52 protein-coding genes (2 of these 52 only partly in view) are annotated in these 56,985 nt (G+C 66.0%); 25 read left to right on the top strand and 27 right to left on the bottom strand.

Features of this window, described 5'->3' with window-relative positions; genetic code table 11:
* Positions 1-135: the 3' end of a hypothetical protein gene (locus AC1Q7F_RS03545; protein ID WP_492503851.1), read on the top strand. It extends 327 nt beyond the left edge of the window; 135 of the gene's 462 nt are visible here — the last part of the coding sequence; its start codon lies beyond the left edge, outside the window; the stop codon is at positions 133-135.
* A 3-nt stretch (positions 136-138) separates the two neighbouring features.
* Here the strand turns inward: AC1Q7F_RS03545 and AC1Q7F_RS03540 are convergent, their stop codons facing one another.
* From AC1Q7F_RS03540 to AC1Q7F_RS03530, 3 genes are read right to left on the bottom strand one after another with little or no spacing between them, the layout of a single operon-like run.
* Positions 139-600: a hypothetical protein gene (locus tag AC1Q7F_RS03540; protein WP_492503850.1), complete on the bottom strand. Its 462-nt coding sequence runs from the start codon at positions 598-600 to the stop codon at positions 139-141.
* Positions 593-1,015, bottom strand: a complete 423-nt coding sequence (locus AC1Q7F_RS03535; protein ID WP_492503849.1) for a helix-turn-helix domain-containing protein — start codon at positions 1,013-1,015, stop codon at positions 593-595. Before AC1Q7F_RS03535 ends, AC1Q7F_RS03540 begins: the two co-directional genes overlap by 8 nt.
* Positions 1,005-1,478 carry a hypothetical protein gene (locus AC1Q7F_RS03530; protein WP_492503848.1) on the bottom strand — a complete coding sequence of 158 codons (474 nt, stop codon included), beginning with the start codon at positions 1,476-1,478 and terminating at the stop codon, positions 1,005-1,007. Before AC1Q7F_RS03530 ends, AC1Q7F_RS03535 begins: the two co-directional genes overlap by 11 nt.
* 538 nt (positions 1,479-2,016) lie before the next feature.
* Between AC1Q7F_RS03530 and AC1Q7F_RS03525 the strand changes: the two genes are divergently transcribed.
* The 13 genes from AC1Q7F_RS03525 to ddpX all read left to right on the top strand — a co-directional run bounded on the left by AC1Q7F_RS03525 (position 2,017) and on the right by ddpX (position 19,259).
* Positions 2,017-2,964, top strand: a complete 948-nt coding sequence (locus AC1Q7F_RS03525; protein WP_492503846.1) for a phage tail tube protein — start codon at positions 2,017-2,019, stop codon at positions 2,962-2,964.
* Between the two features lie 382 nt (positions 2,965-3,346).
* Entirely contained in the window at positions 3,347-4,045 is a 699-nt protein-coding gene (locus AC1Q7F_RS03520) for a hypothetical protein (RefSeq protein WP_492503844.1), read from the top strand.
* Positions 4,046-4,137: 92 nt separating this feature from the next.
* The gene (locus tag AC1Q7F_RS03515; RefSeq protein ID WP_492503843.1) at positions 4,138-4,440 is read left to right on the top strand and encodes a DUF1799 domain-containing protein; all 303 of its coding nucleotides are present in this window, start codon (positions 4,138-4,140) and stop codon (positions 4,438-4,440) included.
* Positions 4,437-10,643 (top strand): coiled-coil domain-containing protein, encoded by a 6,207-nt coding sequence (locus AC1Q7F_RS03510; protein WP_492503841.1) that lies wholly within the window; start codon positions 4,437-4,439, stop codon positions 10,641-10,643. The genes AC1Q7F_RS03515 and AC1Q7F_RS03510 overlap by 4 nt, the downstream gene beginning before the upstream one ends.
* On the top strand, positions 10,640-12,124 hold the full coding sequence (locus AC1Q7F_RS03505) for a hypothetical protein (protein ID WP_492503839.1): 1,485 nt from the start codon (positions 10,640-10,642) through the stop codon (positions 12,122-12,124). The genes AC1Q7F_RS03510 and AC1Q7F_RS03505 overlap by 4 nt, the downstream gene beginning before the upstream one ends.
* The gene (locus AC1Q7F_RS03500) at positions 12,121-12,972 is read left to right on the top strand and encodes a hypothetical protein (protein ID WP_492503837.1); all 852 of its coding nucleotides are present in this window, start codon (positions 12,121-12,123) and stop codon (positions 12,970-12,972) included. Before AC1Q7F_RS03505 ends, AC1Q7F_RS03500 begins: the two co-directional genes overlap by 4 nt.
* Positions 12,972-14,975 (top strand): hypothetical protein, encoded by a 2,004-nt coding sequence (locus AC1Q7F_RS03495; RefSeq protein ID WP_492503835.1) that lies wholly within the window; start codon positions 12,972-12,974, stop codon positions 14,973-14,975. The genes AC1Q7F_RS03500 and AC1Q7F_RS03495 overlap by 1 nt, the downstream gene beginning before the upstream one ends.
* A 106-nt stretch (positions 14,976-15,081) precedes the next feature.
* Positions 15,082-17,229, top strand: a complete 2,148-nt coding sequence (locus AC1Q7F_RS03490; RefSeq protein ID WP_492503833.1) for a hypothetical protein — start codon at positions 15,082-15,084, stop codon at positions 17,227-17,229.
* Positions 17,230-17,287: 58 nt separating this feature from the next.
* On the top strand, positions 17,288-17,623 hold the full coding sequence (locus tag AC1Q7F_RS03485; RefSeq protein ID WP_492503831.1) for a hypothetical protein: 336 nt from the start codon (positions 17,288-17,290) through the stop codon (positions 17,621-17,623).
* A gap of 24 nt (positions 17,624-17,647) precedes the next feature.
* Complete coding sequence (locus tag AC1Q7F_RS03480; RefSeq protein ID WP_492503829.1) at positions 17,648-17,827, top strand: hypothetical protein; 180 nt, start codon at positions 17,648-17,650, stop codon at positions 17,825-17,827.
* A 19-nt stretch (positions 17,828-17,846) separates the two neighbouring features.
* Positions 17,847-18,236: a hypothetical protein gene (locus tag AC1Q7F_RS03475; RefSeq protein WP_492503827.1), complete on the top strand. Its 390-nt coding sequence runs from the start codon at positions 17,847-17,849 to the stop codon at positions 18,234-18,236.
* 78 nt (positions 18,237-18,314) lie between these two features.
* On the top strand, positions 18,315-18,554 hold the full coding sequence (locus AC1Q7F_RS03470) for a hypothetical protein (RefSeq protein ID WP_492503825.1): 240 nt from the start codon (positions 18,315-18,317) through the stop codon (positions 18,552-18,554).
* A 129-nt stretch (positions 18,555-18,683) separates the two neighbouring features.
* Positions 18,684-19,259: a D-alanyl-D-alanine dipeptidase gene (gene ddpX / locus AC1Q7F_RS03465; RefSeq protein WP_492503823.1), complete on the top strand. Its 576-nt coding sequence runs from the start codon at positions 18,684-18,686 to the stop codon at positions 19,257-19,259.
* Here ddpX and truA read toward each other — a convergent pair.
* From truA to AC1Q7F_RS03445, 4 genes are all read right to left on the bottom strand, one after another.
* Complete coding sequence (gene truA / locus AC1Q7F_RS03460; RefSeq protein ID WP_492503821.1) at positions 19,190-19,993, bottom strand: tRNA pseudouridine(38-40) synthase TruA; 804 nt, start codon at positions 19,991-19,993, stop codon at positions 19,190-19,192. The two genes, ddpX and truA, sit on opposite strands and share 70 nt — an antisense overlap.
* A 2-nt stretch (positions 19,994-19,995) precedes the next feature.
* A complete protein-coding gene (locus AC1Q7F_RS03455) occupies positions 19,996-20,820 on the bottom strand; it encodes a carbon-nitrogen hydrolase family protein (RefSeq protein WP_492503819.1) in 825 nt (274 codons plus the stop codon).
* Between the two features lie 5 nt (positions 20,821-20,825).
* Positions 20,826-21,095 (bottom strand): glutaredoxin 3, encoded by a 270-nt coding sequence (grxC, locus tag AC1Q7F_RS03450; RefSeq protein WP_492503818.1) that lies wholly within the window; start codon positions 21,093-21,095, stop codon positions 20,826-20,828.
* Between the two features lie 130 nt (positions 21,096-21,225).
* Positions 21,226-22,041, bottom strand: coding sequence for a double zinc ribbon domain-containing protein (locus AC1Q7F_RS03445; RefSeq protein ID WP_492503816.1), 816 nt, complete (start codon positions 22,039-22,041; stop codon positions 21,226-21,228).
* Between the two features lie 148 nt (positions 22,042-22,189).
* On the opposite strand from AC1Q7F_RS03445, the gene AC1Q7F_RS03440 reads away from it, so the two are divergent.
* The gene (locus AC1Q7F_RS03440) at positions 22,190-22,849 is read left to right on the top strand and encodes a glutathione S-transferase family protein (RefSeq protein ID WP_492503814.1); all 660 of its coding nucleotides are present in this window, start codon (positions 22,190-22,192) and stop codon (positions 22,847-22,849) included.
* A gap of 3 nt (positions 22,850-22,852) precedes the next feature.
* On the opposite strand, the gene AC1Q7F_RS03435 is transcribed toward AC1Q7F_RS03440, so the two are convergent.
* The 5 genes from AC1Q7F_RS03435 to AC1Q7F_RS03415 all read right to left on the bottom strand — a co-directional run bounded on the left by AC1Q7F_RS03435 (position 22,853) and on the right by AC1Q7F_RS03415 (position 24,556).
* Positions 22,853-23,467, bottom strand: a complete 615-nt coding sequence (locus AC1Q7F_RS03435) for a GNAT family N-acetyltransferase (protein ID WP_492503812.1) — start codon at positions 23,465-23,467, stop codon at positions 22,853-22,855.
* Positions 23,468-23,573: 106 nt separating this feature from the next.
* Positions 23,574-23,882, bottom strand: coding sequence for a helix-turn-helix domain-containing protein (locus tag AC1Q7F_RS03430; protein ID WP_492503810.1), 309 nt, complete (start codon positions 23,880-23,882; stop codon positions 23,574-23,576).
* Positions 23,867-23,992: a hypothetical protein gene (locus AC1Q7F_RS03425; RefSeq protein WP_492503808.1), complete on the bottom strand. Its 126-nt coding sequence runs from the start codon at positions 23,990-23,992 to the stop codon at positions 23,867-23,869. Before AC1Q7F_RS03425 ends, AC1Q7F_RS03430 begins: the two co-directional genes overlap by 16 nt.
* Positions 23,974-24,222: a hypothetical protein gene (locus AC1Q7F_RS03420; protein WP_492503807.1), complete on the bottom strand. Its 249-nt coding sequence runs from the start codon at positions 24,220-24,222 to the stop codon at positions 23,974-23,976. The genes AC1Q7F_RS03425 and AC1Q7F_RS03420 overlap by 19 nt, the downstream gene beginning before the upstream one ends.
* Positions 24,223-24,292: 70 nt before the next feature.
* Positions 24,293-24,556, bottom strand: a complete 264-nt coding sequence (locus AC1Q7F_RS03415) for a hypothetical protein (RefSeq protein WP_492503805.1) — start codon at positions 24,554-24,556, stop codon at positions 24,293-24,295.
* Positions 24,557-24,730: 174 nt separating this feature from the next.
* On the opposite strand from AC1Q7F_RS03415, the gene AC1Q7F_RS03410 reads away from it, so the two are divergent.
* Positions 24,731-25,036 carry a helix-turn-helix domain-containing protein gene (locus AC1Q7F_RS03410; RefSeq protein ID WP_492503803.1) on the top strand — a complete coding sequence of 102 codons (306 nt, stop codon included), beginning with the start codon at positions 24,731-24,733 and terminating at the stop codon, positions 25,034-25,036.
* Between the two features lie 219 nt (positions 25,037-25,255).
* On the opposite strand, the gene AC1Q7F_RS03405 is transcribed toward AC1Q7F_RS03410, so the two are convergent.
* Entirely contained in the window at positions 25,256-28,459 is a 3,204-nt protein-coding gene (locus AC1Q7F_RS03405) for a glycoside hydrolase family 15 protein (protein WP_492503801.1), read from the bottom strand.
* A gap of 73 nt (positions 28,460-28,532) precedes the next feature.
* Here AC1Q7F_RS03405 and malQ point away from each other — a divergent pair, with 73 nt between their 5' ends.
* Complete coding sequence (gene malQ / locus AC1Q7F_RS03400) at positions 28,533-30,110, top strand: 4-alpha-glucanotransferase (protein ID WP_492503799.1); 1,578 nt, start codon at positions 28,533-28,535, stop codon at positions 30,108-30,110.
* 217 nt (positions 30,111-30,327) lie between these two features.
* On the opposite strand, the gene AC1Q7F_RS03395 is transcribed toward malQ, so the two are convergent.
* On the bottom strand, positions 30,328-31,293 hold the full coding sequence (locus AC1Q7F_RS03395) for a pseudouridine-5'-phosphate glycosidase (protein WP_492503797.1): 966 nt from the start codon (positions 31,291-31,293) through the stop codon (positions 30,328-30,330).
* A 186-nt stretch (positions 31,294-31,479) separates the two neighbouring features.
* Here AC1Q7F_RS03395 and AC1Q7F_RS03390 point away from each other — a divergent pair, with 186 nt between their 5' ends.
* The gene (locus AC1Q7F_RS03390; protein WP_492503795.1) at positions 31,480-32,445 is read left to right on the top strand and encodes an NAD(P)H-dependent flavin oxidoreductase; all 966 of its coding nucleotides are present in this window, start codon (positions 31,480-31,482) and stop codon (positions 32,443-32,445) included.
* 106 nt (positions 32,446-32,551) lie between these two features.
* On the opposite strand, the gene AC1Q7F_RS03385 is transcribed toward AC1Q7F_RS03390, so the two are convergent.
* Positions 32,552-33,166, bottom strand: coding sequence for a LysE family translocator (locus tag AC1Q7F_RS03385; RefSeq protein WP_492503793.1), 615 nt, complete (start codon positions 33,164-33,166; stop codon positions 32,552-32,554).
* Between the two features lie 85 nt (positions 33,167-33,251).
* Here AC1Q7F_RS03385 and AC1Q7F_RS03380 point away from each other — a divergent pair, with 85 nt between their 5' ends.
* Positions 33,252-33,923: a sensor histidine kinase gene (locus tag AC1Q7F_RS03380; RefSeq protein ID WP_492503791.1), complete on the top strand. Its 672-nt coding sequence runs from the start codon at positions 33,252-33,254 to the stop codon at positions 33,921-33,923.
* On the opposite strand, the gene AC1Q7F_RS03375 is transcribed toward AC1Q7F_RS03380, so the two are convergent.
* Entirely contained in the window at positions 33,913-34,386 is a 474-nt protein-coding gene (locus AC1Q7F_RS03375) for an OsmC family protein (protein ID WP_492503789.1), read from the bottom strand. The genes AC1Q7F_RS03380 and AC1Q7F_RS03375 overlap by 11 nt on opposite strands.
* A 109-nt stretch (positions 34,387-34,495) precedes the next feature.
* A complete protein-coding gene (locus AC1Q7F_RS03370) occupies positions 34,496-35,308 on the bottom strand; it encodes a substrate-binding periplasmic protein (RefSeq protein ID WP_492503787.1) in 813 nt (270 codons plus the stop codon).
* Between the two features lie 221 nt (positions 35,309-35,529).
* Between AC1Q7F_RS03370 and pyrC the strand changes: the two genes are divergently transcribed.
* Entirely contained in the window at positions 35,530-36,582 is a 1,053-nt protein-coding gene (gene pyrC, locus AC1Q7F_RS03365) for a dihydroorotase (protein WP_492503785.1), read from the top strand.
* A gap of 79 nt (positions 36,583-36,661) precedes the next feature.
* Entirely contained in the window at positions 36,662-37,339 is a 678-nt protein-coding gene (locus AC1Q7F_RS03360) for an orotate phosphoribosyltransferase (RefSeq protein ID WP_492503784.1), read from the top strand.
* A gap of 124 nt (positions 37,340-37,463) precedes the next feature.
* Here AC1Q7F_RS03360 and AC1Q7F_RS03355 read toward each other — a convergent pair whose 3' ends face one another.
* Positions 37,464-38,087 carry a hypothetical protein gene (locus AC1Q7F_RS03355; RefSeq protein ID WP_492503782.1) on the bottom strand — a complete coding sequence of 208 codons (624 nt, stop codon included), beginning with the start codon at positions 38,085-38,087 and terminating at the stop codon, positions 37,464-37,466.
* Between the two features lie 335 nt (positions 38,088-38,422).
* On the bottom strand, positions 38,423-40,144 hold the full coding sequence (locus tag AC1Q7F_RS03350; RefSeq protein ID WP_492503780.1) for a methyl-accepting chemotaxis protein: 1,722 nt from the start codon (positions 40,142-40,144) through the stop codon (positions 38,423-38,425).
* 476 nt (positions 40,145-40,620) lie between these two features.
* Here AC1Q7F_RS03350 and AC1Q7F_RS03345 point away from each other — a divergent pair, with 476 nt between their 5' ends.
* Entirely contained in the window at positions 40,621-40,935 is a 315-nt protein-coding gene (locus AC1Q7F_RS03345; protein WP_492503778.1) for a hypothetical protein, read from the top strand.
* Positions 40,936-41,078: 143 nt separating this feature from the next.
* Here AC1Q7F_RS03345 and AC1Q7F_RS03340 read toward each other — a convergent pair whose 3' ends face one another.
* Together AC1Q7F_RS03340 and AC1Q7F_RS03335 are read right to left on the bottom strand one after the other, a co-directional pair.
* On the bottom strand, positions 41,079-42,353 hold the full coding sequence (locus AC1Q7F_RS03340; protein WP_492503776.1) for a serine hydrolase domain-containing protein: 1,275 nt from the start codon (positions 42,351-42,353) through the stop codon (positions 41,079-41,081).
* Between the two features lie 27 nt (positions 42,354-42,380).
* Positions 42,381-42,803, bottom strand: coding sequence for an RT0821/Lpp0805 family surface protein (locus tag AC1Q7F_RS03335; protein ID WP_492503774.1), 423 nt, complete (start codon positions 42,801-42,803; stop codon positions 42,381-42,383).
* Positions 42,804-43,083: 280 nt separating this feature from the next.
* On the opposite strand from AC1Q7F_RS03335, the gene ychF reads away from it, so the two are divergent.
* The 3 genes from ychF to AC1Q7F_RS03320 all read left to right on the top strand — a co-directional run bounded on the left by ychF (position 43,084) and on the right by AC1Q7F_RS03320 (position 47,967).
* The gene (gene ychF, locus AC1Q7F_RS03330) at positions 43,084-44,181 is read left to right on the top strand and encodes a redox-regulated ATPase YchF (protein ID WP_492503772.1); all 1,098 of its coding nucleotides are present in this window, start codon (positions 43,084-43,086) and stop codon (positions 44,179-44,181) included.
* A gap of 384 nt (positions 44,182-44,565) precedes the next feature.
* The gene (locus AC1Q7F_RS03325) at positions 44,566-45,837 is read left to right on the top strand and encodes a hypothetical protein (RefSeq protein WP_492503770.1); all 1,272 of its coding nucleotides are present in this window, start codon (positions 44,566-44,568) and stop codon (positions 45,835-45,837) included.
* Between the two features lie 255 nt (positions 45,838-46,092).
* Complete coding sequence (locus AC1Q7F_RS03320) at positions 46,093-47,967, top strand: autotransporter domain-containing protein (RefSeq protein ID WP_492503768.1); 1,875 nt, start codon at positions 46,093-46,095, stop codon at positions 47,965-47,967.
* A 63-nt stretch (positions 47,968-48,030) separates the two neighbouring features.
* Here the strand turns inward: AC1Q7F_RS03320 and AC1Q7F_RS03315 are convergent, their stop codons facing one another.
* From AC1Q7F_RS03315 to AC1Q7F_RS03290, 6 genes are all read right to left on the bottom strand, one after another.
* Positions 48,031-48,291 carry a hypothetical protein gene (locus AC1Q7F_RS03315; protein ID WP_492503766.1) on the bottom strand — a complete coding sequence of 87 codons (261 nt, stop codon included), beginning with the start codon at positions 48,289-48,291 and terminating at the stop codon, positions 48,031-48,033.
* Positions 48,292-48,716: 425 nt separating this feature from the next.
* Complete coding sequence (locus AC1Q7F_RS03310; RefSeq protein ID WP_492503764.1) at positions 48,717-51,089, bottom strand: efflux RND transporter permease subunit; 2,373 nt, start codon at positions 51,087-51,089, stop codon at positions 48,717-48,719.
* A 49-nt stretch (positions 51,090-51,138) separates the two neighbouring features.
* Positions 51,139-52,107 carry a WD40/YVTN/BNR-like repeat-containing protein gene (locus tag AC1Q7F_RS03305; RefSeq protein WP_492503762.1) on the bottom strand — a complete coding sequence of 323 codons (969 nt, stop codon included), beginning with the start codon at positions 52,105-52,107 and terminating at the stop codon, positions 51,139-51,141.
* A 93-nt stretch (positions 52,108-52,200) separates the two neighbouring features.
* Positions 52,201-53,538: a DUF1329 domain-containing protein gene (locus tag AC1Q7F_RS03300; protein WP_492503760.1), complete on the bottom strand. Its 1,338-nt coding sequence runs from the start codon at positions 53,536-53,538 to the stop codon at positions 52,201-52,203.
* A gap of 46 nt (positions 53,539-53,584) precedes the next feature.
* The gene (locus AC1Q7F_RS03295; protein ID WP_492503758.1) at positions 53,585-55,819 is read right to left on the bottom strand and encodes a DUF1302 domain-containing protein; all 2,235 of its coding nucleotides are present in this window, start codon (positions 55,817-55,819) and stop codon (positions 53,585-53,587) included.
* Between the two features lie 328 nt (positions 55,820-56,147).
* Positions 56,148-56,985 carry the end of an EAL domain-containing protein gene (locus AC1Q7F_RS03290; RefSeq protein ID WP_492503756.1) on the bottom strand. The gene runs 2,063 nt beyond the window's last position, so the window shows 838 of its 2,901 coding nt (coding positions 2,064-2,901); its start codon lies beyond the right edge, outside the window; it ends in the stop codon at positions 56,148-56,150.

Genomic DNA, 56,985 nt, shown 5'->3' with positions numbered 1-56,985 from the left:
GATATCGCCCGCAAGCTTTACCGCGATCCCAAGACCATCGAGCGGTACCTGAAGGGCGTGCGGGTGACGGGGGTGCGGCGGGGCAAGGGCAAGAAGGCGGTGGCGCCGCTGCCGTTGTTTGAGTGGGGGCGGTGAGGGTCAGGTGGGGAGCTTTATCGCCGGGGGAACCAACGGGTTAGTGGATTGGGCGATGATCACCGGCCAACCCATAGAGAAAATCTCGACCCCTTCGACAAATACATCGACGGTCAGTGTGCCGTTTGCCTTAAAGAACGCCGGCGCCCAGCGGTTGGTGATGAACTCGACTGCCATATCGGTACTAGCCGGGCCTCGGCTTTCGGCTTCCTGTCGGGGGTGAAGCGTGACGTCAAAGGGGTCATTTTCCAATGTGTCACCCTTGGCCACGATCCTGATCGTTTCCGGAGCAGGTGTTGTCGGATAGGTGACCCAAACACCCAGGAATATTTGGGGCAGAGCGGAAGGCGCAGTACCATTCACCTTCACCCCTTGCATGTGAATTCCCACAAGTGTGGGCCGTTCGTCCTGTTCAGTACGAATATCGTCACAGAAGACTGCATGGACGGCAAATCCCTCACGCATGTTCAGGAACCTTCACTGGATTGACGCTCCAGAAGGGACGATGGCTGAACGCATGGCCAACTATCGGCTGTTCACTGGCATCCAATGGCGTGACGCGCCCTTCCCCCGCCCCAATCCTGATCCGCCGCCAATAATTCCCCCCCTCCGCCGGCTGCCGCGACGGCAGCGACACGCGCACGGGACGGTCCAGCGCATAGGCCAGGTCGGCCAGGGTCTCCAGCGTCATGTTGGTGTCGCCGGACAGTTTGCGGGACACGAAGGATTTCTGCTTGCCCAGGGTGCGGGCGATGTCGGCCTGGGTCAGGCCGCGGCGCTCATGCTCCTCGTCCAGCGCCTGATTCAGGGCGTGGGCGATCTCGCCCAGCATCCGGACATAGGTCTGGCGGCGCTTGTCGATCTTCGACTTAAAGGACATCTCTCAAGGCTCCACCGGCGAGGAATTTCGGTTCGTCAAGGTCAAGGCTGTTCCGGACATTCTTCGCCTCCTCGATATAGGGTGTGTATCTGGACGCTGGAACCAGCGTGGACCGCAGGGCGCCGTTCACAGCGATGAAGGTGCTTTTGGCGGCAAACCATCCGAAAATCCGCACGTCGATGGTCTTCAACTCCCATACGGCATGGACCTGTGGCTCCAGATTCCTGGCTCCCTGACCATAAACAATCGGCTTGCCCGTCACGAATTCCCAGAACAGCCGATCCACCTGTTCCTCGGGCGTTAGAGAGCCGCGATCCTTCCCCAGCGTCGGCAGCACATCCGAAAACCAAGTTAGAAAGCCGCCCGTGCAGTAGAGCAAACGCTCTACCTGCTCGTCCCGTTCCAGCTCCGGTTCGTAGGGGTGCAGAACGTTCTGCCTTTCCAACATGGCAAGTGTTGCCATTTAAGTCAACGCCTCCCACCGGTTCTCAGCCATGCCGGCACCGGCGCCGGCGGCCATGCGCTGATTTCCTGTCCGGTGGAGCGTCATCTTTCCCCTGTGCGGGCGACGTCGGATCAATACCAGATAGCGCTGATTACCTATCAGAAACACACGCATCGGTCGATAGCCGGAAGCCCCTCCCCCACCCCCCTTGATCCCCCCTTCCCCCGCTTCGATCCCACGCCGGACGGAATTTAAACCTAAAAAATCCCCGCGCCCGTCGGGGGAGCGAACCGGCTGTCTTCCTGGCACCTTCCATCCACCGGACGAGACGCCCGGACCGGACCCGGACTGCCAGTTGAGGAGATTGTTCCTATGGCCCGATATCGGGTGGATGAACGGGGCCGGCGGACGCTGCTGCAGGCCACGCAGGGCCCGTTCCAGGCCGGTTGGCCGGGGGCGGACCCGTCCCCGGTCGCCCTGCACCAGAGCCCCCCTACCCCAACCCCAAGCCCCGCGCCCGTCGTGCCGGGGACGCCAAGCTGAGGAGAGCTGATCCATGGCCGTTCCTTACAAGTGGGACACGAAGGTCGTGTTCCTGACCGCCGAAACCACCAAGGGCACCGCCGCCACGCTGGCCGCCACCGATGCGCTGATCACCATGAACGGCGCCATCACGCCCATGGATGGCGGCGAGGTGGAGCTGGCCCTGGATGGCCGCCAGGCCGCCGCGCGCGAGGCCTATACCACCAACCTGCACCAGTCGGTGGCGTTCGAGGTGCCGCTGTGCCCGCCCACGGCTGCCGCCGTTTCCCCGCACTGGGGCACGGCCGCCCGGCTGATGAGCCTGGACGAGACCATCGTCGCCACCACCCGCGTGGAATATACCCCCACCCTGACCGGCCAGGAGAGCTTCACCTGCCGTTTCTATCGTGACGGGGAACTGCGCGTGCTGGCCGGCCTGATGGGTGGGGGTTCCATCCGCCTGCCCAACGGCCAGGTGCCGATCCTGTCGGTGCAGGGCAAGGGCGCCTATGCCGCCCCGTCGGCGGCCAGCGCCCCGCCGGAGGTGCCGAACTATTCCACCTACCGCGCGCCCTCGGTGATCAGCGACGAATATACGCCGATCGTGAAGCTGGGCGGTGTGGATATCGCGTTCGAAAGCCTGGAGATCGACCTGGGCAACGCCGCCACCTTCTCCAACCGCCCGAACTATTCCGGGGCGGAGGTCAATACGTTCAACCCCACCGGCACCCTGACCTTCCTGGCCCCGGCGCTGGGCACGTTGAATATCGAGGCCATGCTGGATGCCAAGGTCGCGTTCCAGCTGGTGCATTACACCGCCGCCGGCACCCAGGTCGGCTTCACGGCCGATGCGGTGCAGGTGGGCCGCGTCAGCCACCAGGACCTGAACGGCAATGTCGCCTTCTCCGTCCCGGTGCGCTTCACGCGGCCCGCGGCCGGCGGTGCGGCCTTCAAGTTGTGGTCCGGTACGGCGCCGGTTTGATGTGTGCCCGTCTGATTTGTTCCCTCAGGCGCCGGGCGGGCGCATCCGCGCCCTTGGCTTACGCGCCACGTGGCGCGGGCCGGCAGTCGCCGGCCTGATTTGTGGCTGAGGGGGACCGGGGCGGCTAGCCCCGGTTTCCCCCGGCTTTCTCTCTCTTCCCTCACCCTCTCATCGCCTCCCCGGCGACAAGCCGGGGCCCAGGTTCACAAGCCCGACATCGCCGCCTGCTCCCGATATCGCGTGGAGGGCGGGGGTGCCTTTGGCCCCTGGGTCCCGGCTTTCGCCGGGAAGGCGAGAGAAGAGGCGGGGAGGGAGGTGAGAAGTTTTTCACCCACGTCACCCCATCCATTCCGACCCATCCATTCCGCGAGAGGTTTTCCCCATGGGCCTGATCCTTGCCCCCCGTCATTACGAATGGCCGGTGCATGTGCCGGTTCCCAACCCGTCGATCCCCGGCCAGTTCGAGACCCGCCGCCTGCTGGCGCGGTTCCAGCCGCTGCCCAATTCGGAGGAGGAGGAGCTGCTGACCGGTCTGGCCCGCGCCGGACGTCAGCGCGACCAGCGGCGCGAGCGGCTGCGCCTGACCTTGAAGGACCTGTCCGGCCTGACCGACCGCAGCGGCGACGAGATCGGCTTTGACGAGGGCGTGCTGGACCAGGTGCTGGACGATGCCCGCCTGGTGGCGGCGCTCGACAAGGCCTACATGGCATCGGTCGCCGGGGTGGAGCCGGGCAAGCCGGCCGCCGTCAAGGAAGGCTATGTCCTTGACCAGACCAACAGTTTCCGCTTCCCCATCGAGGTGGAGCTGCCCGATGCCGGCCGTCCCGGCCGCACCGTGACCCACCGCCTGATGGGCACGTTCAAGGAGCTGGGCCTGTCGGCGGCGGTCAGCAGCCGCGACCTGGCGGGCGACGCCACCATCGATGTCCAGGGCTTCCAGACGCCCGACGGCAAGCCGGTGCCGTGGGAACAGGCGAAATCCGTCGCCCTGGACGATCCGGCCATCACCAACGCCATCCTGGTGGCCTATCAGCGCGGCCTGGATGGTGTGGCGGTGCAGGCGAGGCGCGAAAAAAACTGAGTGAGGCCGCCCGGTTCTGGGGCCGGCGGCGCCATGGCGTCGCCGCCCCCCGGGTCGATGACGAACTGCTGGCCGACCTGACCCGGTCGGGCATGCCGCCGGATGTGGCGGCGCGGTTCGCCGACGATCTCCGGACGGCCGCTCCGGCGGCAATGGCCGCGGACATCTGCCCTGTCCGCCCCGATTGCTGGGAAATCGTCATGGCGTGGCGCGTGGTCGCCACGCAATGGCGTGTCGCCGCCCTGGGTGGAATGGGGGGCGGCGTCGCGTGGCTGGGCCTGGACTATGCAGGTGCGGCCGCCGGGTTGGCGGGGATGGAAATCCCCGCCAGTCCCGATCTCTGGTGGGGCCTGCGCGTCATGGAGGCCGCGGCCAAGGAGGAGCTGAACCGATGAGCGGTCCCAACAATATTACTATCCAGGTGGATGTCTCCGGCGCCCTGACGAGCATCCAGGGCACGGATGCCGCCCTGAAGGCCCTGGGCGTCACCGCCCAGGGCGTGGCGCAGCAGATCCAGGCCATGGCTGCCGCCAGCGGCGGTATCCAGGCCTGCACCCAGGCCGCGCGCGACAGCGCCGCCGGTCTGGCGGAACTGAATGCCGGCGTGGAGACGCTGAACAACCGCCTGGCCACGCTGGGCGAGGGTGACTCGGTCTTCGAGTCCATCCTGTCAGGGGGGGCGGACGTCGTCGGCATCCTGGCCGATATGGAAAACGCCCTGAAAGCCGTGGGCAAGGGCGCCGGCGCGCTGGGCGGGCTGGTCGCCCCGTTGCAGGCGACGACGGCCGCCACCACCGCCGCCACCACCGCAACGCGCGTCCTGGCCGTGGCCCAGGCCGCATTGCCGATCCTGGCCATCGCCACCGCCGTCGCAGCACTGGGGGTCGGGCTCTATGAACTGATCAAGGGCAGCCAGGAGAATACCCGCGCCTTCAAGAGCATGGACGAGGCCCTGCGCGCCATGGAGCCCACGCTGGGCCGCGCCGGCGACGGCATCGACCAGTTCATGAACCGCATCGCCGCCGCGACGGAAGCCCGCCGGACCCTGATGAAGGGCGGCCTGACCGACGTCATCGCCACCGGGGAACAGGAACTGGCCGCGCAGAAGCAGGCCATCGAGGCCCTGTTCGCGAAGGTCTATGGCGGCGCGTTGAATTCCCGTCACCAGCCGCCACCGGATGCCGGCCTGACCGCGTTCCGCCAGTTCCAGAAGGATGGCGATGTCGAGGCGCTTTACGCGGCCCTGTCCAGGGCCGGCGGCAAGGCCAAGGAGGTGCTGGATGCCGTCGTGACCATCGATGGCCAGTCCAAGAAAATGAGCACTATCGGCAACGAAGCCGCCGAGACGCGCGAGAAGGTCGGCGGCGCCTATGAAAAACTCAACCTGCTGAACGGCGCCATGACGGGTGAGGCCGCGCTGAAGCAGACGAGCGCGTGGAATGACGCGACCGAGGCACTGGACGCCTACGGCCAGACCCAGGACCCGATCCGCACCGCCGCCGTCGCGCAGGCGGCCGCCCTGGAGAAGGTGGCCGACGCGCTGGAGAAACAGGCCAAGGCGTCGGGCGACGGCGCGCAAATGTCGCTGGCCGCGCAGACGGCGGCGGAATTGCGCACGCGCGCCAATGACGGCCTGCGAAAGGCCGAGGACGAGATCGCCGCCGCCGCCAGGCGCAAGGCCGTCGCCGATGCCGACGCGATCAAGATGTCCAACTTCCATGCCGACGCCACGGCCCATATGGCCGCCCTCTCCAAGCTGGAGGCCGAGGGTACCGATGCGGCGCGGCTGAAGGTCATCGAACTGACCAAGGCGCGCAAGCTGGAGAAGCTGGCGCTTCAGGAAAATGCCGAGCTGCATCAGGCCGATGCAACGGCCCGCGCGGAGATCACCGCCCGCTACGCCGAAAGCCGCCAGGCCATCGAGAACGAGGCCCGGTCCGGCGCCGATGCGGTGAAGGAACAGACCGAACAGCGCTTGGCCGAAGTCACGGCCCTGGAACGCCAGACCGCGGAGATGCAGGAAGCGGCCAGGATCGCGGCCCTGGAACGCGAGGGCACGGCCGAAGCGCGTGCCGAAATCATCCGGATCACCAAGGAACGCAAGCTTCTGAACCTGGAGCTGGAGCGCTCGATCGCCCTGAAGGGCAAGGAGAACGACCCCGGCGCCGTGGCGCGCATCAACAAGACCTTCGACGACCGCGCCGACATGATCAAGACGGAGGCCGAGGGCGCGTCCAAGGATGCCACCGAGAAGGCCGCCAAGAATAAGCTGGAAGAGACCAAGAAGGCCGCCCAGGCCCAGGCCGAAGAGGTCAAGAAGCAGGCCGACACCATCGCCGGCGGCTGGGCCGACGCCATGTTCAACCAGATCACCGGCAAGGGCGACAGTATCAAGAACTGGTTCAAGGGCCTGTTCAAGCAGATCGCCGTCGAGGCGCTGAAGAACAAGATCGCCCTGCCCATCGTCACGGGCGTGCTGGGCGGGGCGGCCGGGCTGCTGGGTGGGGCCGCGGGTGCGGCACAGCAGGCGGCCACGGGCGTGGCCGGCACGCCGGGCGCGCAGGCCGCCCAAGGCGACATGCTGTCCGGCCTGTCGGGCATCCTGGACGGGTTCGAGGAAGGCTTCACCAAGCTGGGCGCCAAGCTGTTCGGCACGGCCGGCGGCCCTGACGGCCTGCTGGGGGCCGGCGGCACCTTCCTGGGGTCCGCCGACCTGGCCACGGGCGTCACCGGCGGGCTGGCCGGGATCGGCCTGGGCGCCACGGCGGCGGGGCTGCTGGGGGCGCTGGGCATCGGCAAGGGCAACACCAAGGGCGGGGCCATCGGGGGCGCCATCGGCGGCATCGCCGGCAGCTTCCTGCCCATCCCCGGCGGGTCGGTCATCGGGTCGCTGCTGGGCGGGGCCATCGGGTCGCTGTTCGGCAAGAAGCCGTCCGACAAGGAAGGCAATGCCGTCATCAACCTGGGCAACGACAATGTCGCCATCGGCGGCTTCACCGGTTCCAAGTTCAGCCAGGAGAACCGCGACCAGGCAGCATCCATGGCCAAGCAGGTGCTGGATATCAAGAACAAGCTGGAACAGGCCTTCGGCCGCCAGATCACCGGCACGCTGGCCGTGGGGGCGGGCGATCGCGACGGGCTGTTCGCCACGGGGCTGAACAGCACGGCGCGCACCAATTTCAGCGATGACGAGGCCGGGGCCAAGAAGCTGGTGGCCTTCGTCACCGGGCAGCTGGTGGAAGGCCTGCGCCAGACCGACCTGCCGCAGGAGATTTCCAACGCGCTCGGCCGCATCGACTTCTCCGATCTGGAGAAAGCCACGTCCGACCTGAATTTCGTCCGCGATTTCAAGGACAGCATGGCCGCGCTGTCCCAGGGCTATGGCCTGCAGAACCAGGTGGCCGTGGCTGCCAAGCAGGAGGTGCTGGCCCAGACGGAAGCCGTGCGCAATTTCCACGACACCACGGCCCGCCTGTTCCCCGAGGCGCTGGCCACCGCCGACGCGGCCCTGAAGAAATACGTGGAGGGGCTGGTCGGTATCGGCGAGGCGACCCCGCCCATGACCCGGCTGGAGACCGCCATGGTGGCGGTGAAGGCGCAGTTCGAGGCGTACAAGCCGCTGCTGGAGGAGGTGGGCTATACGGCGGAGGAGGCGCAGACCGCCATCGCCACCGGCCTGGCCAAGGCCCAGGGCAAGCTGAAGCAGGATTTCACCGACAGCCAGGACCGCGCCCTGAACGAGGCGACGGGACGTGGCCATCTGAACCAGGTGGGCGACCTGAAGACGGCCCTGGACCAGGGGCGCCGCGATGCCCTGGCCGTGGGCGCCGATCCCGCCCTCGTGGACCAGACCGTGGCCGCACAGCTGTCCCAGATGCTGGGCAATGGCAATCTGGACAAGGACCAGTTGCAGGAAGTGATCGACACATTCGCCACCAGGTTCCCCGAGGCGGCCGAAACCGCGCGCCGGGCCATGGGCGGGCTGATCGACACCACGGGCGAGATCGCCAAGCTGAACCAGTCCTTCAAGGATCGCGAATTCGCGGCCACCAACGACACCAGTACCGAGGCCGGCGCCCTGGCCGCCTTCGACCGGCAGGCCAGCGCCGAGCGGGCGGAGATCGCCAAGCAGGCCGGTGCCGATCTGGCCGGCTTCGACAGGGCCACGAATGCGGAACGGCTGCGCATCCAGAAGGAATTCGCCGACCGGCTGGCCGCCACCAACCTGTCCATCCAGGACCGGCTGTTCGCGGCCACCACCGACACCTCCACCCTGGCCGGATCGCTGGCCGCCTTCGACCGCAAGGTCGGGCAGGAACGGGCCGAGATCGCCAAGACGGCAGGCGCCAACCTGGTCGATTTCGACAAGGCCACGAACGCCGAACGGCTGAAGATCGAGAAGGAGTTCGCCGACCGTCAGGCGGAAATCTCCCGCGGGCTGGACGACCGGGCCTTCGCCCTGTCCGTGGCCGGCAATGGCGATGGGGAGATCAAGCTGCTGGAGCGCCGGCAGAATGCCGAGTTCGAAGCGGCTCAGGCGGCCGGCTACACCCATGAACAGCTGACCAAGCTGGCCAGCGTGCTGGCGGGCGAGATGACCCAGGCGGTGAATGCCGTGCTGGAACAGACCGACGCCCTGAACCTGTCGATCCAGGACCGGCTGTTCGCGGCCACCACCGACGCCTCCACCCTGACAGGTGCGCTGGCCACCTTCGACCGCAAGACGGCCCAGGAACGCACGGAACTCGCCAAGACCGCCGGCGCCGACCTGATCAGCTTCGACAAGGCCACGGCGGCCGAGCGGCTGAAGATCGAAAAGGAATTCGCCGACCGGCAGGCGGAAATCTCGCGCGGCCTGGCCGACCGTTCCTTCGCCCTGTCGGTGGCCGGCAATGACAATGCGGAAATCCTGCTGCTGGAACGCCGGCAGAATGCCGAGTTCGCGGCGGCCCAGGCGGCCGGCTACACCTACGAACAGCTGGTACAGCTGCAACAGGTGCTGGCTGGCGAGATGACCCAGGCCGTGCAGGCCGTGATCGACCGCACCAAGGCCCTGAACCTGTCCATCCAGGACCGGCTGTTCGCGGCCGGCACCGATACCTCCACCCTGGCCGGATCGCTGGCCGCCTTCGACCGCAAGGTGGCGCAGGAACGCGCCGAGATCGCCCGGACCACCGGCGCCGATCTGGTCAGCTTCGACAAGGCCATCGGCCTGGAGCGCCAGGCCATCCTGAAGCAGTTCGCCGAACAGGCGGCGGCGGTGAACCAGGGCTTCGCCGACCGGCTGTTCGCCGCCACCAACGAGGCCGGCACGGCCGAAGGGGCCCTGGCCGCCTTCGACCGGCAGGCGGCCCGCGACCGGGCGGAAGCGGCCAAGGTGCATGGCGCCGACCTGCTGACCCTGGAACGGGCGCTGGCGGCCGAACGGGTGAACATCCTGCAAGGCTTCGCCGACCAGGCCCGCGACAAGCTGGCGGCGGCGATGGAGGCCGCCCGCGATCTGGCCGACAGCTGGAAGGAAGCCGGCGAGGGGCTGCGCGACGCGCTGAAGGCCGACCAGCTGTCCAGCCAATATTCCAGCCTGAACCCGGAAGATCAGGCCAAGCTGGCGGAGGACGAGCTGCGCCGCCTGTCGGCGCTGGCCAATGATGCCAGCCTGACGGCGCAGGAGCGGCTGGCGGCGGCCCAGGCCCTGCCAGAGGCGCGCCGCGCCTTCCTGGATGCCGTGCGGCCGCTGTACGAGGGCACGGAGCGCTGGGGCGAGGCGCTGGACCTGTCGGCATCGTTGCTGGACGGGGTGGCCCAGGCCACCGACCGGGAGGCCGACCTGGCCACCCAGCAGGTGAACCTGGCCAAGGACCAGCTTCAGGCCCTGGGCATCGTCAATGACAGCGTGCTGACCGTGACCGAAGCGCTGAAACAGTACCGCGACGCCCAGGACAAGGTGGATCAGGCCAAGGCCACGCCCGTGGTCGCCCCGCCCGCCGCCCAGGTCCCGGCGGCACCGGCCGGCCAGCCCGCCAATGTCAACAAGCCCAGCGTCACCCAGGTGCGCATGGACCTGCTGTCCAATGTCGCCATGACATCGAAGCTGGGCGACCAGGATGTCCTGACCTGGAAGCGACCCGACGGCAGCCCCATCGGCCTGCTCCGCGACCAGGTGGTGAACGGCAGCCTGGAATACCTGACCGCCATCGCCCAGCAGATCGGCCTGTCCGGGTACCAGCAGGGCGGCATCGTCGGCAACGGCCTGTATGGCGTGGACAGCGTGCTGGCCCGCTATCAGGACGGCGGCTTCATCGCCCTGGCCGGGGGTGAGTTCGTCACCAGGGCGCCCAGCGTGACGGCGGAGACCGCGCCGCTGCTGCGCGCCATCAATGATACCGGCCGTGTGCCCGCATCCATGACGGACAAGGCCGCCCTGGGCACGCAGCGGGTGGAGGCGCTGCTGGAAGGGCTGCTGCACCAGTCCACGGTCGCCGATCGCCAGCAGATCGACCTGGATAGCCGTGGCTATGAAGCCATGATCGACCGGCTGGAATCCCTGCTGAACCAGGCCCGCGACACCGCCGCCGACCGCCGGAGGACCGCACGATGAGCATCTTTCATCTGGTCGACTGGACCGCCTGGAACAGCATCACCGGGGCGATCGAGGTCTGGCGCTTCACCGAGGCGCGCAACGGGTTCCGGACGGGCGGCCTGCAATGGCTGCCCAACCTGGCCGCCGGCCCCGTCCTGGGCCAGCATCTGTGCGGTGACCAGCTGGGCAGCCCCGCCACGCTGGAGGTGGGGGACCTGACGGTCGTTACCGCCGGCCTGCCGCGCGGGGCCGGTAATGCCCGCTTCCCCGACGATTACCTGTTCGAAGGCCATCCCGTGCTGGTCCGCCGGGGATCGCCGGGCCAGGCGCCGGCCGCCATGACCGTGCTGGTCAACGGCCTGTGCAACGAGGCCCAGCCCCTGAAGACCCGGCTGATCGGCCGGATCAGCGGGCGCGAGGCGCGGTACGACCGGGCGCTGGCCAGCCGCTATGCCGGCACCGGCGGGGCGGAAGGCGGCAGCGAACGCACCGGCCGGCCCATCCCCTTCGGTATCGGGGTGATGGACGGGGTGGAGGGCGATTATCTGGGCCTGGTTTCCGGCCTGCATTCCTGGCGCCTGGCACCATCGCTGTCCGACGTGCGCGCCGGCTGGGTGGGCGGGTCGGCCTTGGCCAAGGTGACAGGCACGCCCGCCACGGGCCAGTTCCGCGTCGATGCCGCCACCGGCCTGGTGCAGGTGGGGGGATCGGCCCTGGCCGCCTTCCCCTATAGCTGGGATGTGGATTATGACGAGGCCGGGTCGCGCACCGTGGCGCATGCCCTGCGCAAGCTGGCCCTGCGCGCGCCGGATACCATCATCCGGCCCGGGTCCGTGGCCGCCCTGGCGACGCTGCTGCCCTATGATGTCGGCTGGTGCTGGACGGGTGAGACCACCATCCGCCAGGCCCTGACCGACATGGCCAGCCGGTCGCTGGCCTGGTGGCTGGAAGATGCGTCGGGCCAGCTGGACATGGGCTCGCTTTCTGTGCCGGCCGGCGCCACGCCGGTCACCGAGTTCAACCGCCAGACCATCGTGCGCGGGTCGGCCCGCCTGTCCAACGGCTGGCCCAGCCAGGGCGGGCTGGCCCCGTCGCGCATCGATCTGGCCTGGGGCCGCTGCCCGCGCGTGCACAGCGCACAGGAGGTGCAGGGGGCGGCCGATGCCACCCGCCGCGCCTATGCCGGCCAGGAATGGCGCCAGACCGCCGCCGCCCTGTCGGCCCCGGCCGGCGCCCGGCCCTCGGCCCAGCCGCTGTTCATGGAAACGCCGCTGCGCTCCGCCAGCCACGCGGCGACAGAGGCCGCCCGCCGCGCCGCCTTCGGCACGGTCCGTTTCCTGGACCTGCGCGCCCTGGGCGACGTGGTGCCGCGCGGATCGATCGTCCAGGTCACGCTGGATTATCCCGGCCTGCGCACGCCCAAGGCGGCGCGTGTCCTTTCCGTCATCCCCCGGCCGCGCGGTGGCGCGGCCGATTACCGACTGTGGGTGTCGCCATGAGCATTTCCCCCCTGATCCTGATCGGCCATTCCAACCGTGTGCCGTCCGCCACCCTGTCGGGCGGTTCCTGGGCCAACAGCCGCGAGCTGGTGAAGACCCGCCCCACGGGCACCCGCCTGATCGCCGCCGCCAATAATCTGGCCAACACCAGGCTGACCCTGACCTGGACCCGGCCGCAGCCGGTGCAGATGCTGGTGATCGCCGGCCATAATGGCAGCCGCACCGGCCTGATGCGCTGGTCGGCCTATGAGGGATCGACCCTGCGCCATGCCGGCGCCTGGCGCGACATGAAACAGGCCGTGGCCGGCACGGCGGAACTGTCCTGGTACGATTTCGGCCTGTTCACCGGCAAGCCGGAGGATGAATTCTACGGCCGCTATCCCAGCCAGGTGTTCGAATATCTGCCGGCCACCATCGGCGCCGACCGGATCGAGATCGAGTTCGACGACCAGACCAATCCCGAGCCGCTATCCATCGGCTTCATCGGCGCCATGCAGGTCTGGCAGCCGTCGGTGCCCCCGGAATGGCCCATCGCCATCAGCCCGCGCACCGTGTCGGTGCTGGAGGTGACGGAGGGCGATGTGGAGCTGGGCGTGGAAGGATCGCCGGTGCGCGAAACCCGCCTGTCCTTCACCAGCCTGCCCGAAGCCGACGGCATCCGCCTGAACCGCATCCAGCGCGAGGCGGGAGAGACGGGCGAGCTGTGGCTGGACATCGACCCGCTGGGCCTGGGCGCCATGACCACCTATGACCGCGCCATGCTGTGCCGCCAGGTGCAGCCCGAAGGCGTGACATTCGGCGAATACTGGCGGGCCTCCGGCGCCCGCCTCTTCCGGGAGACCTTCTGATGACCGACAGCCCCGCCCTGGCCCGCCTGCGCGGCAACCATTATAACCTCGCCGACTGGAACGCCGCCACCAACCCCGGCGGCATGGGCGGCGACGGCCATCGGCTGGTCCTGGTCCCGCCCAAGGCGCCGCAGGTGGCCACCCACCCCGTGATGGTCGACGATCTGGTGACCGTGGCGGATGAGGTGGCGGACAATGCCGTGGCCGCGGCGGCGGCGGCCAGCGGCGGGGCGGCGGCGGTCACGCTGTCCGGCCCCCTGACGCTGACCAGCACATCGCCGCGCGTCCAGGGCCTCAATCCCGGTGCCGCCAGCCGCGACGTCACCCTGCCCGACGCCACCACCCTGCTCAGTGCCGGCGGCCCGGTCTTCATCATCACCAATACCCAGCCCCCTGCCGGCACCGGCGCGGTGCTGACCGTGAAGAACGCCGCCGGCACGGTCCTGCGCCACCTGGACCCCGGCGACACCGCGCATCTGTGCCTGCTGGACCGGTCCAGCGCCGCCGGCACCTGGCTCATCGACGTGATCGCCAGCGATCCCTATGACCGCCATGCCGCCCTCGGCCTGTCGGCCGATGTCACCCTGTCCAGCCGCACCGGCCGCAGCCTCAGCATCACCCCCACCCTGCCCGGCCGGGCGGTGTACCTGCCCGACGCGACGACCATGCCCCATACGGGCGGGCCGATCTTCAACATCACCAACAGCAGCGCCAGCCTCTCCTTCCAGATCCGCGGCGCCACGGGTGCGCTGCTGGACGAGGTGCAGCCCGGCCAGACCGTCCTGGTCTGGCTGCGTGACAAGGCGAGCGCGGCCGGGGCCTGGGGCCTGATGGTCGCCGACCGGCCCTCGGGCACGGCCTTTTCCCCCCGCCAGGTGCTGGACACGACATTCCTGCACAACCACCAGATCAGCCCGACATCGCGGGCCGACAAGGCGCTGTGGTCCTACAGCCGCGACGGCACGCTCTGCGTGCGCGTCCTGACCATTGCCGGCCAGACCGTGATGCCGGGGCCCGAACAGCTGCTGGGCCCCGGCCCGCAGGGCGGCATGGCGCTGGCCCTGTCCGATACCTATGGCGTGGCCTGCTGGGCGACCCTGACCGACACGGTCCACCGCGGCTTCACCATCGACCTGTCGACCGGGGCCTGCACCCCGACCGGCACCGCGGTGGCCTGGGGCATGTCCAGTTCGGAGCGCGATATCCGCATGTCCAAGGTGCCGGGCAGCAGCACGCATTGTCTGGCCATCGGGCGCAATGCCAGCATGCATGCCCGGCTGATCGGCTTCAACGGCACCAGTCTCAGCCAGTCACCGGTCCTGGTCACGCCCGGCACCTCGGCGAATTTCGGCTGCCATGACGTGCTGGCGCTGAACAGCAGCTGGGCCGCCATCTTCCTCGCCGATACCGCCAACAGCGGACGATTATCCTATCGGCAGATCGACATGGATGTCGCCGCCATGACGCTCGCCAATGGCGGGACCACGCAGCTCTCCACCGAGGGCGCCGCCGCCATCATCTGCGCGCGGCTGGCATCGGGTGTCGGCAATTACTGGCTGATCATGTCCTCCGCCGGGTCGGACATCGGGGCCTGCCTGCGCTATTCGGCCGACAATGCCACCGGCCGCTACATCCTCAGCCCCAGCTGGTCCGGGGCGGCCAGTTCCGGCCGGCCCGGCGCCTGCATCGTCTGGCCGGGCACCCAGGCGCTCACCGCCTTCTATACCCTGTTCGATCTTGGCGCCAACGCGCACCGGGCGGTGATCCAGGACCTGACCTGGGACATCACCCGCAACAATGGCAACACATGGGAAAACAACGCCTTCCGCCCCGCCGGCCCACCCCGCAACCTGAGCGCGGTGACCGGCCCCGCCGTCAATAATGTCAGCCATGAGCACTGGTCGATCGGCGCGGCCCTCAGCAGCACGACCGGCCTGTTCATCTACAGCGACGCCACCAACGCCAACTTACCCACCGCCATCCTGGTCGAACGGATCGTGTGACGCCCCGCCCCCCTGTGCCGCTTGGCATGGGCGGTCCCAAGCGCACGCCCTTCACCGACCATCGACGCGCCGGCCGGCGCCCGCATCCTGTTCAGGAGTTCATCTGATGCCCCTCTCTTCCGCGCATACCCGTCTCAAGAACGGCTATTACAACACGGCCGACTGGAACGCCTCGACCAATCCGGGCGGCATGGGCGGTGACGGCCATCGCGTGGCCCTGATCCCGCCCAAGGCGCCGCAGACAGCCATCAACAACGTGCTGACCACCGATTTCGCCACGGTGGCGGAAGAGGTGGTGACCAATGCCGAGACCAGCGCCACCCAGGCCAGCGGCTCGGCCCAGGCGGCGGCAGCCTCGGCCACGTCGGCATCGACCACGGCGGGGACGATGTCGGAGCAGCTGGCCGACCTGCAATCCCGGCTCTATATCCAGTCCGCCGATCCCGGCGCGGTGGGTGCCGGCAAGGTCTGGGTGGCGCCCGACGGCACGCTGCGCGTCCGCAACGCCGCCAATAATGGCTGGTCCGTCACCACCCTGCCGGAAACCGCGTCGGCCACCGTCACCGGCATCCTGCGCCTGGCCACGGGGGCGGAGGTGGCGGCCGGCACTGACACCCAGAAGGCCGTGACCCCGGCCACCCTGCTGTCGCGCACCGCGTCGGAAACACAGACCGGCCTGGTCGAACTGGCCACCGGGGCGGAGGTACAGACCCGCACCGACACGGCCCGCGCCGTGACTCCGGCTGGCCTGGGCGCGGTGCTGCCCGCCTTCACCGGGGCGGCGGGCAAGACGCTGCGCGTCAATGATGCCGGCACCAGCCTGGAATATATTCCTAACATCAACAACCCGGCCCCCTTCACCGCGCAGGAGGCGTTGTCGGCGGGCGATTTCCTCTGCGTCAATCCGGTGACCTACAAGCTGGAGAAGATGCGGACGCGCGACGCCTCGACGGCCAATCTCACCCAGATCGGCAGCCTGAACTATCAGTGCCGCGGGGTGTTCTACGTGCCGTCCGCCGACAGGTGCATCTATCTCCTGCAGACGGGATCGAACATCCATGCAGTGGTGGGCACGCCGGTCTATGGTGGTGAGATGCTGACCGGGATGAATTTCGGCGCGATCACCGGCGCCCTTGTCACGGATGTCGAAGGTAACAGCGGCGTCTCCGAATATATTTCCGCCATCTTCGTGGAAAGCACCAACAGCATCTATCTGACCTATCCCACTCCCGGCAGGACGGCGGCCAAGATCGTGCGCCTTTCCTATTCCGCCGGGACGGTGACCTTCCAGAACGCCTATCAATTCTATACAGCGCCGGCCGAGCATCTTTTCGACCGCAGTGATCTCTGCTGGAACAGCGCGGAGAACCGCCTCTACCTCATCTATATCAGCACCCAGAATGTCGGCATGCTCTCCGTCCTGACCGAAACGTTGGGCCTGGTGGGCAGCCAGCAGATATTGGAGACGGGTGGCGTCACTCTCGGCTTGGTAGGCTGCACGGTCTGCTACAGCAGCGTCACGCAGCGGGTCTATGGCCTCTATGCCTGGCACGACGGATCGACCTCGTCCCTCTATGGGCGCGTCTTCAGCAGCAGCGGCAGCACCATCAATGTCGGCGCCCGCCTCACCGTCGGCGGGCAGGGCGAACGTCCCAGCAGCCGGGCCGTGGCCCACCCGACCTCACCCTATATCTTTCTGATGCTGGGAGAAAATCTTGGATTACGCCGGGTGGACATCTTCACAACCAGCATGAGTTCCGGGGGTGCGAATGGAACCGCGTCAAATGGCAGCACTGTGCATCGCCTTCACATCACCACCCATCCCATTTACGGCGTGGTCCTCTACATCGCATCCAGCGGTAACGATAATAGCCAAAGACAGCTGGATAGCGGCGGCATGGATCCTGGGGGCAGTTTCAGCGACAGCGGCTATATGGGCTATGCCTCGGCATTGATCCCCTCCATCCGTACGGTGGTGTCGGCCCAAACCGTGGGCAACGCGCTCTATGTCCACCGCACGACCCATGCCTGGCGCAACCAGCGATATATTGGTCTCGCCATGACGGCGGCGGCGGCGGATGGCACGGTGCTGGTGGCCATGCCGGGCGCCTGCCTGGGCGGCTTCTCCGGCCTCATCCCAGGCAATTTCTACTATATCCAGTCCAATGGCACGCTCGGTGAGGGCTATACGAGCCTTCCCTTCGGGCTGGCCGTATCACCGACCCGCGTCAACCTGATCGGCGGCCGCCGATGAGCCCTGGTCAGGCAGGAGGGACCTTGCCCTAAACGGCTCCTCTCCTGCCCGTTCCGGTATGGTGCTGAATGCGCGGCGCTGGAAGCAGATCGATGGGGTGACAGCCTCGACCCTGGGCACCGTCCATATGCTGGTCTCCTTCGACGGGCGGCGTACTTGGCGCATGGCGTCGGGCGGGGCCAGCCGCATCGTGGCCTCCAACCGGGCGGCCGACCATGGCGGCACCGACAATGCCTGGTACAGCCGCACCACGGGCACCACCTGGACGGGGCCCAAGGCCGACATGCTGACGGCGATCCGCGACGGGGTGATGGCGGGATCGGCCAATCAGGCGGCACCGGCCAGCTTCTCCTCGACCGCGATCTTCAACCAGGCCGGCTGGGTGGCCGGCTGAAATGCCACGTTCGATCTGGCGCTGGTGCTGGCCAACGCCTCCTCCTCGGTGGACAGCCTGACCCTTTCCTATTCGGCCTACGAGATGTTCCGGCCCGTGGACGGGGCGTCGGTGCAGGTGCGCACCGATGATCCGGAGGGCGTGACCGTGACGCGCATAGCGGCGGGCAGCAGCTCGACCCTGCGCATCCATGTGCAATATTGACGACAAGGTGGAGGCAATGATGCTCGACGAATTCCTGGCCCTGGTGGATGCGGAGGCCGAACACCGCCGCTCGGCCCTGGTCACGGGTGGCCCCGGCCAGATGCTGGCCTATACCGCCAAGCAGGCGGAGGCCGCCCGGCTGCTGGCCGACCATGCCGCGGGCGCGCCCCTGACGGCGGCGGCCTATCCCTGGATTTGCGCGGAGGTGGGCGTCACCGCGCCCGATACCGGCGACCCCGCGACCGACCTGCCGGCGGTCGCCACGGCGATCCTGTCGGCAGCGGCGGCCTTCGCGGTGGGCGGCAGCGCCATCGAAAGGGTCCGCCTCGCCGCCAAACAGGCCCTGCGCCAAACCACCTGTGCGCAGGAGGCATCCGCCATCCTCTCCACCCTCCCCTGGCCCCCTTGACCCCACCTGGCATCAAACCGGTGGAGGGGGGGGATATACCGTTGTTCGGCGCCATGCCATCATCAGCCCGGCCAGACCGTGACGCCGGGGCCCGAACAGCTTCCAGGCCCCGGCCCGCAAGGCGGCATGGCACCGGCCCTGTCCGACACCGATGGCGTGGCCTGCTGGGCCACCCCGACCGGCCCCGCCGTCAATAATGTCAGCCATGAGCACTGGTCGATCGGCGCGGCCCTCAGCAGCACGACCGGCCTGTTCATCTACAGCGACGCCACCAACGCCAACTTCCCCACCGCCATCCTGGTCGAACGGATCGCGTGACGCCCCGGCCCCCCTGCCCTCGCCCGGTATCAAATCAGATCGGGCGGGGGATCAAAGCGGGGATGGGGGGATATATCCATCGGCGACGTCATTCGCTATCAAGGGTGCGATCAACAACAAGGGTGACCCATGCGGTTCGTGCCCATCGCCCCGCCGGATTTCGATATCGATCTCGACCTTCGCTATGCCAGCGCGGATAATCTGACGGGAAGGCCGATCTTCGCGCGCGCCCTCTGCCTGCTGCATCCGCAAGCCGCCGCGGCGCTGGGCCGGTCCGTCCGGCTGGCGGCAGCGCAGGGGCTGCGGCTGCGCATCTTCGATGGCTACCGGCCGCCCGCCGCGCAATGGGCACTGTGGAACGCCCTACCCGACCCGACCTTCATCGCCGATCCGCGCATCGGGTCCAGCCATGGGCGCGGCGTGGCAGTGGACCTGACGCTGGCCCACCCCGACGGCACCGCACTGGAGATGGGGACCGATTTCGACGATATGCGGCCCATGGCCTTCCATGCCGATACCACGGTCAGCGTGGAGGCCCAGCGCAACCGGTCGCTGCTGCTGGGCATCATGGCGGCGGCGGGCTGGCAGCACTACGCGTTCGAATGGTGGCATTACCAGTTGCCGGAGGCGAGCGCCTATCCGCTGGTGGAAGATGGGGCGCTGGGCCCGTCGGTGATGGGTTCGGCAAATTCGTCACCGGGATAATAGGCGCGGGTGAAATAAAGCCCGTCGGGTGGCGCCGTCTGGCCGGCGGCGGCGCGGTTGCGGGCGGCCAGGGCGGCCGACACGTCATCGGCGTTCCAGCGGCCTTCCCCCACCAGCTTCAGGGTGCCGACCATGTTGCGGACCTGGTGGTGCAGGAAGGAACGGGCGCGGGCCACGATCCGCACCTCCTCCCCCTCTCTGGTCACCGACAATTCAGCCAGCGTCTTCACCGGGCTGGCCGCCTGGCAGAGCGAGGCGCGGAAGCTGCTGAAATCATGTTTGCCCACGAGGCGCTGGGCCGCCGCGTGCATCGCCTCGGCGTCCAGCGGGTGGCTGACCAGCCAGGAGCGGCCGGCATCCAGTGCCAAAGGGGAGCGGCGGTTGGTGATGCGGTAGAGGTAGGAGCGGCCGATGCAGGTGAAGCGGGCATGGAAATCGCCCTCCATCGCTTCGGCCTTCAGCACGGCGATGGGGTTGGGCTTCAGGTGGTAGTTCAGCGCGTCGCGCACCTTGTCGGCGGTGACCGGCTTTTCCAGGTCGAAACTGGCCACCATGCCGGTGGCATGCACGCCGCTGTCGGTGCGGCCGGCGGCATGGACGGTCACGCTCTCCTGCGCGAAGCCCCTCACCGCCTGTTCCAGGCAGCCCTGAACGGAGGGGCCATGGTCCTGGCGCTGCCAACCCAGGAAGGGCGTGCCGTTGAATTCGACAAGAATTTTCCAGCGCTGGGACAAGGTCAGGGGCCGGTAAATGTGCGGTCATGGCCCAGGCTGGGCACCATGCGCCGCGCTTCGGCCACCTTCGACAAGTCCAGGTCAGCGATGATCACGCCCGGTTCCTCACCCGCATCGGCCAGCACCTCGCCCCAGGGGCTGATGATCACCGAATGGCCATAGGTGCCGCGGCCGCCATCATGGAGGCCGGTCTGGGCCGGGGCCAGGACGAAGCACCCCGTCTCGATGGCGCGGGCCCGCAGCAGCACATGCCAGTGCGCCCGACCCGTGGGCACCGTGAAGGCGGCGGGAACGGTGATGATCGACGCGCCAGCCTTGGCCAGGGCCCGGTAGAGATAGGCGAAGCGGACGTCGTAGCAGATGCTCATACCCAGCCCGCCCCAGGGCGTGGGAGCGACGACAGCCGCCTCACCGGGACGGTAGGTGGCGCTTTCGCGATAGCTTTCGCCCCCAGCCAGATCCACATCGAACATGTGGATCTTGTCATAGCGGGCCTTGATGTCGCCTGCCGGATCGATCACGAAGGCGCGGTTGGCCACGCGCCCGTCGGGCAGCAGGCAGCCCAGGGTGCCGGTCATGATCCAGGCGCCCGTGTCGTGCGCCAGGTCGCGGAAGAAGGGCACGCCGGGATGGCTCTCCTCCGGCTTCACCCGCGCCAGGATCTTGTCGCGCCCCTGCGCCATCAGGGAAACATTCTCCGGCAGGCAGACCAGTTGCGCCCCCTGCGCCACGGCCTGGCGGACGAAGGTGCCGGCCTGTTCCAGATTGGGCCCGATTTCCGGACCGGCATTGACCTGGACCAGGGCGGCGCGCAGCGTGTCGGCCATGACGGTCAGGCCCCGATGCCCAGCAGGCTGTCCAGCTTGCCGGCACGCTCCAGGGCATGGGTGTCGTCGCAGCCGCCGATATGCTGATCGTTGATGAATATCTGCGGCACGCTGGTGCGGCCGCCGGCGCGGTCGGTCATCTCCGACCGGCGGGCCGGCTGCTCCATCACGTCGATCTCGACATACTCCACGCCTTTGCTGTCCAGCAGACGCTTGGCACGGGTGCAGTAACCACACCAGGGGCTTGTATAGATCTCGACCTTGGGTGCGGACATGGCGGCTGGGTTCCCTGCGCGGGTGACGGTTTGCTGACCATAATATGAACAAGCCGGGGCAAGTGGCAAAGGCGATGCGTTGCAAGGCACCCTTGCCGCACGGTCAGCGCCCAGGGACAGGGGGGTAGGCTCAACCGGCCTCCCCCACCGCGTCGAGCGTCACCGGCCGTACCACACGGGCCAGTGTCAGCACATCCACAGCCCGCGCCCCGCCCCGGCGCAGGGCGCGGGCGCATTCGCCCACCGTGGCGCCAGTGGTGAAGACATCGTCGATCAGCAGGATGCGCGCATCCTTGGCCCGGTCGCGCCAGCGCGGGTTCAGCGCGAAGGCGCCTTCCACATTGCGCGCACGGCCCTTGGCGCTCAGCCCGCCCTGGCTGGGCGTGGCGCGGCGGCGGATCAGCAGGTCGGGCAGCACGGGCCTGCCCGTCAGCCGCCCCAGTTCCAGCGTCAGCAGGGCCGATTGGTTATAGCGTCGTTTCAGCAGCCGCCACCGGTGCAGCGGCACGGGCGCGATGATCACATCACCTTCCGCCAGCAGCGTCGCACCGGCCCGCGCCAGCCATTGCGCGAAGGATGGCGCGCAATCGGTGCGGTCACCATGCTTGAAGCCCAGCAGCAGCGCCCGGCTGGCATCGTCATAGGCGAAGACCGAACGGCAGCGGTCGAAATTCGGCGGCCGGGCCAGACAGGCGCCGCAGACCAGGTTTGCCGCCCCCTCCCCGGTCGGATCGTAATCGAAGGGCAGGCCACAGCGGGCGCAATGCGGGGCGGCAATGAAGGAAATGCCCTGCCAGCAGACGGGGCACAAGGCACCGGCCACCCCCACCTCCGCCCCGCAAGCCAGGCAGCGCGGCGGCAGGACAAGGTCGAGAAGGCGCAGGGCACCGGCCCGAAGCGGGGATGCGATGGCCCTGGCCGTGGCCTTTGCCGTGATCAGGCTCATGGCATCTTCCTGCAACGGGTTGGATGCACAGGGTCCTGCAATCAGACGGATATGTAAACCTCTCCGATGTTCGGTGGCGCGGCACCGGCAGGGTTTGACGTGGGCCGCCAGGCGCGCATGATGGGGCAAAGACCCTGGGAGAGATGCCATGATCGACCTCTACACCGCCGCCACACCCAACGGCCACAAGGCCTCCTGCACGCTGGAGGAACTTGAGCTGCCCTATAATACCCATGTCGTATCGCTGTCGAAGGGCGAGCAGAAGGAACCCTGGTTCCTGGCCATGAACCCCAATGGCCGCATCCCGGTGATCGTGGACCGGGCGGAGGATTTCACGGTATTCGAATCGGGCGCCATCATGATCTATCTGGCGGAGAAGACGGGCCGCCTGCTGCCCACCGACGCCAAGGGCCGATCCCGCGTGCTGCAATGGCTGATGTTCCAGATGGGCGGAGTGGGGCCGATGATGGGGCAGGCCAATGTCTTCCATCGCTACTTCCCGGAGAAGATCCAGCCCGCCATCGACCGGTACCAGAAGGAGACCAAGCGCCTGCTGACCGTGCTGGACGGGCACCTTAAGGACCATGAGTTCCTGGCCGGGGACTTTTCCATCGCCGATATCGCCAATTGGTGCTGGGCGCGCACCCATGACTGGTCGGGGGTGGCCATCGACGATCTGCCCCACCTGTCGCGCTGGATTACACAGATCGACGCGCGGCCGGGCTGTGCGGCCGGCCTTCAGAACCCGCCCAAGAATGTCTCCGCGGCGGAACTGGTGCAGTCGGCGCAGACCATCGTGGTGAGGTGAGGTTCAGCCCACCGCCAACCGCTCCCGCACCGATGGCCATTCCCGGTCGGTGACGGAGAAATAGACGCTGTGGCGCAGGCTGCCATCGGCACGGACGACATGGTTGCGGAAGGTGCCCTCCTCCACGGCGCCGATGCCGGCCAGCGCCGTGCGCGACTGGATATTGTTGCTATCGGTCTTGAACTCCACCCGGATGCAGCCCCAGGCGTCGAACGCATGCGCCAACATCAGGCGCTTGGCGTCACGGTTGAGGCCGGAGCGCTGGAACCCCTTGCCCAGCCAGGTGTAACCGATCTCCACGTGCCGGTTGGCACGGTCGATGGCCAGATAGCGGGTAGAGCCGGCCACCCGACCCGTCGCCTGCTCGATGCTGACGAAGGGCAGCATGCGCCCGGCCTGCTGTTCGGCCAGGGCGAAACCGATCCAGGCCGCCATCTCGTCACGGCTGCGCACCGGCGTGGGGTACCAGCGGAAAATATCGCCCGACAGACCCACATCACACAACGCATCCAGATGCTCCATGCCCAGCGGTTCCAGCCGGGCGATGGTGCCGGTCAGGGTGACGGGGGCGGTGTCGATCCGGTTGAAGGCATGGACGGGGTAGACGAAGGCGGTCATCGGGGCACCGGATTGAGGAAAACCGGACACAGGTTTTCCGGCACGCACCGGCATGGTCAACCGGGGGATTGTCCGGGAGACGAGATTCCGGTTGGAACGCCGCAATTCATCCCGCGTGCAACGCCGCCTGTACCGCTTGTGGCGCGCGGTCGATGACCAGAAGATAGGCTCGTGCCGGTCCTTCCGGCTGGCGCGCGCCTTGTTCCCAATGACGCAGCGTCCTCACCGAAAAGCCGAAACGACCGGCAAATTCCTCCTGCGTCATGTCCAATTTTGCACGGATGGCCTTCACGTCGATCCGCTCCGGCACATGGACGCCATATGCGTTTTCATCCGCCACGCCCTCGGCAAAGGCGACGGCCTGCTCAAGGCCCCGGCGGACGCTGTCTGCCACCTTGCTCATGTCTTCCTCCATTTCCACTTATCCACCAGCAGCGCGGTCAATTGCCGGAAGTCGTTCCGGTCCTGCTGGCTCAAATCGGCTTGTTCGTTCTTGGCATAGGCGGTCAACGCGAACAGGGGCATGCCGGCTTCGTGAAAAAATAAATCACCCTGGCACCACCCCGCTTGCCACGTCCTTCCAACCCCCAGCGCAGCTTGCGCACACCACCCGTTCCCTGGATCACATCCCCCGCCAAGGGATGATACGCGAGGTAGTCCACCAGCAACGCCCGCTCCTTATCCCCCAGCAACTTGCGGGTGGAAGACAAGAACTCCGGCGTTTCGATGACGCTGACGGGAACGGTCTTCACCATCAGGGCATACTACTCCAATGGCGCACTTGCGCGCCAGATCAAAGCTGATGAAGCAGGCAAAGACAAGCCCTTATCGCCCGGCCGCACTCTGCCAATAGCGGATGGCACAGATCTCCAGCGCATCGGCCGGGAGGGCGTCGGGACTGGCGGCCATCGTGTGTTCAATCACATGCTCCAGCGTCAGGCCTTCACGGAAAGCCATTTCCTCCAGCGCCGACCAGACCAGCCGGCGCAAGCCGATCTCGCGCATCATTCCGTCCAGCAGGTAGCGACGTCTCTCTTCCCGCATGCCGCCAAGGGTGAGATTGATCAGGGTTTTAGCGAGGTTGTTCATGGGAGTACCTGCGCAATCCAAATGCATTGGAGAGGCGTTCCCCAGGCAAATCCCGGCGCCCGCCATACAAGCAACGTATATCACAAATTGTGATTATTTTTAATCTCAAATAGTTGATAGCGCGATGCTGGCGCGCAGGTCAAACCATGCATCATGGAAGGCATAGGACAGCAGTTGCGGCGACGCGCCGAAGAACTCGGACTCACGGACAGTGAGGTTGCCCGCCGCGTCGGCATTGGCCAGCCGCGCTATGCCAATTACATCAAGGATGCCCGTGCGCCGGACTATGCGACCCTGATCCGCATCTGCCGGGTGCTGGACACCACGCCGGACCGGATTCTCGGGTTCGCTGAAAATCCTGCGCTGACGGATGAAGCGGAACGATCCCGGCAGCGCATCACCGCCGCCATCGCGGCCATGGGTCCGGACACGCTGCGCCGCGCGGCGACGATCATGGAAGCGCTGTTGAGCGACGAGTGAGACCGCAGATCACAGGGCGTAGAGATTCATTGATCCCCACGCCAACTTATCGAAATCACAAACTCGCCTTCCCGGCGAAGGCCGGGACCCAGGGGCCATACGCCCGACCTATCGGCTGCGTTGATCGACGCTGCATAGAGGTTTGCTCCTGTGGCCCCTGGGTCCCGGCCTCCGCCGGGAAGGCGGGGAATAACGTCTATCATGGGGCCGCCCGAACGCTTACGCCGCGTCGGGGACCTTCCCCTCCAGCCCGGCCAGCACCAGGGCGCTGACAGCGAAATGTTCGGCCGCCTTCACCGGGGACAGGTTGTAGAAACCTTTCCAGGCGGCCGCCCCGTTGGGGTCGCCCTGGCCGGCATGCAGCTGCTGCCAATGGCGGGCAACGGCGGTGGCAATGATGCGGTCGGTGGAGATCAGGCCGGGCAGGCGCACGTCGCTGTCCACCAGCAGCATCTCCGACACGGCCCACAAAGCCTCCACTGTCAGCTGCCGGTATTCGGGGTTCATGATGCGGTCCAGCCGCGCCTCCACCTCGCGCGCGAAGTCGCGTTCGCCGGGCGTGCGGTCGGCGCGCAGGGTGGCGCTGTCCAGGCGCATCTCCTGATGACTGGGATCGGCGATGATCAACCCATCGCCATGGCGCAGCAGGCCCCAGACCCGGCGGAAGAAAGCATCCGGCACGGGCAGCAGCGTGCCCGTGGTGTCGCGCCAGCCCCACCAGTCGCCACCGGTCAGCATCGGTGCCGTCCAGTAATCCCCCTCCATGGCGAATTCCAGGTTGCCCACGCCGCTGCCCCGCGACAGCACGGGCAGGCAGAAATCCCCCGTCATGCCGGGGCAGCGGGAGATCAGGCGGCGCAGGCGAGTCAGGATGGCGTGCGGCCCGTCGGCTTTCAAAACCTCCAGCGCCGCTGCATCCGACAGGCCGCGTTGCCGCCCGACGCTGCGGATCAGCAGGCCCAGCAGGTCGGCCGGGCGCAGCGACAGGGTGTAGCGGAACAGTTCCGGACTGGCCTTGATCAGCGTGCCGCTGAACAGCAGCATCTCCTCGCGCAGCATCAAGGTGGCGGGGTCGCCGCCGATGGTGGCCAGGCGGTTGGAGATGTCGGCATTGGCCAGCGGCCGGTCCACAGTGCTGGCACCCAGGATCACGTGCTTCTGGCGGACCACGATCTCCTTCACCGCGTCCTGCAGGCGCTCGTCATGGCGGTTCAGCAGCCAGGCCAGCGGGCGCACGATGTCCCAGCGGCCGGCATGGCCGGCGGCACGGTACAGGTTTTCCGCCCGCTGCCACAGGGCCACGCCGCCCTCCGGCACAAAGTCGCGCCCCTGCCGGTCCCAGAGCAGGGTCAGCATCAGCAGGTGCCAGTCGGCGCGGCGTTCGCCCGCCAGCGATTTGGCCAGCCAGGGCGTGTCTCCCTCCTCGATCCAGCGACGATCCTCCCCGCCCGGCGGCGGGGCCTTGAAATCGAACGCGTCGTCGCCGGCCCAGGCGCGCACCGGCCGGGCTTTGACGGGACAAGAAGGGGCGATCTCGTCGAACCCGACGATTCGCGCCCCGCCATAGGCATCGATCAGGTCGCTGCCGCGCACCATCAGGTCGGGCACGCGTCCGCCCACCAGATCGGCCAGGATCTTGGCCAGTTCCGCAAAGCCCTCCCCCGCCGCCATTCCCTTGGACACGGGGAAGACCAGCAAAGGCGGCTTGGTGAAGGTCCAGGTGCGGTTGATATAGGCGATTTCCGACAACAGCCGGTCGACCAGGAACCGGTGATCATAGGTGAAGTAGAACCCGTCCTGTTCATCGACAAAGGTCGGCACGATCACCGCCGGCTGGCCGGCAAAGCGGAAGCCGCAAGCGGTGATCAGCGTACCCAGCCGGCGTGGTGGCCGACCGGACAGGCCCAGCGCCTCGCACCGCCCCAGCTCCGCCAATGCCCCCACCAGCACATCGACATGGCAGATATTGATGAAGCCGCCGGCCTGGGCCAGGGTCTGGCAGGAAACGCCCTGTTCCTTCAGCTGGGCGCGGACCTTATCATCCTCTGCCAGCACCACCAGGCGCACCGGCACCGGCGGCTTGGGCTTCAGCTTGGCGCGGCGGTTCAGCGGATCGACATCACCGGGCGCCAGGAACCCTTCATCGATCAGCAGGCCCATGATGAACAGGCTCTGCGCCCAGAGCAGCGGCACATTCTCGTTGGGTACGCGTTTCTGGCTGCCGGGATGGGCGCGTTCGGCCGCCACCGCCTCTTCCGGAACGATGAACAGTTCCGGCAGCAGGGCGTCGCCGCCACGTTCCACCAGCAGGGATTCCAGCTTCTCCCGCCAGACAGCCGCCTCGCGCGCATCGCCGGTCAGCAGGGCGGTGACATAGAAATAGGTGTAGAACAGCGGCCATTCGCTCTCGATACCCCGGAACCGCTCCAGCTCCCCGGCCTCGTAATGCAGGCGGGTATGGTCCTCCATCACCGTCTGGTGCCCGTCGGTCAGGAAGCGCTTGCAGCCATAGGGGCCGGCCAGTTTGGTCAGTATCTCGTTGCGGGTGCGCTCCACCAGATCGGGCGCATCGACGGCGAAGGCCGGCCAGCCGATGATGCCCAGCGTGGCCGCATCCACCTCCTTCGATCCGGATTCGCGCGGCAGCAGCGCCTCCACGGTGGCCCGCGCCCGGGCGATCTCGTCCGGGACGGCCTGGATGACGGCGACACGGCCGCCATCCTCCCCGAACAGATCCAGGCCCTGCATGGCCTCCATCGCCGCCTTGGCCATACCGATGGAACTGGCATTCAGTTCCACCGCCCCGTCATTGATCTTGCGGCCGCGCTCCCAGATGCCGAAATCGGCGATGCGATAGGCGGGGCCGATATAATGGACCAGGTTCTGGACGAAGGCGACCTCGTCCATCGTGTAGATGACCGTGGTGCCCGACCGCGTCATCTGCGCCAGGATCAGCAGGAACAGCGAGGTGGCGTCGATCTGCAGATGGCCCCAGCCATCATCGGCCGCCACGGCCTCGCCCGTGCTGGCCGAATAGATGGCGTGCAGGCTGTCCAGCGGTGCCTGGGTCTGCTTGAACCGTTCGACCTTGGCCGCCTGGCGCATCATGGCCTGCAACAGGCCGCGCATGGTCTTGACCACGCTCTGTTCCAGCAGGCGGGCGCGCGCCGTGCTGTCGCCCCGGCGGCGATAGGCCAGCGCCAGGGCCCAGGGGCCGATGATCGAATAGACGTTATCGCGCACCCAGGCATGGGTATAGTTGCCATGGACGGTGACGGCGGTGCTGGCCGGCAGCAGGCCGGTGATCGGGTGCTGGCGCACCAGGATCACGCGGTTCACATGGTCGAACAACCGGTCCAGCGCGGTTTTCACCGCCTGTCCACCCTGCTTGCCAATCCCCCTTGGCAGCGGCGATTCCGGCATCTGGCACCCCGTCACAATCTACACTCAAAGAGAGTAACAGCGTTGTGCCTCCGCGCAACTGTTGCAATGCAACATGGCATGCGAAATCATGGGGCCCCACGGCCCCTTCCGGCCCCATGGAAAGACCCGCCCGACCATGAACATCCAGCGCGCCAGCGGCCTTCTGTTGCACCCGACCTCGCTGCCCGGCGGGCATGGCATCGGCGATATGGGTCCCGGGGCTCGTGCCTTCCTGGAACAGGTGCAGGCAGCGGGGCAGAGCGTATGGCAGATCCTGCCGCTGGGCCCCACCAGCCTGGGCAACAGCCCCTATTCAGCCTTGTCCAGCTTCGCGGGCAACCCGCTGCTGATCAGCTTCGACGATCTGGTGGCCGATGGCTTCGCCGATGCCAGCCTGTTGGAAAGGCTGCCGGGGAACGAGGGGGCCCGTGTGGATTATGACGGGGTGGCGGCGACCAAGCTGGCGGCCCTGGACATCGTGGCGGGCGACTTCCTGAAGCGCCCGTCCAGCGATGATGCATGGGGCGATTTCGAGCTGTTCAGGGCGCGCAACGATGCCGAATGGCTGGATGATTACGCGCTCTATACCGTGCTGAAGGAACGCCACCAGGGACGGGCCTGGCTGGACTGGAACGTGCTGTACACGACGCGCGACCCGATCGGCATCGGGGAGGCGCGGCACACCTTGTCCTTCGATATCAAGAAGGTGAAGGTGCAGCAGTTCCTGTTCTTCCGGCAATGGATGAAACTGAAGAAGGACGCCAATGAACGCGGCATCCGCATCATGGGCGACATCCCGATCTTCGTGGCGGGCGACAGCGCCGATGTCTGGTCACGCCGCGACCTGTTCGAACTGGACGGATCGGGTCGGCCCACCATCGTGGCCGGCGTGCCACCCGATTATTTCAGCGCGACGGGCCAGCGCTGGGGCAACCCGCTCTACCGCTGGGACGCGCACCGGGCCGAAGGTTTTGCGTGGTGGCACCGGCGCATAGCCCGGACCCTGGAAACCGTCGATATGGTCCGCATCGACCATTTCCGGGGGTTCGAGTCCTATTGGGAAATCCCGGCGCATGAGGAAACGGCCATCCATGGCAGCTGGGTGCCGGCGCCGGGCTATGAACTGTTCCAGTCATTGAAGGACAAGTTCGGGGAACTGCCGATCATCGCCGAGGATCTGGGCGTCATCACGCCGGCGGTGGAACAGTTGCGCGACCATTTCGGCTTCCCCGGCATGCGGGTGCTGCCATTTGAATGGGGCGACCATTTTGAGCCCTGGAACTATGACCCCAACCGCTATGCCGCCCATTCGGTGTTCTATACCGGCACGCATGACAATGACACGATCCTGGGCTGGGTCGCCTCGCGCGGCGGGCTGGACGGGGAGTTGGGACAGCGCATCCGGTCGTACCTGAATACCGACGGCCGCGACCTGCACTGGGATTTCATCCGGTTCGCGCTGGGCGTCAATTCTGACCTGGTCATCACGCCGGTACAGGACGTACTGGGCCTAGGCACCGACGGCCGCATGAACGTGCCCGGCCTGCCCGACGGCAACTGGGGCTGGCGCCTGAAGCCGGGGCAATGGCGGGACGAGGATGCGGAACGGCTGCGCGATCTGACGGCGGCGGCGGGGCGGTTGGCGGGGTGATGGCCCTCAAGCACAATTTCCGCGTCGGTTTGGGCCAAAGGGTGCCAACAAATACCACCGTCACCCCGGCGAAAGCCGGGGCCCAGGCGTAGAGCGGCGTCTGCCGCGATAAGGGTTATATCGGCGCTGACCGCGCCTTACACTGGGCCCCGGCTTTCGCCGGGGTGACGCCAGGGAAAGTGATGACGAAGGTGCCCAAAGGCACCCCCGCCTCCCCTCAATAACCCGGCGGCCGCTTGGCCGTGACCACCTTCTTGGGCAGCACGAACTCACCCTTCTGCCTTGCATAGGCCACCGCGATGCGGGCCCCGACCTGGGCGTTGTTCAGCAGCAGCGCGCGGTTGGCGGTCAGGCTGGCGCCACCGGTCAGTTCCTCCATGCGCTTCAGCAGGAACGGCGTCAGCGCCTTGCCGCGCACATCCTGCGCCTGGGCCTCGCCCACGGCCTGGGCGATGGCGGCCTCCACCGCTTCGGCATCCAGGGCAGCATCGGCCGGGATCGGTACGCCGATAACCACACCGCCGCCCAGGCCCAATTGCCACTTGGCGCGCAGAACCCGCGCCACCTCATCGGCCGAATCGCAGCGGCCATCGACCGGCAGCGGCAGGGCCGCGGTATAGAAGGCGGGGAACCGGTCGGTGCCGAAACCGAGGACCGGCACACCTTTGGTTTCCAGATATTCCAGGGTGCGGGGCAGGTCCAGGATGGCCTTGGCCCCGGCGCAGACCACGGCCACGTCGGTGGCGGCCAGTTCCTCCAGATCGGCGGAAATGTCCAGCGTCGTCTCCACGCCGCGATGCACGCCGCCGATGCCACCGGTGGCGAAGACGGAGATGCCGGCCAGCGCGGCGCCGATCATGGTGGCGGCCACCGTCGTGGCGCCATCGGCACCCTGGGCCAGGGCGAGGGCCAAGTCGCGGCGGCTGACCTTGCGCACGCCCGGCTGGGCCAGACGTTCGATATCCTCGGCATCCAAGCCGACGCGGATGCGGCCATCCAGCACGGCGATGGTGGCGGGTACCGCCCCTTCCGCCCGGATGGCGGCCTCCAGCGCGTTCGCCGTCTCCACATTGGCGGGATAGGGCAGACCGTGGCTGATCACGGTCGATTCCAGCGCCACGACGGCCTTGCCGGCCTTCAGCGCCGCCGTCACTTGCGGATGGATGGAGAGGAAGTCCTGCATGGATCCGGCCCTTGGATTTCAAGTCGCGCGGAGAATGCAACGCCCGCCCCGCCCGACGCAACGCCGACCGAAGCGGGAGCGGCCATGCGCCCGCCACCGGGGTTCTGGCAGGGGGCGAACGAGCGTGCTAAAAAGCAACGGGAAACAATCGCGCCCAAGGCGCCTACCTGAGAGGAATGACCGAAGATGCCGATCCCCAGCCTGTTCCAGGGAAAATTGTCGCTGCCCGTCATCGCCTCGCCGATGTTCATCGTCAGCTATCCCGACCTGGTGCTGGCCGAATGCAAGGCCGGGATCGTCGGCACCTTCCCCAGCCTGAACGCCCGCACGCCCGAACAGCTGGACGAATGGCTGGGCCGGATCACCGCCGAACTGGCGGATGATGCCGCCGCCAATCCGGACAAGCCGGTGGCACCCTTCGGCGTGAACCTGATCGTCCATCGGTCGAACTCCCGCCTTCAGGGCGATGTGGAATTGCTGGTCAAGCATAAGGTGCCGCTGGCCATCACCTCGGTCGGCGCGCCGGTCGGCATCGTCGATGCCATCCATTCCTATGGCGGTCTGGTCTTCCATGACGTCACCAATATCCGCCACGCCCGGAAGGCGGTGGAGGCGGGGGTGGACGGCCTGATCCTGGTGGCGGCCGGGGCCGGCGGCCATGCAGGCACTACCTCTCCCTTCGCGCTGTTGTCGGAGGTGCGGGAATTCTTCGACGGGGCTATCGTGCTGGCCGGCGCCATCTCGTCCGGTGCTCAGGTGCGCGCGGCGGAGGTGCTGGGGGCCGATTTCGCCTATGTCGGCACCCGCTTCATCGCCACGGCGGAGGGCAATGCCCCGGCGGAATATAAGCAGATGATTATCGACCATGCCGCCGCCGACATCGTCTATACGCCGATGTTCAGCGGCATTCCCGGCAATTATCTGGGCCCCAGCGTCGCCGCCAACGGCATCGACGTGAACGCCATTTCCGGCGGCGCCGCCGATCCCAACCTGTCGATCGAGGATTGGTCGAAGAAGAAGGCCTGGAAGGATATCTGGTCCGCCGGCCAGGGCATCGGCACCATCCATGACGCGCCCCCGGTGGCGGAGCTGGTGGCGCGCATGAAGGCGGAATACAGGGCGGCCGCCGCCAAGCCGGCGGCGTTCGCGTGAGATTCGGAGCGCCCCTCTCCTCGTCACCCCGGCTTTAGCCGGGATGACGGAAATGGAGTAGCTCTGCACACACGAGGAGAATCCCGCATCGGCAGGAAAGCCGTCTTCAGGTTTTCACCGTCACCGCCGCGACCCCGGCGCCGATCAGCATGGTACCGCCGGTGCGGTTCACCAGCCGCAGGGCGCGGGGGCTGCCCAGCAGGGCCCGCGACCGCGCCGCCAGGGCGGCATAGGCAAAGGCGTTCAGGAAGGCTAGCACCAGGAACGTCGCTTCGAACAGCAGTACCTGGGTCAGGAAATCCGCTTCCGGCCGGATGAATTGCGGTAGGAAGGCCAGGAAGAAGGTCAGGCTCTTGGGATTCAGCGCCGTGACCAGCCAGGCATGGGCCACCATGCGCAGGGCCCGCGACCGGGTGGTCACCGGCTGGGCCGCCAGGGTGCCGCCAGCCCGCCACAGCTTCACCCCCATCCAGACCAGATAAGCGGCACCCGCCCATTTCACCACAGTAAACAGGGTGGCCGATGTGGCCAGCAGGGCGCCAATGCCCAGCATGGACAGGGTCATGGCGGTAAAATCGCCCAGCGCCACGCCGATGGCCATGGGCAGGGCCGCCCGCCACCCCTGACCAAGGGCATAGGAGACGACAAGCAGCACGGTCGGTCCGGGTATCACCAAGAGCACCGTGGACGCCACCGTGAAAGCAAGCCAGTTTTCAAGCATCGTCACCTCCCCCGATCCGCACCCCGCCAGCAAGCCATGGCGACGCGGGTTTGTCGAGGGACCGGAACAGGAAGACCATCCGTCCATGACCGCCCCCGCCCCCATCGACCCGATCCGCCTGCTGTCCTCCGTCGGGCATGACCTGCGCCAGCCGTTCCAGGCCATGCGCCTGTTCTTGAACCTTCTGCAGATGAAGCTGGTGGAACCCAAGCAGGTCGAACTGGCCGACCGGCTGGAGGAAGCGCTGGAGATGGGTGCCGCCCAGATGGACCAGGTGCTGACCCTGGCGGCCTTGGGAGCCGGCACGGCCCGGATCAAGGCGGAGACGGTGCCGCTGGGCCCCCTGCTGGCGCGCGTGACGGGGGAGATGGCGCAGAAGGCCGCGAAGGCGGGCAAGCAGATCCGGCTGGTGCCGACCAGCCTGTCGGTTCAAACCGATCCGGTGATGCTGGACCGGATGCTGCGCGCCCTGATCGATAATGCCCTGATCCATGCCACACCCGGCCGCCGCGTGCTAATCGGTGTGCGCCGCGCCGGTTGGCCGACACTGCTCGTGGCCGATGATGGACCGGGCATCCAGCCCGCCGACCGGGCCCTGGTGCTGGAACCCGGCGGGCGGCTGGAACGTTCCGGCATCGCGCTGCGCGGCCTGGGGCTGGGCCTAGCGCTCTGCCACCAGATCGCCCACAGGCTGGGCCATCAGCTGGTGCTGGGTGGGGCCAAGGGGCTGGTGGTGAGGGTCGGCTTCAGCCGCTGACGAATTCGGGCTCTGCGTCCACAGGGAATTTCACCGACCGGGCGATGAAGCACATCTCGTGTGCCGTGTGGTGCAGATGGGCGGCCTTTTCCAGGTCCGCACCCGGCGCCAGGGTGACGCGGGGACGCAGCAGGACGCGGGTGAACTGGCCGGCCCCACCCGCCTCCTCCACCATCCAGCCTTCGGCCCGATCCTCGTATGCCGTCACCACGATGCCGGCCCCGGCGCACAGGCCCAGATACCAGAGCTTGTGACAGGCCGACAGCGAGGCGACCAGCAGCTCCTCCGGGTTCCAGCGGGCGGGATCGCCGCGGAAGGACGGGTCGGACGAACCGGGGATCGCCGGCTTGCCGCCGGCATTGATCAGGTGGTCGCGGCTATAGGCGCGGTAGGCGCTGGTGCCCGTACCCTGGTTACCGGTCCAGGTGATGGTGACGGGATAGTGATGTTCCTTGTCGGACATGATCGCTGACATCCTCCGCTATGGATCAACGGTGTGCATCCTAGGCCGGGTTCGAACGGGGCGGAGGGGGCGATTGCGCCGGTCAGCACCGCGCCGAACGGGCTTGGCACTACTGTACCGGCGGGAACTGATGGCCCCTCGCGGCAACTTCTGTCCGCATCTCCGGGAAGGGTTTGTTGCGGGCCAGAATCTCGGCGTAGATATTGTCCGCCAGCAGCGACTCGTACGCCATCTCGAACATGCGGCGTTCCAGCGTGTCAGCAAACGGCTTGGAAAAGCCCATATAGGAGCGCTGCACCGACAAGGGCCGCCCCAAGGGCAGGAACCGGGCGCCGGGATGCTCATCCTGGAACCGGGCCACGGCGCGGGCATGCAAAGCCGCGGCATCCAGCCGGCCGGACAGGACCAGATTCAGGGCGATATCGGCCGTGCGCACCTGTTCCAGTGTGATGCCGGGCCGCTGGGCCAGCCCACCACCCACGACCCAGCCCAGCGGGACCCCGATATGGACAATTCCCTCCTCCGCCGGCATGGGCCCGCCGTCGGCAGGGACCGGGCAGAACAGCCACATCTGGTCGACATAGAAATGCTCCCGGCTGAATTCCATCCAGGCTTCGCGTTCCGGGGTGCGGAACGGGCCGACCAGGATGTCGGCCTGGCGCATCTCCACCTCTTTCTGGGCGCGGGGCCAGGGGAATTGCTGGAAGCTGCAGGTCAGCCCGGCCTTGGCGCAGGCCGCTCGCGCCAGTTCCGCCCCGATGCCAAACCCGCAATCCGCCCCGTCGGAGACGAAGGGCAAGGGACCGCAGACGATGCTGACATTATTGAAGGCGCTGGCGGCAACCGGGTTATCCCCCACCCCGGCCCCGGCCCCGGCGCCATGGGCCGGCAGCATTAGCGCCACCGCCAGAAAGGCGGTCATGAGAGGCCGCAAGGGGCGGCGGGAAGCACGCGTCAACAAAGGCTGTCCGCTGGAGGCCCGTAAAGGCCGATGAAGCAGCCTATGCCCCCTTCAAAGGGCCGGTCAATGTCCATCGCCGGCCCACCCGCCCCGCGCGCAAACCCGGGCTTCCGCAGCGACGCTTGAGCCGGCGCGGCTTTGGCCCTAGACATCGCTCACTTGGCCCCAAGGACCCGACGCGCATGACCCAGAACCCGCAACGCCTGACCATCCGCCGCCCGGACGACTGGCACCTGCATCTGCGCACCGGTGCCATGCTGCGCGCCGTGCTGGGGCATTCGGCGGCGCAACTGGGCCGGGCCATCGTCATGCCCAACTTGGTGCCCCCCGTCATCACCGCCGCGCAGGCCGAAACCTATCGCGCCGAGATCGTCGGCGCCCTGCCCGCCGGCAGCCGGTTCCAGCCGTTGATGACCGCCTATCTGACCGACGGCACCGATCCGGACGATCTGGAAGCCGGCAGGAAGGCCGGCATCTTCACCGCCGTGAAGATGTATCCCGCGCATGCCACCACCAATTCCGCCCATGGCGTCACCGACCTGGACAAGGTCGCCCCCTGCCTGGACCGCATGGCCAGGATCGGGCTGCCGCTGCTGGTGCATGGGGAGGTGACGGACCAGAAGGTCGATATCTTCGATCGCGAGGCCGTGTTCATCGACACCGTGCTGCCGCAGATCATGACGCGCCATCCCGACCTGAAGATCGTGCTGGAGCACATCACCACGGCCGAGGGCGTGGATGTCGTCCGCAAGCATGGTCCATCGGGCAAGCTGGCCGCCACCATCACCGCCCACCACCTGATGATCAACCGATCGAACATCTTCGCCGGCGGCATCCGCCCGCATCTCTATTGCCTGCCCATCGCCAAGCGCGAGACGCATCGGCTGGCCCTGCGCGCGGCCGCGACGTCAGGCGAACCCTGGTTCTTCTTCGGCACCGACAGCGCCCCGCACCCGATCGGCGCCAAGGAGACGGCGTGTGGCTGCGCCGGCATCTATACCGCCGCCACGGCGGTGGAGCTGTATACCCAGGTGTTCGACGAGGAAGCGGCCCTGGACCGGCTGGAGGCCTTCACCAGCCTGAACGGCCCCGCCTATTACGGGCTGGAACCTAATGCCGACACCATCACGCTGGAAAAGAGCGGTCTGATCGTGCCCGACATCCTGGATGTCGATGGCAAGAACGCTGTCCTGCCCTTCCGGTCCGGCGAGCGCCTCGACTGGCGCCTCGTTTGAGCCTTGCCACTGATCGTCAGGGCTCGCCTCCGGCTCGACCTGACCTACGCCTTCCACACCCTTAGCGCAGGGAAATGCCATGATCGACGCCGCCACCGCCGCCACCCAGACGGCCCGTATCCTGATCGAGACCAAGTCGGTCCTGTTCAATGCGGAAAAGCCGTTCATTTTCACCTCCGGCCGCGCCAGCCCCGTCTATATCGATTGCCGCAAGCTGATCAGCTTCCCACGCGCGCGGCGCTTCCTGATCAATGCGGCCAAGGACCAGCTGTGCCGCGAGGCCGGGTTTGAGGCGTTCGACGCCGTGGCGGGTGGGGAGACGGCGGGCATCCCCTATGCCGCCTTCGTGTCGGACGCGCTGGACCTGCCCATGCTGTATGTCCGCAAGAAGCCCAAGGGCTTCGGCCGCAATGCCCAGATCGAGGGTCAGCTGCTGGAAGGTCAGCGCGTGCTGCTGGTCGAGGATCTGGCCAGCGAGGGCGGATCGAAGATCAATTTCGTCAATGCGCTGCGCGATGCCGGCGCCACCGTCGAGCATATCTGGGTGGTCTTCCATTACGGCATCTTCCCGCAGTCGGAAACGACCATGGCCGAGATGGGCGTGAAGCTGCACGCCCTGGCCACCTGGTGGGACGTGCTGCGCACGGCGCGCGAGGGCAATTATTTCGATGCCCACACGCTGGGCGAGGTGGAGAAGTTCCTGCACGCGCCGGAAGCCTGGTCGGCCAGCAATGGCGGCAACGAGGCGAAGGGCTGATCTGGCGGGGGCGGAACTCCCGCCCCTAGAGTGTGATTGTTGCAAATGAAATCATTTGAAACAATCACACGATAAACCAAAGGCTTAGTGTCTATCAGCTGCTTCTGAAAGCGCCTGATAGACACTAGTCCCGCTGCAAGGCGGCCAGATTGAAGTTGGCACAAAGCACGCCCAGCTGCCTTCCGTCACCCGGATCGACCAGCAGGATGCTGGCCAACACGACATAATCGTCGGCGGATTCGTCATAGGCGGCGCTTTCCACATGCACCATGCCGGGGGCGGTGGTGCTGGGGACCATGTATTTGGCCTCATCCGACTGGTCGTAATCGCTGGAAATGCGGGTGGCGCCGGCCAGCAGGCCGCGATCATCCGTCAGCATCAGATCGGATAGTACCGCCTGGCGCGGGAACCGCATCAGCGCCAGACGCTGCGACAGGGTACCGCCCATCACCATATCCAGCAGCGCCCCCCGACCCCGCTTGGCCTGCAGCCGCCAGGCAACGTCGCGCTGGATGATGGTGTCGATCGACACGCTGTCATTGTCGCGGCTGACCCGGCGCAGGGCCGCCAGCATCGCGGGATCGGCCGCCAGTTCCGCAGCCAGATCGTGCATGATGGTGCCGATGCGCGGATTGTCCTCCGCCCGGCCAGAGGTGGCGGCCGCAACAGCCCCATCCTCCTGCCAGGGAAAGGCCGACGCCGGAAGGGTTGCCGTCAGCAGCAATATCCCGATCAAAGCCAGCCGCATCTTCCCAGGCATCCCTGTCGGCATCACCATTGGTTAACCAATTCTAGCAAGTCGGACGGGCCTTCTCCAGGCCTGGTTGGCCCCTTCTTGCCGGCCGCCAGGAGAAGCGGGCCGCAATCGGGTTCCACCGATCCCTGCCCTCACCCCGGTACCCGCAGCCCCAGGGTCCCAAACAGGGATCGCAAACAGCATATCCCTGGAAACGCAAAGCCCCCGTCCGGATGGACGGGGGCTTGCGGTAAGACAGGACATAAACAGCCCTGGATAGGCGCTGCGCACCCTTTACACCTTGGGTGCTGGGCACCCGTTACATTAGGCGCTACGCACCCTTTACCTTAGGCGCTACGCACCTGGGCCAGGAAACGGTCCACGGTGTTGCCCAGCTCGCCGGACTGGCGGGCCATGTTACGGGCGGCGCCCAGCATGTCGGTGGCCGAGGAACCGGTCTGATGTGCGACCTGCTCCAGGCTCTCGATATTGCGGGTGACTTCCATCGTGCCCATCGAGGCCTGCTGCACGTTGCGGGCAATCTCCTTGGTGGCGGCGTCCTGCTCCTCGACAGCACCGGCGACCATTTCGGAGATGTCGTTGATCTCCGCGATGGTACGGCTGATGATGACGATGGCGTCGACGGCCTCCTTGGTGGCGTCCTGCATCGTGGTGATCTGGCTGGCGATCTCTTCGGTGGCCTTGGCCGTCTGATTGGCCAGCGACTTCACTTCCGAGGCCACGACGGCGAAGCCCTTGCCGGCTTCACCGGCGCGCGCCGCCTCGATCGTGGCGTTCAGCGCCAGCAGGTTGGTCTGGCTGGCAATGTCGCTGATCAGCTTCACCACATCGCCGATCGACTGGGCCCGCTGGGCCAGCGACTGCACGGTGCCGTTGGTCTTCTCGGCCGTCTTGGCGGCATCCCGCGCGATGCGGGCCGAGGTGTTGACCTGATTGGAGATCTCGGCGAGCGAGCCGGCCAGTTCCTCGGTGGCGCTGGCCACCGACTGCACGTTGGCAGACGCCTGCTGGGTCGCGGCGGCAACGGCGCTGGTCTGCGCACGGCTTTCCTCGGCCGATGCGGACAGGCCCTCGGCGGTGGACTGCACCTGACTGGAGGCACCCGACAGCTCGGCCACCACGCCCTTCACCGAATTCTCGAAGTCGGACGCCAGCTTCTCCATGGAGGCCTTCTTCTCCACAGCGGCCTGACGCTCGGCCTCTTCCTGGCGGCGACGCAGGTTCTCGACCTCAAGGGCGTTGTCCTTGAAGACCTGCACCGACTGCGCCATGGCACCGATCTCGTCCCCACGGCCCAGCCCGGAAATGGCCACGCTGAGGTCGCCGCCGGCCAGCTTGGACATGGCGGACTGCATGTCCTTCAACGGCGCACCGACGATCTTGTGCAGCATGAACACCAGCAGGCCGATCAGCACCGCCAGCACGACCACGGCGATCAGCAGGTTGCCCATCACGGCGGTGGAGATGGAGGATTGCACGTTGGCCCGGCTCCAGGCCACGGTCAGCGTACCCACCTGATCGCGGTTGGCACCGGCACGGACGGGCGCCTGGGCGATCAGGAAATCACCCAGATCCTGCACCTTGACCTCGGCCACGGTCTTGTCGACTTTGGCCTTGGTGAAATCGAAGCCCTGCATGCCGGCAGGCAGCGGCTTTTCCTTGGTCGGGTACTCGTTCAGCACCTCACCATCGGCGTCCACCACCTTCACGGCGGCCAGACTGGTGCCCTTGGCGGTGGCGAGGTCGGCATAGCTGTCGGCCACGGCATCGGAATTCTTGAAGCGCACGGCGGCGGCCATCTGGGCCGCCATCATCTCCGTGACCTGGCTTTCAGACCGTTGCGACAGGTCCAGCATCGCGTCGCTCATCGACGAGGCGCTGAGCCCGATCACGGCACCCAGGCCGATGATGACCGGCACGGCGATCGAAAAGGTGATCTTGCGACTGATGGACCAGTTGCCGAAAAGGCCACCCAGCCCGCCGGCGGAACCGGCAGCAGCAGGCGCAGCCTTGCCGGCCGGGCGCATGGTCCGATTGATAGTGCTCATCTCGCTGAACCTCTCCTGTCCTTTACCGCACGCGTGACTTTGACCAACCGCAAATTCCGCACAAGCGAAAAACTACATTCCCGAACGACCGTGCCGTACATTTTTAACGGCACATTACCGAACCCGGCGAACAGGGCCCGTTAACCAATACACGCAATGGAATGAGTAGTTAATTGGGACATTTTTATTAAAACCCACTCCGTTACCGGGTTGACGGGAATGACCCTTGCCGACCCAGCATACTTTCGCATAGGTATAACCGAGCTTGTAACGAAAATGTAGGCGTATCTGCCGCATGGGCGGCGGATTCAGAGGAAGCGGCCCGGCCGCAAACATCTATTAAGAAATTACCGATAAGATCGGTCACCTAAGCCCTGTAGGGAGGGGCGCCGGCGGGACCCCATCGCCCGCCGACAAAAAGCCAATGAAGTCGAAGTGCGTAAACGATAAGTGGCGATGAACAAGGGGCTTTTACGATGAAGAAAATGGTTGCGGCCGTGCTTGCCGTGGCGGCGTTCGGGTTTGTCGGTGCCGCCCATGCGGAATGCACATTGAAGGATGCGCCCACCCTGCCCGAAGGGGCGACCGCGGCAGAAGCCGACATGATCGCCGCCCAGCAGGCGGTGAAGGCCTATGTAGCCGAAACCCAGGAATATCTGTCCTGCCTGGAATTCGAGGGCAAGGGCCGTGCGGGTGGTGACTGGACCAAGAAATACAACGACGCTTCCACCCGCATGGAGAAGCTGGCCGCCGAGTTCAATAAACAGTTGCGGGCCTTTAAATCTAAGTAAGTGCGCCCTCAGGCGCCGGGCGCCGCCATCCGGCGGCTTGGCTCACGCGACCACGTGGTCGCGGGCTGGCGGTTGCCAGCCTCCAACGGTCATGGGGAATGACCGTTGGCATGGCGCTTGATCGCCTGTTCCCAGCCGGGTTGTCACTGACCGCCCGGCGGCGGGCCCAGCGGCTCCACCGTGACCTTCGGCACGGGCGGCGGCTTGGTAATGGGCGGCATTTCGATCTGGCCATTCAGGTCGCGCGCCCGGCCCACCTTCATGCCGTTCTGGGACCGGAATGCCGCCGGGGGGATGGTCAGCGACCGCGACACCAGGTTGGATAGGGCCGATTCGTCCCAATCCGCCATGGGCGGGCCTAAGCGCAGGACCACCAGATCACGTCCCTTGGAAACGTAGAGCCGGGCGCCATCCGTCCCGGACAGGAAGATCGTGTCACCATCGGTGAAGGGCTTTCTGGCGCCATTGCCGTTCTTGGCCTCGAACGGCCAGCCCAGGCGCACGCGCCAGCCATCATGGCGGACAAGGCCGTTGGGCCGCTCCATCTGGTCCAGCCAGGGGGTGGGCACCAGTTGGGTCGCCCCCGCCATGCCACCTTCCAGCAGCAGCAGGCCCGGCCGCAGCCAGTCGCGCGCCGTGGCCCGGACACAGCAATGAAGATAGGCCGCCCCGTCATTGCCGCCGGCCGATACCTGCCCCGGACGCGCCCCCATCGGCCGCCACAGCTTGTCGGACAGCAGGTCCGCCGCCGGCACGCCCGCAGCGCGCGACAGGACCAGGGCCAGCACCTGGGCCTCGAAATCATTGGGGGCGAAGCGGCTTCCCGGTTCGAAATCCAGCTTGGCCGACAGGGTCCAGGCGATGGCTTCGCCGGCCGGGGGCGCGGCGGGCACCGTGATCCCGGAGGTGCCGGCCAGCAACTGGCGCACGGTGATGCGGCCGCGATCATCACCGGCCCATTCCGGCAGCCACCTGGCAATCCCCGTCTCCAGCCCCGGCAGCGCGCCGTCCCGCAGCGCCTGCCCCGTCAGCAGGGCCACCAGGGCGGGCACCAGCCCGGAACCATCCAGCATGTCACCGGCCTGAACGTCGGGCGCATAACGTTCCAGCTGCAGGGCACCCGCGTGCCAGACCAGCAGTGCCCGGCTGTTGGTCGCGCTGAAGAAGGCGTCGATCTCCTTCAGCCCCTTTTCAGACAATACGCCCTGGTCCGGGTCGGCCATGGGCAGCACCGTGCCGGGGCCGGAAACCAGCGGCTTGTCCACCAGCACCGGGCCTTCCGGCTTCACGGGGATCAAGATGCCGGCCGGATCATTGCGCGCACCCTCGCCGCCGTCACGGCCCAGCCACCAGGTGGCCCCCAGGGCGGTTGCCAGCAGCAGGCCGGCGGTGGTGGCAATGACGATCGGACGACGCATGAACACTTCCCCGGATGAAACGGCCCGTCAGGAACCGTGGCGGTAGAGGGGATAGTCCCTGGCCTGCACCACCTCCCACGCACCGTCGGGCTGACGGCAGAGGAAGCCGGTCGCATGCTGGTACATCTCCTCCAGGATGACGACGGAATGGAATTCACGGCAGGGACGGTTCTGGCCGTCATAGCCGTCGCGCAGGACCTTCACGGCCCCGCGCTTGCCGGTGATGGGGTTGGCCCAGCCCACGGGAACATCGATCCCCTTGGTCCCCATTTCGCGCAACGCGCCCTGGAAGCCGGCCAGATCGCTGTCCTCCATGGTGATGATGCGCGGCTTGGGCGGGGGCGGGGGGGGCGGTGCCTCCGCCACCGGGGGCGGGGCCGGCGGCGGTTTCGTCTGGCAGCCGGCCACGACCAGCATCAGACACATCAAACCCAGGCTGCGCTTCATCATTCTCTATCCCAAGCCGCTTCGACCCTTGATCGGTGGCTCTCTAGTGCCAAACCGCCGGGGGCCAAGGCAAGGACGAACCCCTTCCCAACCCGATTTGGCGGGTCAATCTTGGCGGCAGCGTGGCGGTGACAGGCAAACGCGGTGACAAGTTGGGGTCGTGATGCAAACGCTCGCCGGCCAAATGACGGGGATGCCCTGCACCCCCGTCATTTGCATTCCGGCCTCAAATCGCCCATAACCGGGACCAATCCTTGAACCTTTTTCGGCAAAGCATCGTCCCATGGGATTCAACTGCGGTATCGTCGGCCTGCCCAATGTCGGCAAGTCCACCCTGTTCAACGCGCTGACCAGCACGGCGGCGGCCGAGGCCGCGAACTATCCCTTCTGCACGATCGAGCCGAATGTCGGTCGCGTCGGCGTACCCGATCCGCGCCTGGAAAAGCTGGTGGAGATCGCCAAGTCGCAGAAGACCGTGCCCACGCAGCTTGAATTCGTGGACATTGCCGGTCTGGTGCGGGGTGCCTCGAAGGGTGAGGGCCTGGGCAACCAGTTCCTGGCCAATATCCGCGAGGTCGATGCCATCGTCCATGTCCTGCGCTGCTTCGAGGATGGCGACATCACCCATGTCGAAGGCTCGATCGAGCCCGTCCGCGATGCGGAGACGGTGGAGACGGAGCTGATGCTGGCCGACATGGACAGCCTGGAAAAGCGCCTGCCGCCCCTGCAGAAGAAGGGCAAGGCCGGCGACAAGGATGCCAAGGCCCTGGCCGAGCTGATGGAGCGCGTGCTGGTGGCCTTGCGCGAGGGCAGGCCCGCCCGCTCGGTCGAGGTCGCCAATGAAGAACGCGACATGTTCAAGCAGATGGCGCTGCTGACCGGCAAGCCCGTGCTCTATGTCTGCAACGTGGAAGAGGCGTCGGCCGGCAGCGGCAACGCCCTGTCCGCCAAGGTGGCCGACATGGCCGCCCGCCAGGGTGCCGCCAGCGTCGTCATCTCCGCCGCCATCGAGGCCGAACTGTCGCAGCTGCCCGACGAGGACAAGCTGGAATATCTGTCGTCGCTGGGGCTGGAGGAACCGGGCCTGAACCGCCTGATCCGTGCCGGCTACAGCCTGCTGGGCCTGCTGACCTTCTTCACTGTCGGGCCCAAGGAAGCCCGCGCCTGGACCGTGCGCAAGGGGGCCAAGGCGCCGGAAGCCGCCGGCGTCATCCATACCGATTTCGAACGCGGCTTCATCAAGGCCGAAACCGTCGATTACACCAGCTATGTGACGCTGGGCGGTGAGGTCGGGTGCAAGGAAGCCGGCAAGATGCGCATGGAAGGCAAGGAATACCTGGTCCAGGACGGCGATATCTTCCATTTCCGCTTCAACGTGTGAGTCTTGGCGGACCGGCAGTCACCGGCCCGACGCGCCACGGTTCAAAGGCCCCGCCAACCCGGCGGGGCCTTTTTCTTTGCAAAGCGGAAACGATTGAAACAATTGAGATGATGCGTCCTTTTCCGCGAGTCGCGCCCGCCGTCGCGTGCAATCCATCGCACAGGGTTCCGGCAGGCTGCGGCATTAATCATAGATTTTGAGCAATTCCAACGGGGTACCACACCCCCCTGTACAGTGATGTCGTATTTCAACATTCCGAATTAAGCAACTTATTGACCCCTGCTCGGGGCGGGTTTATCCATTGCTTACCGGGGCTGGCAATTCAGACGGCGAGCGGTTCCCCCTTGGCGGAACCTGACCGTCATAAGAAGAGGCATGCGTGCGATGAGTTCGCAGATTCTCACCTTCGACAAGTCCGGTCTGACCCTGCGGTCGCTGACCGGCATGTCGATCCCCCTGCCGGGGATCGACACAAATGGCGTCAACACCGTCCTGGCCGGCAGCCTGTCGTCCGACGGTGTGGACGATATTGTGGTCGGCCGTGACGATGGCAGCTTCGCCTGGTTCGATGGTCAGCCGGGCGGCGGGACGCCGGTCGAGCATAAGCTGGAACTGCCACTGCCCACGCCCCGCATGTTCGGGGTGGAGCGCGTGACGGAACTGGCCGGCATCGCCGACGCCAATGGCGACGGCCGCAACGACGTGATCTTCACCTCGTACCTGCTGTACAGCGACACGCCGAATGTGATCGTCGATCCGAACCCGGAAGGCGAATTCCGCATCCCTACCTATTCCTACCTCCTCCCCTACTGCGGTGACGGGCTGGAGGCGCCGCCGCCGTCGGGCGCCCCGGCGGAGGTCGAGCCGATCTCGATGCCGATCATGCAGCCCACGGCCCTGACCACCCCCTGGGGCACGCTGGACCTGTCCAACATCACGGTCGAGCTGCGCGGCGTGATCATGAACACCGCCGGTGAGGTCCTGGTGCCCGGTGTCAACAGCCAAGGCATCGCCGTGGGTGAACCACACCCCGACAATGGCCGCTTCGCCGAGCCGGCCAAGCAGATCTATGGCCTGGATACCGACACGGGCAATGTCTATGTGATCTGGGACAATCAGGACCGCAACAACGAGTTCGTGGCCCTGGGCAACCTGGATGCGCGCGGTGGCGTGGATGTGCTGTTCAAGGATAAAAGCACGGGCGCACTCTATGTGAAGAACGACCTGTCCGACGCCTATTTCGTCAGCGGCATCACCAGCGACGGCACCGTGTCGGTGGCCGGGCTGGGCAATTTCGCGGGCGGTGACGGCGTGGACGAAATACTGTTCTTCGACGCGTCCACGCGCGAATTCAGCGTCTGGATCCATCCGCCCTTCGACATCGCCACCAGCTATATGGCCGGCATCGATTATTTCCAGACCGTCTTCAAGCTGGATTTCGGTTGGGACTTCGTCGGTACCCAGGATATCGACGGCGACGGGATCGAGGACATCATTGTCGCGGCGGTGGGTGACTTCGCGCCCTACACGCCCGGGTCGATCGCGCCCGTGTCCTATTTCAGCTCCGCCAGTCAGGAGCTGGTGGAACTGGGCAGCTTCGACCCATTCACGCTGAAGGGTGTGGGCAATTATTTCGACGGCCCTTCCATCCTGTAAGGCCGCCGGAAACTTGTGAGGCAAATCCTTGACGGGCGGCCCATCGGGTCGCCCGTTTTGTTGCCGATCAGGATACCCACCAGCGGCGTCAACTGACATGGTTGTGTCATCAAGGCCGCAATCGCTGGAATAATGCATAAGCGGCGGCCCCTTACGTAACGTCACCCCCTTCCGTGGTCCGTCGGCATTGGCTAGGGTCATGACCGTGCTGAATCGGGCATCGCATACAAGCCCGACCATGGGAGGAACATATTGATGAGCAACCGTCTTCTGGGCGGCACCGCGCTTGCCGCGCTGCTGTCCCTATCCGCCATCGCCATGGACGCCCCGGCCGCCAAGGCCCAGGGTCTGGACATCTCCTCGCTGGTCGTGTTCGGCGACAGCCTGAGCGATACTGACAATCTGAAGAACCTGAGCCCGGCCAGCCGACCCGGCGCGCCTTACGTCGATGGCCGCTTCTCCAACGGCCCGGTATGGCTGGAGAATCTGGGCACGCTGACCGGCATCACCACCAGCAGCCGCGCCTTTGGCGGGGCCCGCGCCACCCGCACCACCGCCATCGACCTGACGGCGCAGGTTGACGCCTATCTGGCCGGTGGCACCGCCATCCCGGCCAGCCGCGCCGTGGGTATCTGGATCGGCGGCAACGACTATATCGCCGTGCTGACCACACCGCAGGCCAACCCGACGGCCGCCGCGCAGACTGCCATCGCCGCCACCACGGGCGCCATCACCACCCAGGCCAGCCGCCTGTACAGCGCCGGTGCCCGCCAGTTCGTGCTGTTCAACCTGCCGCCGCTGGGCTCCATCCCGCTGACCAGCGGTTTGTCGGCCGCCGACAAGGCCAGCGCCAACACCGTGTCGGACCTGCATACCCAGGCCATCAAGGCCTCGGCCAACGCGCTGCGCGCCCAGGGGGCGAGCGTGACGGTGGTGGATGTGCAGACCCTGTTCCAGGGTCTGGTCGCCTCCCCCTCCTCCTACGGGTTCACCAATGTCACCACGCCCTGCTATGCCCCGATCGGGCCGGGCGGGTCGCTGGTGGCCACGGGTGTCTGCGCCACGGCGGCGGGTGCCGCCGGCTCCGTGTTCTTCGACGCGCTGCACCCCACCGCTGCCGCCCACCAGATGATCGCTCAGTATGCCTATGGCACATTGTCCGCCACCTATGAGGCGCCGGCGGCCCTGGCCATCAGCACCGACGCCGCCCAGCGCCTGCTGGATCTGGCGAACGAGGGCGTGTCGGCCCGTATGGCCGGTGCCCGCACCGGCCAGGGCTCCGTCAATGTCATCGGCGCCCAGGCCGGTCAGGATGACCGGTTCGGCATGTTCGTCTTCGGCTCCTATGTCGATGGCGACCGGGACGCGGTGCGCGGCCAGTTCGGCTATGAATATGACGGCTTCAATGCCGGCCTGGGCGTCGACTATCAGGTCGATCAGCATGTGGTCGCCGGCGTGGCCTTCAGCTATGGCAACCTGAATGTCGATACCGACGATGCCTATGCCAAGCTGGACGCCACCGCCTATAACCTGACCGCCTATATCACGGCGGCAGCCGATGATTTCTGGATGGACACCACCTTGTCCTACAGCTTCGATGACTACAAGTCGGACCGCGCCACCCGCTTCAACCCCTTCGCCAATGCCCATGGCGATTACAAGGGCAACACCTATGCGCTGGGCACGACGGTCGGCTTCACACCGGTCGCCGGTTCCTTCGCCATGGGTCCGGTGATCGGCCTGCGCTATGCCAAGAGCAAGGTCGAAGGCTTCATGGACGAAGGGGCGGGTCCGCTGGCCCTGACCTGGGACGATTTCGACGCCGAAAGTCTGTTGGGCAGCGTCGGCGGCCAGATCAGCGGTGTGGGCACCAGCTTCGTGCCGCAGGTCCGCATAGCCTATGAGTACGAGTTCCAGGGCGACAGCCGCGCCATCACCGGCCGTTTCGCCAATGGCGAACTGGCCGTGACCGATCCGGGTGCGGGCAAGCGCGGCCGTCTGGCTCTGGGTGCCGGTCTGGTGCATGAGACGGCGGAGAATGTTGCGGTGGCGGTCGGCTATAATGGCCATTTCGCCGGCGGCGACCGCACCGATCATGCCCTGACCGCACATCTGAAGATCGGGTTCTGATCTTCCGGGCATGGCAAGTAAAGAATAGGCCGCGGCGGGCAACCGTCGCGGCCTATTTTCTATTCAGCATCCAGGGAAATGCAGATCCTCCCAGTCACTACCGTTCCAAATCTTAAACTCATCGGCGCTCTCCGCGTAGGCATAGCGGAAACCTCCTCTGACCTTCCCCGTCAAATTATATTCATAACAAGCGAATAAAAATCCCGCACCATCACGGACTTTCGCAGTCTTCATTGACGCGCGAAAAATCCCGATCTGATGGTTGAAATCCCAATTCTTACCGCGGGCGTGTGACTTGGCAGTGACCCAATCACTGAAAATCATCACCGACAATTCAGCCTGACCGAAAAGTAGCTTGTTGAAGTCAACTCGCAGGCTGATGACGTCGGGATACCATTCACTTTCAACAGCAAGCGGGATGCGGTGCAGAAGCCGTGTATTCCAGTCCTTGTAGTCCAGCCAAGTGAGATCGTAAAGTCAGCCCCATTTCCCAGGACGGGCCACCGTGTATTTCTTGTGTCGCCCCAAAGCGAACAGGCTCTTCGTAATTGCCGATGTCCATTCCGTATCGGAATCGAACTTGTATCCCCGCGTGTTGACGCGGTTTAGAACGCATATGATTTCGGCGAGCGGCTTTACATCCATTCCCAACACTCCGGATTTGGGCCGACCGCTCGGCTAAACGGTACAAAATAAAAGGGGCCGCGACGGTCACCCGTCGCGGCCCTCCTGCACTCAAATCACCCTGATCAATGCACCGCAAAGGTCCGCTTGGACGCCCGGCGCACTTCCGCCTCATACAGCTTGGGGAAGACCTTGTAGAGCAGGGCCGCCACCGCCGGCAGCAGCACGACCGCACCGATCATGTTGGCCAGGAAGATGAAGGTCAGCAGCACGCCCATGTCGGCCTGGAACTTCAGGTCGGAGAAGATCCAGGTGAAGGTGGCCACGGCCAGGGTCAGGCCCGTGAACAGCACCGAACTGCCCGTTTCCTGAAGCGTGCGGTAATAGGCTTCCGCGAAGTTCAACCCATGCTTCAGATAGGACTGGAGCCGATTGAAGATATAGAGACCGTAATCCACGCCGATGCCCACACCCAGGGCGGCCGCCGGCAGGGTGGAGATTTTCAGCCCGATACCCAGCCAGGTCATCATTGCGTTGCACAGGATCGACACAACAATCAGCGGCAGCACCGTGGCCAGCGACCCCACGACGGAGCGGAAGGTGATGACGCAGAACAGCACGACCGTGGCATAGACCAGCAGCAGCATCGGCTTTTCCGCCGTCATCACCGCCTGATTGGTGGCCGCCATCACCCCGACATTGCCCGTGGCCAGGTTGAAGCTGACCGTATCGGACGGATTGTCCTTCTTATACTGCTCCACGGCATCAACGATGCGCTGGATCGTCTCCGCCTTGTGATCCTTGGTGAAGATCATCACCGGCATGACGGAGCAGTTTGAGTTCAGCAGGCCCGTCGAGGTCTCGATCGGGGTCACGGTGCGGACCAGGACCTGGGAATTGCGCGGCAGCACGCGCCAGTTCAGGTTGCCCTCGTTCCAGCCGGCATTGACAGTACGCATGGCGGTGGCCATGGACATGGTCGATTGCACGCCATCAACATTGGAGATAGCCCAGGTGAAATCATCCACCTGCTTGATGATATCATATTCGATACAGCCGTCGGCCTTGGTCTCCACGATGACCTGGATGATATCCACACCGATGGCGAACCGGTCGACGATCAGCTGGGCGTCGCGGTTGTAACGGCTGTCGGGCCAGAGTTCGGGCACGCCGGCCTCCGTATCACCCACCGTCATCTTGCGCTGCTCCCACAGCGAGATGCCGAACACGCCCAGCCCGATCAGCACCATGATGATCGCCCCCTTGGGCCGCGCAAACACGGCGAACCAGCCCCAGACGCGGTCGAACCGGTCCACCTGGCCGGACACGCGGGCCTGGTACCTGGTCCCCAGCGGCAGGAAGGACAGCACCACCGGCAGCACCCACAGATGGGTGATGATGATGATCAGCATGCCGATCGACGCCGAGACAGCCAGTTCCTGGATCATCTGGATCTGGATGATGGCGATAGTGACGAAGGCCAGGGCATCGGTGACCAGGGCCGAGGCACCGGGCACCAGCAGCCGTTCAAAGCTGATGCGGGCCGCCGTGAAGGCGTCCGCGCCCTTGCCCATCTCCTGCGTGATGGTGCCGACATTCTGCACACCGTGCGAAATGGCGATGGCGAACACCAGGAACGGCACCAGGATCGACAGCGGGTCGATGCCATAGCCCAGCAACACCAACAGGCCGAACTGCCAGATCACGGTGCAGAGCGAGATGCCCAGCATCGCGAAGGTCATCATCCAGCTTTTGCCATAGCCATAGACCAGGATGGCCGTGATGACGAAGGCAATGGCGAAGAAGGTCACCACGCTCTTCGCACCGTCGGCGATGTCGCCCATGGCCTTGGCGAAGCCAATGACATGGACCTGGATCTTGTCATCCTCAAACTTGGCGCGGATGCTCTCCAACTGACTGGCCACGGCCATATAGTCCAGCTTTTCGCCCGTGCGCGGGTCCTTCTCCACCAGTTGCACGCTGACCAGTGCTGCCGTGAAATCCTCCGCCACCAGGCGCCCCACCTGACCGGATTTCAGGACATTCTCGCGGACGATGGGCAGCCATTGCTCATTGGGCTGGAACTCCGCCGGGATGACATTGCCCCCGGCAAACCCGTCCTCCACGATATCGATGAAGCGGACATTCGGCGTGAAGATGCTGGTGACGCTGGCGCGGTCCACGCCGGGGACGAAGAACACTTCATCCGTCACCTGCTTCAGCCGCGTCATGAATTCCGGCGTATAGATGTCGCCTTCCTTCACCGACAAGGCCACCAGGACGCGGTTGGCGCCGCCGAACTCCTTCATATGCTTGGTGAAGGTCTGCATATAGGGATGTTCAAGCGGCAGGGTCTTTTCAAACCCGGCAACGACACGCAGCTTCGACCCCTGCCAACCCATGAAGGCGGTCAGGATCGCGAACACCACCAGGATCAGCACCCGGTTGCGGAAGGTCCAATGTTCGAGACGTGACAGGAAGGAGGGGGACTGGGACATGGTCTGTTCGCCTTGGGTAACAAGGGATCGGGGCAGAGCGGCGTGGGCGTCAGGGCCGGGCGGCGATGGGTCCGCTCTCACCCAGCAGGATGACGGTACCGTCGGGCGCCTGGATGGCATCGGCAAGTGCAACACGGTCGGCGCGGCGGATCATGCTGAAGGTGCGGCCGCCATCGCCGCTGGTCAGCACGGAGCCCTGGGCGCCCACCAGGATCACGGAACCATCGGCCAAGGCGGCTCCGCCCATCAGTCCGGCCTTGGTGCCGCTGTCGATTTCAGTCCAGCTCTTGCCGCCATCATCGCTGCGCAGGATATTGCCCTGCAGCCCATAGGCCAGGAAGCTTTGCGGAGCCAGCGCCAGCGCGTCGAAGAAGGAGCCCTGGTAGGGGCTTTCCAGCGGCGTCCAGTTGGCGCCGGCATCGGCGCTGAACAGCAGGGTTCCCGCCTCACCCGCGATCAGACGGGTTTCCGGTGTGGGGGCGAGGATGGCGTTGAAATGGAAATCATTCTCGCTGATCTGCCGGCTGGCCCAGGTCGCACCGCCATCGGCGGTCTCCAGATACAGGCCATAGGCGCCGACCGCGATGCCATGCTGACCATCGGCACTGAACAGCACATCCATCAGCGGCTGTTCCAGGTCTGGATCGGCATGCTGGACCTTCCAGCTCTCACCGCCATCCTCACTCCGCAGGATCACCGCGTCATGTCCCACGGCCCAGCCGCGCTTGGCGTCGGCGAAATGGACGCCGGTCAGCGCCACATTGGCCGGTACCGGCACCTGGCGCCAGGACTTGCCATTATCGTCGGATAGCAGGATATGCCCCCGCTCGCCCACAGCCACCAGCCGTTCACCGGCGCGCGCCGCGCCCAGGATCAGGGAATGGCTGGCCAGGGGCGCGATCACCGCCGGACGCAGCGCAGGGGCTGCCGCCTCCTGCGCTGCCACTGGCAAGGACCCGAGCGCCAGCAGACAAAGGCTGGCGGCCAGAGGGCGGAGGGCGGAAGAGGAACGGAGCATCGGATCACCGGGTGCGGTTTGGTTAACGCGGCCCAAGAGACGGAAAAGGGCCGGCCGGTTCGCCACCGGCCGGCCCGTTGCCATCGCCAAGGATCAGCGCACGCCGGCGCGGCGCAGGCTGTCGGGGGAGAAGTCGGCGTCGGTGTATTTCGCCTCGAACTTGTAAGGTGCTTCCTGGTTGTCCAGGCCGATGGCCGTATAACGACCCGACTGCAGGTCATAGAGAGCGTCCAGCGTCGACCAGAAGGTCGGCATGGAATAGTAATTCACCGGATGGCTCTCGGCCACGCGCCACATCTCCCCACGGGCGTCAAGATGGTCGGCGACCAGGATCTGCCAGCTATCCTCATCGATATAGAAGCGGCGCTTGGCATAGATATGGCTGGTGCCCTGCTTCAGGGTCGCGTCCACGACCCAGACACGGTGCAGTTCGTAGCGAGCCAGATCCTGGTTGATATGGCCGGGCTTGATGATGTCGTCGTACTTGGTGTCCTTGGAATGCAGCTTGTAGGAATTGTACGGAACGTACATCTCCTTCTTGCCGATCAGCTTCCAGTCGTAACGGTCGGGCGCGCCCGAGAAGATGTCGAAATTGTCAGTGGTGCGCAGGCCATCGGACGCCGTGCCGGGATTGTCATAGGCGACATTGGGCGCGCGGCGCACGCGGCGCTGGCCGGGATTGTAGGTCCAGGCCGAACGCGCTTCCTTCACCTGGTTGATCGTCTCGTGCACCAGCAGGATTTCGCCGGCCAGGCGGGCCGGGCTGGTCACTTCCTGCAGGAAATAGAGTGAAGTGTTGGCCGGCGCCCCGCCGGGGGCCTGGTACAGGTACTTCACTTGCTCATGCAGCATGATCATGGTGTAGGAACCGTCGGTCTGCGGGTTCACCTGACCGACATTGCGCTCCGTCGCCTCGCCGCGATAGCGCAGCAGGTGGTTCCACACCGCCTCCACGCCTTCCTTGGGGATCGGGAAGGGCACGCCTTCCTTCGCCCCCTCGACACCATTGCCACCATCGACCAGCTTGGCGCGCGACCCGTTGGCGATCGTCTCCTTATAGATGCGATCCGGGTACGAGGCGCTGCGACGCGTCGGGTAGACATTGATCTTGTAGTCGGGATAGCGCTTCAACAGGGCCTTCAGGCCGTCGGGAAGCTTGGCGTCATACTGGGCCATATTGGCGGCCGTGATCGTGAACTGGACCTTGTCCTCGGGGAACGGGTCCACCTCGATCGTGCCCTTCTGCCAGTTGGCCGGCGGCTTGGTGATGCCGCCGGTCCATTCCGGGATGGTGCCATCGGCGTTGCCGGCCTTGACGGCACCCATCGGGGTCAAGGTCTTGCCCAGGTCGGCAGCGGTCTGCGCCAGGGCGGGAAGGCTGAAGGCCAGGGCGACGACGCCACCCAGCAGAGCGGATTTCATACGGAACATGCGTTTCCTCCTCGATCGCTTGCTTCTTGTTTAGTCGGGAATTGCGTCAGAAAGAGTACTTGACGCTGGCCGACACGAAGTCGCGATCGTTGATCAGGTTGAACTTCCCGGCCCCGAAAAAGTTGGAATAGGACAAGTCGACCGTGATGGTCTCTCGCACGATGGCGCGCAGACCCAGGCTGACGGCCTTGCGCTTTTCGACGAAATTGCCCAGCGGCGTCGGCGTTGTGCCGTTCACGTCGTGCTGCCAGGAGATGGAGGGATAGAGGTTCACACCCGGCAGGGCGTTCAGATAGTCGAAGCGGATGGCCGCACGATAGCCCCAGGAGAAGGCATCGGCAAAGCCATCGGTGGCCAGATCCGCCATGCCGCCACGGCCCACGAAGGCCGGGTTGCCGCCGACGACCGTGCCCGGACCTTCCAGGCGCAGCACGCTCTTGTCCGGCATGTCGGAAATCCAGGTACCACCCACCTCGGTAACCACGACCCATTGGTCGGCGCCGAACGCACGCTCGAACGCCTTGGTGGCGGTCATCTGCGCCTGGGTGACGTCGAATTCCTCCCAACCCTGGATGCGCTTGCCGAAATAGCGGGCGGCCAGATCGGCGGTGACGGCGGCGGCCGTCGTGCCCTGGATCACGCCGATCTTCTTGACGATCTGGTTGGTGTTGAACAGGCCGGCGGCAGCCACCGCCGCCTGATTGGCACCCGCCGTGGCGCCGGCGGTGGCGCCAGCGGTCTCGAACGCGGCACGCGTGCCGCCCGGCGAACCGGGGGCGGCGGCGATGCCAGCACTGATGGCGCCCGCCACGGTCGGGTTGATCGCCTGGATCTGTTCGAAGGTACGGCCGGCGAACGGTGCCAGGGCCGGGTTGCTGGCGATGGCGGCGGCCACGGCGCTGTTGAAGGTGGCGCTACCCTGGGCGCGGCCGGCGGTGGCACCGGCAGCCTGGCCCTGGGCGATGGAGCCCAGGATGGACGGGGCGGCCAGCGTCGCCTGCAACAATTCCACGTCATCCAGCTGCAGCGGCTGGTCCTTGCGGAAGCTGATTTCGCCCTGCAACGAGATGCCGAACGGAATGGTGGTGTTGAAGCTGGCGCCGAAAAGCTGGATATCCTCGGGATATTCCGCGCGGTAGGACGAGTTCTGGGTAAAGGTGGAAGAACTGGCCTGGAACTGCTGCAAGGTGCCGACAAGGCTGCTCAGCACCGGCACGCGCGAATGCAGGTTCGTGTAGTAGAAGCCGAACTCGGTATTGTTCAGCTCTTCGGAGAAGATGCGCAGCGCCAAACCATACTGGCCATTATCGCTGGGCGTATCATCCTTGCTGCGCGGCACGACGGTGCCGAACGGGGTCAGCGACTGCACGCCACGGAAACCGTTCAGCAGCGGGTTGGGATAGCGGTCCACCGGGAAGACATTGCCGCCGGCCACCGCACCCTGGCTGGGATCGTCGCGGAACAGATAGTTGCCGAAGCCGATGAACAGATGGTCGCCGCCGGGAGACGCCGCGTCATTGGTGGAGAAGAAGGAGCCCGACGCCTCTGGCTCCGTATTGTCCCACTTGAACTGGTAGAAGGCCTCCAGCGAGACATTCTCATTGAAGGAGAAGCTGATATCGGCGATCGGAACCGGCAGGAAGCCTTCCTTCAGCTCCGACCCCGGCACGCGCAGCGCGGACACGTCCAGCGGGTTGATCGAGTTGATGCCGTTCTGGATGAAGGTGCTTTCACCCCAGCTCAGCACCTGCTTGCCCAGACGGACCGACAGGTTGGAGCTGTCGCCCACGGCGAAGTCACCATAGACGAAGGCGTCCAGCAGGTCCCAATCGCGACCGATGCGCTCCACCGTGTCGGAATTGAAGGCAAAGCGGTTGGTACGGGCGCCGTTGCTGGACGACTTCTTGGCGTTCACGACGTCATAGAAGTAGGTGCCGCGCACGAAGGCGCCCAGGTTGCCATAATTCAGCTTCAGCTCATGCGTGGCACGGCCGGCCAACGACACCAGGCCCTTGTCATAGTTCAGGTTGCCATTGTCGCCATTGATCGAATGGGCGCGGCCGCCATTGGCGACGCCGATCAGGTCCGGATCACGGCCCTGGACGCGGAACAAGGCGCCCATGGTCAAGGTCGTATCGAAACTGCCGCTCAACTCACCGCGGTTGAAGCTGACGGCCTGGGCGCTGCCCACCACCAGCATCGGGGCCAGGATGGCCGCTGCACTCACCCCGGCAAGTACCCGGCGATCCATGCGCACCTGCGGCGTCGATTTCCGTGCCATGCGTTTCCTCCTCGCATCCCATTTTTATCATTCCCCGGCTTCGGGCCGGCGGCCGACCCCTTTTCGGAGCCGAGGGAATTTCGCGTAACCTTGTCGTAAAGGCCGCCATGTGGGGACGTCAAGGCTTCTATGCGCTCCATGTCTCCAAAGGGTTCGTTTGATGCCCGAATTGGCAAAAAAGACACATTTTTTGTCCAGTTTCCAATGGCTTGATCGGATTTGAGGCAAGGCGGTCAAACGCCCGTTTTTAAGGCAACGCTCCCGCCATACGGGAAATTTTGCACTTGCGAATGACGAAAATGCCCCTCAACCCCTTGTGACGTTTACGTCAACCGGCCGTCTCAAGCACACCATCCGGTTGCAGGAAGCGGGTCTCCAGGTCGCCCGGAGGCAGCGGCCGGGAGAAGAAGAAGCCCTGCAGCTCGTCGCAATGATGCAGACGCAGGAACTCCAGCTGCTCCTCCGTCTCGATCCCTTCCGCCACCACTTTCAGGCCCAGCTGGCGACCCATAGCGATGATGGTGGCGGCGATGGCGCCGGTATCGGCATTGGTCGGCGCCTCGCTGACGAAGGAACGGTCCACCTTCAAGGTGGTGATGGGCAGGCGACGCAGATAAGAGAGCGAGGAATAGCCGGTGCCGAAATCATCGATGGCGATTCGGATGCCGCGATCGCGGATCTCGTTCAGCGTATCGGCGATATAGGCCAGGTTGGACATCATCGCCGTCTCGGTGATCTCGATCTCCAGCAGTTCCGGCGGCACGCCATATTCCTGGCAGAGCGCAAAAACGCGTTCGCCGAACATCGGCGTGGCGATCTGGCGGACCGAGACGTTGACGGCCACGGGGATGGGCGCGAAGCCGCGCCGGCGCCAATCCTGGATCTGGGCCAGGGCGGCGCGCATGACCCAATCGCCCAGCGGCACGATCAGCCCGGTTTCTTCCGCCACCGGAATGAACTTGCCCGGCGGGATCATACCGATCTCCGGATGCTGCCAGCGGATCAGTGCCTCTACGCCCACCGCTTGCATGGTGCTCATGGCGATCTTGGGCTGGTAATGCAGGAAGAACTGCCCCAGTTCCAGCGCCTCGCGCAGCGAGTGCTCCAGCGACAGGCGGGCCACCGCCGCCTCGTTCATCTCCGGCGTGAAGAATCGATAGCCGTTG

The sequence above is a fragment of the Niveispirillum sp. GW835-FHT14G11 genome, assembly GCF_058793615.1.
This window is presented reverse-complemented; position numbering and strand designations above follow the sequence as displayed.

Coding starts and splice junctions, on each gene's coding strand:
- AC1Q7F_RS03540 (WP_492503850.1), bottom strand. CDS start 600: ATGCGTGAGGGATTTGCCGTCCATGCAGTCTTCTGTGACGATATTCGT.
- AC1Q7F_RS03535 (WP_492503849.1), bottom strand. CDS start 1,015: ATGTCCTTTAAGTCGAAGATCGACAAGCGCCGCCAGACCTATGTCCGG.
- AC1Q7F_RS03530 (WP_492503848.1), bottom strand. CDS start 1,478: ATGGCAACACTTGCCATGTTGGAAAGGCAGAACGTTCTGCACCCCTAC.
- AC1Q7F_RS03525 (WP_492503846.1), top strand. CDS start 2,017: ATGGCCGTTCCTTACAAGTGGGACACGAAGGTCGTGTTCCTGACCGCC.
- AC1Q7F_RS03520 (WP_492503844.1), top strand. CDS start 3,347: ATGGGCCTGATCCTTGCCCCCCGTCATTACGAATGGCCGGTGCATGTG.
- AC1Q7F_RS03515 (WP_492503843.1), top strand. CDS start 4,138: ATGCCGCCGGATGTGGCGGCGCGGTTCGCCGACGATCTCCGGACGGCC.
- AC1Q7F_RS03510 (WP_492503841.1), top strand. CDS start 4,437: ATGAGCGGTCCCAACAATATTACTATCCAGGTGGATGTCTCCGGCGCC.
- AC1Q7F_RS03505 (WP_492503839.1), top strand. CDS start 10,640: ATGAGCATCTTTCATCTGGTCGACTGGACCGCCTGGAACAGCATCACC.
- AC1Q7F_RS03500 (WP_492503837.1), top strand. CDS start 12,121: ATGAGCATTTCCCCCCTGATCCTGATCGGCCATTCCAACCGTGTGCCG.
- AC1Q7F_RS03495 (WP_492503835.1), top strand. CDS start 12,972: ATGACCGACAGCCCCGCCCTGGCCCGCCTGCGCGGCAACCATTATAAC.
- AC1Q7F_RS03490 (WP_492503833.1), top strand. CDS start 15,082: ATGCCCCTCTCTTCCGCGCATACCCGTCTCAAGAACGGCTATTACAAC.
- AC1Q7F_RS03485 (WP_492503831.1), top strand. CDS start 17,288: ATGGTGCTGAATGCGCGGCGCTGGAAGCAGATCGATGGGGTGACAGCC.
- AC1Q7F_RS03475 (WP_492503827.1), top strand. CDS start 17,847: ATGCTCGACGAATTCCTGGCCCTGGTGGATGCGGAGGCCGAACACCGC.
- ddpX (WP_492503823.1), top strand. CDS start 18,684: ATGCGGTTCGTGCCCATCGCCCCGCCGGATTTCGATATCGATCTCGAC.
- AC1Q7F_RS03455 (WP_492503819.1), bottom strand. CDS start 20,820: ATGGCCGACACGCTGCGCGCCGCCCTGGTCCAGGTCAATGCCGGTCCG.
- grxC (WP_492503818.1), bottom strand. CDS start 21,095: ATGTCCGCACCCAAGGTCGAGATCTATACAAGCCCCTGGTGTGGTTAC.
- AC1Q7F_RS03445 (WP_492503816.1), bottom strand. CDS start 22,041: ATGAGCCTGATCACGGCAAAGGCCACGGCCAGGGCCATCGCATCCCCG.
- AC1Q7F_RS03440 (WP_492503814.1), top strand. CDS start 22,190: ATGATCGACCTCTACACCGCCGCCACACCCAACGGCCACAAGGCCTCC.
- AC1Q7F_RS03435 (WP_492503812.1), bottom strand. CDS start 23,467: ATGACCGCCTTCGTCTACCCCGTCCATGCCTTCAACCGGATCGACACC.
- AC1Q7F_RS03430 (WP_492503810.1), bottom strand. CDS start 23,882: ATGGAGGAAGACATGAGCAAGGTGGCAGACAGCGTCCGCCGGGGCCTT.
- AC1Q7F_RS03425 (WP_492503808.1), bottom strand. CDS start 23,992: ATGCCCCTGTTCGCGTTGACCGCCTATGCCAAGAACGAACAAGCCGAT.
- AC1Q7F_RS03420 (WP_492503807.1), bottom strand. CDS start 24,222: ATGGTGAAGACCGTTCCCGTCAGCGTCATCGAAACGCCGGAGTTCTTG.
- AC1Q7F_RS03415 (WP_492503805.1), bottom strand. CDS start 24,556: ATGAACAACCTCGCTAAAACCCTGATCAATCTCACCCTTGGCGGCATG.
- AC1Q7F_RS03405 (WP_492503801.1), bottom strand. CDS start 28,459: ATGCCGGAATCGCCGCTGCCAAGGGGGATTGGCAAGCAGGGTGGACAG.
- malQ (WP_492503799.1), top strand. CDS start 28,533: ATGGCATGCGAAATCATGGGGCCCCACGGCCCCTTCCGGCCCCATGGA.
- AC1Q7F_RS03395 (WP_492503797.1), bottom strand. CDS start 31,293: ATGCAGGACTTCCTCTCCATCCATCCGCAAGTGACGGCGGCGCTGAAG.
- AC1Q7F_RS03390 (WP_492503795.1), top strand. CDS start 31,480: ATGCCGATCCCCAGCCTGTTCCAGGGAAAATTGTCGCTGCCCGTCATC.
- AC1Q7F_RS03385 (WP_492503793.1), bottom strand. CDS start 33,166: ATGCTTGAAAACTGGCTTGCTTTCACGGTGGCGTCCACGGTGCTCTTG.
- AC1Q7F_RS03380 (WP_492503791.1), top strand. CDS start 33,252: ATGACCGCCCCCGCCCCCATCGACCCGATCCGCCTGCTGTCCTCCGTC.
- AC1Q7F_RS03375 (WP_492503789.1), bottom strand. CDS start 34,386: ATGTCCGACAAGGAACATCACTATCCCGTCACCATCACCTGGACCGGT.
- AC1Q7F_RS03370 (WP_492503787.1), bottom strand. CDS start 35,308: ATGACCGCCTTTCTGGCGGTGGCGCTAATGCTGCCGGCCCATGGCGCC.
- pyrC (WP_492503785.1), top strand. CDS start 35,530: ATGACCCAGAACCCGCAACGCCTGACCATCCGCCGCCCGGACGACTGG.
- AC1Q7F_RS03360 (WP_492503784.1), top strand. CDS start 36,662: ATGATCGACGCCGCCACCGCCGCCACCCAGACGGCCCGTATCCTGATC.
- AC1Q7F_RS03355 (WP_492503782.1), bottom strand. CDS start 38,087: ATGCGGCTGGCTTTGATCGGGATATTGCTGCTGACGGCAACCCTTCCG.
- AC1Q7F_RS03350 (WP_492503780.1), bottom strand. CDS start 40,144: ATGAGCACTATCAATCGGACCATGCGCCCGGCCGGCAAGGCTGCGCCT.
- AC1Q7F_RS03345 (WP_492503778.1), top strand. CDS start 40,621: ATGAAGAAAATGGTTGCGGCCGTGCTTGCCGTGGCGGCGTTCGGGTTT.
- AC1Q7F_RS03340 (WP_492503776.1), bottom strand. CDS start 42,353: ATGCGTCGTCCGATCGTCATTGCCACCACCGCCGGCCTGCTGCTGGCA.
- AC1Q7F_RS03335 (WP_492503774.1), bottom strand. CDS start 42,803: ATGATGAAGCGCAGCCTGGGTTTGATGTGTCTGATGCTGGTCGTGGCC.
- ychF (WP_492503772.1), top strand. CDS start 43,084: ATGGGATTCAACTGCGGTATCGTCGGCCTGCCCAATGTCGGCAAGTCC.
- AC1Q7F_RS03325 (WP_492503770.1), top strand. CDS start 44,566: ATGAGTTCGCAGATTCTCACCTTCGACAAGTCCGGTCTGACCCTGCGG.
- AC1Q7F_RS03320 (WP_492503768.1), top strand. CDS start 46,093: ATGAGCAACCGTCTTCTGGGCGGCACCGCGCTTGCCGCGCTGCTGTCC.
- AC1Q7F_RS03315 (WP_492503766.1), bottom strand. CDS start 48,291: ATGATTTTCAGTGATTGGGTCACTGCCAAGTCACACGCCCGCGGTAAG.
- AC1Q7F_RS03310 (WP_492503764.1), bottom strand. CDS start 51,089: ATGTCCCAGTCCCCCTCCTTCCTGTCACGTCTCGAACATTGGACCTTC.
- AC1Q7F_RS03305 (WP_492503762.1), bottom strand. CDS start 52,107: ATGCTCCGTTCCTCTTCCGCCCTCCGCCCTCTGGCCGCCAGCCTTTGT.
- AC1Q7F_RS03300 (WP_492503760.1), bottom strand. CDS start 53,538: ATGTTCCGTATGAAATCCGCTCTGCTGGGTGGCGTCGTCGCCCTGGCC.
- AC1Q7F_RS03295 (WP_492503758.1), bottom strand. CDS start 55,819: ATGGCACGGAAATCGACGCCGCAGGTGCGCATGGATCGCCGGGTACTT.